This window comes from Pseudomonas sp. TH37 (genome assembly GCF_016650735.1).
Taxonomy (GTDB): domain Bacteria; phylum Pseudomonadota; class Gammaproteobacteria; order Pseudomonadales; family Pseudomonadaceae; genus Aquipseudomonas; species Aquipseudomonas farris.
The window spans coordinates 113,802-170,265 of the sequence record NZ_JAEKFD010000012.1 but is presented as its reverse complement, the minus strand read 5'-3'; the positions used below and the strand labels follow the sequence as shown (position 1 = coordinate 170,265).

The 56,464-nt window shown below is 58.9% G+C and carries 53 protein-coding genes, 1 tRNA gene and 3 pseudogenes (1 of these 57 running past the window's edge); 21 read left to right on the top strand and 36 right to left on the bottom strand.

Annotation, left to right across the window (positions count from 1 at the left end):
• Positions 1–75 precede the first annotated feature (75 nt).
• The 5 genes and pseudogenes from JFU11_RS28235 to JFU11_RS25245 form a co-directional block, all read right to left on the bottom strand.
• A pseudogene (locus tag JFU11_RS28235) lies at positions 76–375 on the bottom strand (metalloregulator ArsR/SmtB family transcription factor); the annotation flags it as partial.
• Between the two features lie 86 nt (positions 376–461).
• Positions 462–1,445, bottom strand: a complete 984-nt coding sequence (locus tag JFU11_RS25260; RefSeq protein ID WP_201087491.1) for an LLM class flavin-dependent oxidoreductase — start codon at positions 1,443–1,445, stop codon at positions 462–464.
• A gap of 44 nt (positions 1,446–1,489) precedes the next feature.
• Complete coding sequence (locus JFU11_RS25255; RefSeq protein ID WP_201062452.1) at positions 1,490–2,296, bottom strand: TIM barrel protein; 807 nt, start codon at positions 2,294–2,296, stop codon at positions 1,490–1,492.
• A 15-nt stretch (positions 2,297–2,311) separates the two neighbouring features.
• A complete protein-coding gene (locus JFU11_RS25250) occupies positions 2,312–3,112 on the bottom strand; it encodes a TIM barrel protein (protein ID WP_201062451.1) in 801 nt (266 codons plus the stop codon).
• Entirely contained in the window at positions 3,109–4,125 is a 1,017-nt protein-coding gene (locus JFU11_RS25245) for an LLM class oxidoreductase (RefSeq protein ID WP_201062450.1), read from the bottom strand. Before JFU11_RS25245 ends, JFU11_RS25250 begins: the two co-directional genes overlap by 4 nt.
• 158 nt (positions 4,126–4,283) lie before the next feature.
• On the opposite strand from JFU11_RS25245, the gene JFU11_RS25240 reads away from it, so the two are divergent.
• Positions 4,284–5,165, top strand: a complete 882-nt coding sequence (locus tag JFU11_RS25240) for a LysR family transcriptional regulator (RefSeq protein WP_134101520.1) — start codon at positions 4,284–4,286, stop codon at positions 5,163–5,165.
• 81 nt (positions 5,166–5,246) lie between these two features.
• Here the strand turns inward: JFU11_RS25240 and JFU11_RS25235 are convergent, their stop codons facing one another.
• The 4 genes from JFU11_RS25235 to JFU11_RS25220 are packed head-to-tail and all read right to left on the bottom strand — an operon-like array spanning position 5,247 to position 7,823.
• Complete coding sequence (locus JFU11_RS25235) at positions 5,247–5,648, bottom strand: DoxX family protein (RefSeq protein ID WP_201062449.1); 402 nt, start codon at positions 5,646–5,648, stop codon at positions 5,247–5,249.
• A gap of 18 nt (positions 5,649–5,666) precedes the next feature.
• Positions 5,667–6,338, bottom strand: coding sequence for a hypothetical protein (locus JFU11_RS25230; RefSeq protein ID WP_201062448.1), 672 nt, complete (start codon positions 6,336–6,338; stop codon positions 5,667–5,669).
• On the bottom strand, positions 6,331–7,173 hold the full coding sequence (locus JFU11_RS25225; RefSeq protein WP_201062447.1) for a class III extradiol ring-cleavage dioxygenase: 843 nt from the start codon (positions 7,171–7,173) through the stop codon (positions 6,331–6,333). Before JFU11_RS25225 ends, JFU11_RS25230 begins: the two co-directional genes overlap by 8 nt.
• 20 nt (positions 7,174–7,193) lie before the next feature.
• Complete coding sequence (locus tag JFU11_RS25220; protein WP_201062446.1) at positions 7,194–7,823, bottom strand: NADPH-dependent F420 reductase; 630 nt, start codon at positions 7,821–7,823, stop codon at positions 7,194–7,196.
• Between the two features lie 109 nt (positions 7,824–7,932).
• On the opposite strand from JFU11_RS25220, the gene JFU11_RS25215 reads away from it, so the two are divergent.
• The gene (locus tag JFU11_RS25215) at positions 7,933–8,832 is read left to right on the top strand and encodes a LysR family transcriptional regulator (protein WP_201062445.1); all 900 of its coding nucleotides are present in this window, start codon (positions 7,933–7,935) and stop codon (positions 8,830–8,832) included.
• Positions 8,833–8,859: 27 nt separating this feature from the next.
• Here the strand turns inward: JFU11_RS25215 and JFU11_RS25210 are convergent, their stop codons facing one another.
• The 5 genes from JFU11_RS25210 to JFU11_RS25190 form a co-directional block, all read right to left on the bottom strand.
• The gene (locus JFU11_RS25210; protein WP_134101537.1) at positions 8,860–9,813 is read right to left on the bottom strand and encodes an alpha/beta hydrolase; all 954 of its coding nucleotides are present in this window, start codon (positions 9,811–9,813) and stop codon (positions 8,860–8,862) included.
• 78 nt (positions 9,814–9,891) lie between these two features.
• Positions 9,892–11,259 (bottom strand): MFS transporter, encoded by a 1,368-nt coding sequence (locus JFU11_RS25205; protein ID WP_177413954.1) that lies wholly within the window; start codon positions 11,257–11,259, stop codon positions 9,892–9,894.
• A 91-nt stretch (positions 11,260–11,350) separates the two neighbouring features.
• Positions 11,351–11,965, bottom strand: coding sequence for a nitroreductase family protein (locus tag JFU11_RS25200; RefSeq protein ID WP_134101540.1), 615 nt, complete (start codon positions 11,963–11,965; stop codon positions 11,351–11,353).
• A gap of 72 nt (positions 11,966–12,037) precedes the next feature.
• Entirely contained in the window at positions 12,038–12,391 is a 354-nt protein-coding gene (locus JFU11_RS25195; protein WP_201062444.1) for an antibiotic biosynthesis monooxygenase, read from the bottom strand.
• Positions 12,392–12,477: 86 nt separating this feature from the next.
• The gene (locus tag JFU11_RS25190; protein ID WP_166675881.1) at positions 12,478–12,675 is read right to left on the bottom strand and encodes a 4-oxalocrotonate tautomerase family protein; all 198 of its coding nucleotides are present in this window, start codon (positions 12,673–12,675) and stop codon (positions 12,478–12,480) included.
• Positions 12,676–12,826: 151 nt separating this feature from the next.
• Between JFU11_RS25190 and JFU11_RS25185 the strand changes: the two genes are divergently transcribed.
• Complete coding sequence (locus JFU11_RS25185; protein WP_201062443.1) at positions 12,827–13,729, top strand: LysR family transcriptional regulator; 903 nt, start codon at positions 12,827–12,829, stop codon at positions 13,727–13,729.
• A 40-nt stretch (positions 13,730–13,769) separates the two neighbouring features.
• Here the strand turns inward: JFU11_RS25185 and JFU11_RS25180 are convergent, their stop codons facing one another.
• Positions 13,770–14,669 (bottom strand): LysR family transcriptional regulator, encoded by a 900-nt coding sequence (locus JFU11_RS25180; RefSeq protein ID WP_201062442.1) that lies wholly within the window; start codon positions 14,667–14,669, stop codon positions 13,770–13,772.
• A gap of 146 nt (positions 14,670–14,815) precedes the next feature.
• On the opposite strand from JFU11_RS25180, the gene salA reads away from it, so the two are divergent.
• From salA to JFU11_RS25150, 6 genes are all read left to right on the top strand, one after another.
• Positions 14,816–16,099 carry a salicylate 1-monooxygenase gene (salA, locus tag JFU11_RS25175; RefSeq protein ID WP_134101551.1) on the top strand — a complete coding sequence of 428 codons (1,284 nt, stop codon included), beginning with the start codon at positions 14,816–14,818 and terminating at the stop codon, positions 16,097–16,099.
• A gap of 72 nt (positions 16,100–16,171) precedes the next feature.
• Positions 16,172–17,110 carry a catechol 1,2-dioxygenase gene (catA, locus tag JFU11_RS25170; protein ID WP_201062441.1) on the top strand — a complete coding sequence of 313 codons (939 nt, stop codon included), beginning with the start codon at positions 16,172–16,174 and terminating at the stop codon, positions 17,108–17,110.
• Positions 17,111–17,155: 45 nt separating this feature from the next.
• Positions 17,156–18,304 carry an NAD(P)-dependent alcohol dehydrogenase gene (locus JFU11_RS25165; RefSeq protein ID WP_201087490.1) on the top strand — a complete coding sequence of 383 codons (1,149 nt, stop codon included), beginning with the start codon at positions 17,156–17,158 and terminating at the stop codon, positions 18,302–18,304.
• A 28-nt stretch (positions 18,305–18,332) separates the two neighbouring features.
• Positions 18,333–19,784 (top strand): aldehyde dehydrogenase, encoded by a 1,452-nt coding sequence (locus JFU11_RS25160; protein ID WP_201062440.1) that lies wholly within the window; start codon positions 18,333–18,335, stop codon positions 19,782–19,784.
• Positions 19,785–19,941: 157 nt separating this feature from the next.
• Positions 19,942–20,808 (top strand): transporter, encoded by an 867-nt coding sequence (locus tag JFU11_RS25155; protein ID WP_134101669.1) that lies wholly within the window; start codon positions 19,942–19,944, stop codon positions 20,806–20,808.
• Positions 20,809–20,973: 165 nt separating this feature from the next.
• Positions 20,974–21,528, top strand: coding sequence for a cytochrome b (locus JFU11_RS25150; RefSeq protein WP_201062439.1), 555 nt, complete (start codon positions 20,974–20,976; stop codon positions 21,526–21,528).
• Positions 21,529–21,554: 26 nt separating this feature from the next.
• Here JFU11_RS25150 and JFU11_RS25145 read toward each other — a convergent pair whose 3' ends face one another.
• The 6 genes from JFU11_RS25145 to JFU11_RS25120 all read right to left on the bottom strand — a co-directional run bounded on the left by JFU11_RS25145 (position 21,555) and on the right by JFU11_RS25120 (position 27,788).
• Positions 21,555–23,075: an MFS transporter gene (locus tag JFU11_RS25145; protein WP_201062438.1), complete on the bottom strand. Its 1,521-nt coding sequence runs from the start codon at positions 23,073–23,075 to the stop codon at positions 21,555–21,557.
• A gap of 11 nt (positions 23,076–23,086) precedes the next feature.
• Entirely contained in the window at positions 23,087–24,277 is a 1,191-nt protein-coding gene (locus JFU11_RS25140; protein WP_201062437.1) for an efflux RND transporter periplasmic adaptor subunit, read from the bottom strand.
• Positions 24,274–25,782 carry an efflux transporter outer membrane subunit gene (locus tag JFU11_RS25135; protein ID WP_201087489.1) on the bottom strand — a complete coding sequence of 503 codons (1,509 nt, stop codon included), beginning with the start codon at positions 25,780–25,782 and terminating at the stop codon, positions 24,274–24,276. Before JFU11_RS25135 ends, JFU11_RS25140 begins: the two co-directional genes overlap by 4 nt.
• A 127-nt stretch (positions 25,783–25,909) precedes the next feature.
• A complete protein-coding gene (locus tag JFU11_RS25130) occupies positions 25,910–26,530 on the bottom strand; it encodes a TetR/AcrR family transcriptional regulator (protein WP_134101573.1) in 621 nt (206 codons plus the stop codon).
• Between the two features lie 159 nt (positions 26,531–26,689).
• The gene (locus JFU11_RS25125; protein WP_201062435.1) at positions 26,690–27,298 is read right to left on the bottom strand and encodes an alpha-ketoglutarate-dependent dioxygenase AlkB; all 609 of its coding nucleotides are present in this window, start codon (positions 27,296–27,298) and stop codon (positions 26,690–26,692) included.
• Positions 27,299–27,452: 154 nt separating this feature from the next.
• Positions 27,453–27,788, bottom strand: a complete 336-nt coding sequence (locus tag JFU11_RS25120; protein ID WP_201121400.1) for a helix-turn-helix domain-containing protein — start codon at positions 27,786–27,788, stop codon at positions 27,453–27,455.
• A gap of 59 nt (positions 27,789–27,847) precedes the next feature.
• Between JFU11_RS25120 and JFU11_RS25115 the strand changes: the two genes are divergently transcribed.
• Positions 27,848–28,939 carry an NADH:flavin oxidoreductase/NADH oxidase gene (locus JFU11_RS25115; protein ID WP_201062434.1) on the top strand — a complete coding sequence of 364 codons (1,092 nt, stop codon included), beginning with the start codon at positions 27,848–27,850 and terminating at the stop codon, positions 28,937–28,939.
• A 330-nt stretch (positions 28,940–29,269) separates the two neighbouring features.
• Here the strand turns inward: JFU11_RS25115 and JFU11_RS25110 are convergent.
• Both JFU11_RS25110 and JFU11_RS25105 read right to left on the bottom strand, forming a co-directional pair.
• A pseudogene (locus JFU11_RS25110) lies at positions 29,270–30,028 on the bottom strand (site-specific integrase); the annotation flags it as partial.
• Positions 30,029–30,235: 207 nt separating this feature from the next.
• A tRNA-Ser gene (locus JFU11_RS25105) sits at positions 30,236–30,323 on the bottom strand.
• 124 nt (positions 30,324–30,447) lie between these two features.
• On the opposite strand from JFU11_RS25105, the gene JFU11_RS25100 reads away from it, so the two are divergent.
• Positions 30,448–31,119 carry a Bax inhibitor-1/YccA family protein gene (locus JFU11_RS25100; RefSeq protein ID WP_007898177.1) on the top strand — a complete coding sequence of 224 codons (672 nt, stop codon included), beginning with the start codon at positions 30,448–30,450 and terminating at the stop codon, positions 31,117–31,119.
• A gap of 72 nt (positions 31,120–31,191) precedes the next feature.
• Here the strand turns inward: JFU11_RS25100 and JFU11_RS25095 are convergent, their stop codons facing one another.
• Genes JFU11_RS25095 through JFU11_RS25085 form a run of 3 tightly spaced genes read right to left on the bottom strand, consistent with a single transcriptional unit; the run spans position 31,192 to position 32,423 of the window.
• The gene (locus tag JFU11_RS25095; protein ID WP_201062432.1) at positions 31,192–31,584 is read right to left on the bottom strand and encodes a VOC family protein; all 393 of its coding nucleotides are present in this window, start codon (positions 31,582–31,584) and stop codon (positions 31,192–31,194) included.
• Between the two features lie 11 nt (positions 31,585–31,595).
• Positions 31,596–31,928, bottom strand: a complete 333-nt coding sequence (locus JFU11_RS25090; protein WP_201062431.1) for a YceK/YidQ family lipoprotein — start codon at positions 31,926–31,928, stop codon at positions 31,596–31,598.
• Positions 31,929–31,985: 57 nt separating this feature from the next.
• Positions 31,986–32,423 (bottom strand): Lrp/AsnC family transcriptional regulator, encoded by a 438-nt coding sequence (locus JFU11_RS25085; RefSeq protein ID WP_008006559.1) that lies wholly within the window; start codon positions 32,421–32,423, stop codon positions 31,986–31,988.
• A 135-nt stretch (positions 32,424–32,558) separates the two neighbouring features.
• Here JFU11_RS25085 and JFU11_RS25080 point away from each other — a divergent pair, with 135 nt between their 5' ends.
• The gene (locus tag JFU11_RS25080) at positions 32,559–33,452 is read left to right on the top strand and encodes a DMT family transporter (RefSeq protein ID WP_123722352.1); all 894 of its coding nucleotides are present in this window, start codon (positions 32,559–32,561) and stop codon (positions 33,450–33,452) included.
• Between the two features lie 8 nt (positions 33,453–33,460).
• Here JFU11_RS25080 and JFU11_RS25075 read toward each other — a convergent pair whose 3' ends face one another.
• Both JFU11_RS25075 and JFU11_RS25070 read right to left on the bottom strand, forming a co-directional pair.
• Complete coding sequence (locus JFU11_RS25075) at positions 33,461–34,480, bottom strand: FUSC family protein (RefSeq protein WP_201121399.1); 1,020 nt, start codon at positions 34,478–34,480, stop codon at positions 33,461–33,463.
• Between the two features lie 68 nt (positions 34,481–34,548).
• Positions 34,549–36,174: an NADP-dependent glyceraldehyde-3-phosphate dehydrogenase gene (locus JFU11_RS25070; protein WP_123722354.1), complete on the bottom strand. Its 1,626-nt coding sequence runs from the start codon at positions 36,172–36,174 to the stop codon at positions 34,549–34,551.
• A 199-nt stretch (positions 36,175–36,373) separates the two neighbouring features.
• Here JFU11_RS25070 and JFU11_RS25065 point away from each other — a divergent pair, with 199 nt between their 5' ends.
• The 7 genes from JFU11_RS25065 (at position 36,374) to JFU11_RS25035 (ending at position 46,413) form a co-directional block, all read left to right on the top strand.
• Positions 36,374–37,261, top strand: a complete 888-nt coding sequence (locus tag JFU11_RS25065) for a Dyp-type peroxidase (RefSeq protein ID WP_038982892.1) — start codon at positions 36,374–36,376, stop codon at positions 37,259–37,261.
• Positions 37,262–37,273: 12 nt separating this feature from the next.
• Positions 37,274–38,242 (top strand): Gfo/Idh/MocA family oxidoreductase, encoded by a 969-nt coding sequence (locus JFU11_RS25060; RefSeq protein ID WP_123722356.1) that lies wholly within the window; start codon positions 37,274–37,276, stop codon positions 38,240–38,242.
• Positions 38,243–38,438: 196 nt separating this feature from the next.
• Positions 38,439–39,056: a transcriptional repressor LexA gene (gene lexA, locus JFU11_RS25055; protein WP_123356666.1), complete on the top strand. Its 618-nt coding sequence runs from the start codon at positions 38,439–38,441 to the stop codon at positions 39,054–39,056.
• On the top strand, positions 39,056–39,673 hold the full coding sequence (gene imuA, locus JFU11_RS25050) for a translesion DNA synthesis-associated protein ImuA (protein ID WP_123722357.1): 618 nt from the start codon (positions 39,056–39,058) through the stop codon (positions 39,671–39,673). Before lexA ends, imuA begins: the two co-directional genes overlap by 1 nt.
• A 7-nt stretch (positions 39,674–39,680) precedes the next feature.
• Entirely contained in the window at positions 39,681–41,096 is a 1,416-nt protein-coding gene (locus JFU11_RS25045) for a DNA polymerase Y family protein (protein ID WP_201062428.1), read from the top strand.
• Positions 41,093–44,170: an error-prone DNA polymerase gene (locus JFU11_RS25040; RefSeq protein ID WP_201121395.1), complete on the top strand. Its 3,078-nt coding sequence runs from the start codon at positions 41,093–41,095 to the stop codon at positions 44,168–44,170. Before JFU11_RS25045 ends, JFU11_RS25040 begins: the two co-directional genes overlap by 4 nt.
• Positions 44,171–44,301: 131 nt before the next feature.
• Positions 44,302–46,413, top strand: coding sequence for an ATP-binding protein (locus JFU11_RS25035; RefSeq protein ID WP_123722360.1), 2,112 nt, complete (start codon positions 44,302–44,304; stop codon positions 46,411–46,413).
• Positions 46,414–46,593: 180 nt separating this feature from the next.
• On the opposite strand, the gene JFU11_RS25030 is transcribed toward JFU11_RS25035, so the two are convergent.
• Positions 46,594–47,115 (bottom strand): DUF4142 domain-containing protein, encoded by a 522-nt coding sequence (locus tag JFU11_RS25030; RefSeq protein ID WP_123722361.1) that lies wholly within the window; start codon positions 47,113–47,115, stop codon positions 46,594–46,596.
• Between the two features lie 218 nt (positions 47,116–47,333).
• On the opposite strand from JFU11_RS25030, the gene JFU11_RS25025 reads away from it, so the two are divergent.
• Both JFU11_RS25025 and JFU11_RS25020 read left to right on the top strand, forming a co-directional pair.
• On the top strand, positions 47,334–47,576 hold the full coding sequence (locus JFU11_RS25025) for a hypothetical protein (protein ID WP_123722362.1): 243 nt from the start codon (positions 47,334–47,336) through the stop codon (positions 47,574–47,576).
• 109 nt (positions 47,577–47,685) lie between these two features.
• A pseudogene (locus tag JFU11_RS25020) lies at positions 47,686–47,935 on the top strand (hypothetical protein).
• Positions 47,936–48,056: 121 nt separating this feature from the next.
• On the opposite strand, the gene JFU11_RS25015 reads toward JFU11_RS25020, so the two are convergent.
• The 7 genes from JFU11_RS25015 to JFU11_RS24985 form a co-directional block, all read right to left on the bottom strand.
• Complete coding sequence (locus tag JFU11_RS25015; RefSeq protein ID WP_201062425.1) at positions 48,057–49,142, bottom strand: SMP-30/gluconolactonase/LRE family protein; 1,086 nt, start codon at positions 49,140–49,142, stop codon at positions 48,057–48,059.
• Positions 49,139–50,281, bottom strand: coding sequence for an SRPBCC family protein (locus tag JFU11_RS25010; RefSeq protein WP_201062424.1), 1,143 nt, complete (start codon positions 50,279–50,281; stop codon positions 49,139–49,141). The genes JFU11_RS25015 and JFU11_RS25010 overlap by 4 nt, the downstream gene beginning before the upstream one ends.
• A 110-nt stretch (positions 50,282–50,391) precedes the next feature.
• Complete coding sequence (locus JFU11_RS25005; protein WP_123356843.1) at positions 50,392–51,255, bottom strand: LysR family transcriptional regulator; 864 nt, start codon at positions 51,253–51,255, stop codon at positions 50,392–50,394.
• Positions 51,256–51,486: 231 nt separating this feature from the next.
• Positions 51,487–53,205: a hydrogenase maturation protein gene (locus JFU11_RS25000; RefSeq protein ID WP_201062423.1), complete on the bottom strand. Its 1,719-nt coding sequence runs from the start codon at positions 53,203–53,205 to the stop codon at positions 51,487–51,489.
• Positions 53,206–53,539: 334 nt separating this feature from the next.
• Positions 53,540–55,387, bottom strand: a complete 1,848-nt coding sequence (locus JFU11_RS24995; RefSeq protein WP_123722456.1) for an amidohydrolase — start codon at positions 55,385–55,387, stop codon at positions 53,540–53,542.
• Between the two features lie 304 nt (positions 55,388–55,691).
• Positions 55,692–56,006 (bottom strand): SCP2 sterol-binding domain-containing protein, encoded by a 315-nt coding sequence (locus tag JFU11_RS24990; protein WP_123722367.1) that lies wholly within the window; start codon positions 56,004–56,006, stop codon positions 55,692–55,694.
• Positions 56,007–56,070: 64 nt separating this feature from the next.
• A protein-coding gene (locus JFU11_RS24985; RefSeq protein WP_123722368.1) for a histidine phosphatase family protein crosses the window boundary here: on the bottom strand, positions 56,071–56,464 show its 3' portion. Its footprint extends 317 nt past the window's final position; the window shows 394 of its 711 coding nt (coding positions 318–711); its start codon lies off the right edge, out of view; the stop codon is at positions 56,071–56,073.

The window sequence follows — 56,464 nt, the reverse complement described above, 5'->3', positions numbered from 1 at the left end:
TGAACTACGCCCCTCAACTTGGATGGCCGGTAAGCGTCTATTTTCCAGCAAATCACTCAGGTAGCCAGTGAGGTGCTGAATAGTCGTCTCGTTTCGCTTCAAGAAATGAAACGGACCGGTTTTGTGTACATCGACCAATGCCACCCCTTTGAGCACGGCCAGGTGTTGGGAGACTGTCGATTGGGACAGACCGCAACGTTGTGTGATCTGGCCAACGCTCACCCCGAACTCAAAACCGCATGGTTGCGGGGGGAAATGCAGAGTCGGCGCCTTGAGCCACTCGAGGATTTTTCGTCTCACTGGGTGTGCAATCGCGCGCATGGTTGCGTCGAAGTGGGGCGAGGTGGACGTCGATTTTTGATCTGTATCGAGCATATCGGATACCTCGGGTTCATAGCCTTCGCTGGCCTCGTGTCGAGGTCAGCGATAGAGGGACCGCAGCAACACCGTTCCCTTTGGTATCAGTCGAGCAGGTCGGAAATGGATTCGGCGGCGAGTTGATAGGAGCGGCGGCGTGCGTCAGGGTCGTAAATCCTCGCATCGATTATCACCTCGTCCACCTCCGTGGTCGCGATGAACTGGCGCAGCCAACGTCCTACATCGTCTTTGTTGCCAATTGCGGTGCACGACATGGCTTCAGCCAAATTCTGCCGATCATAGTTGGACAGCCGTTCCATAAAGCCCTCTTCCGGGCGCGGCAGAGCGCCTGCTTTGCCCGAGTACAAGTTGCTGACCCACTGACGGTGTGAACTCGCCAGGTAGTCGGCTTCGGCTCGAGTCGAGGCAGCGAAAACATTCGCGCCTGCGATGACATAAGGACTCTCCAGCACTGCTGACGGCCGGAACGTGGCGCGGTAATGCGTAATGGCTTCCATCAAAAATCGAGGTGCGAAATGTGAAGCGAATGCGTAGGGCAGCCCCAGTTTCGCGGCGAGATCAGCACTGTTCATGCTCGAACCCAATAGCCATAGTGGAACGTCATGTTTTCCAGGGATCGCGCGAACCGGCTGATTTCCGTCATCCGCTAGATAGTCCGTCAATTGCTGGATGTCTTGCGTGAAGTCTCGCTCGGAGGCATCGCCGCGTATGGCGCGGATAGCCGGTCCAGCGGATCCAGGTGCTCTGCCAATGCCTAAATCGATGCGGTCTGGAAACAAGGTGTCCAATGTCCCGAACTGCTCCGCCACCAACAGAGGAGAGTGGTTGGGTAGCATGATGCCGCCAGAGCCCACTCGCAGGGTGCTCGTTGCCGCAGCCAGATGCTGAATGAGCAGGGTTGTAGCCGAAGACGCGATCCCTGGCAGGTCATGGTGCTCGGCGATCCAGTAGCGCTTGTAGCCGTGGGCTTCCACGTGTCGCGCCAGAGAGACTGCGTCTTCTAGCGTGTGGGCGAAGGTTTTATCTTCGCCGATCATCATGAGGTCAAGTACAGATAGGGCTGTCATCACAGGCTCCATTTTTCAAATTAGGTTCGTGAGGCAGCGATGCGTTACTTCAATGGGAAGTCCGACCAGTGCGGATAACGTTCCAGGCGTCGATCGATATCGCGAAGCGTTGCCAGGCATCGCTGGAGTTTGAGGTAGATATCACCACCATAATCCCAGCCAAGTACGCCAATACTGCCCGTGTAACCGACGCGGTTCAGCGCTGCGATCAAAGCAAAATTGTCGAGCTCTCCGCGGTCGACCGGCTCCATGGTGGCCGCGCCACCCCAGCCGAGTTGCGAAAGTGCGCTGCCAGAAGTCACCACTTGCATGAGCCAGGGTTTCATCGCAGCGAGTCGCTGTTCAAGTTCGCCTTCCTGGCTCGCGTACCAGTGATAGCCATTGAACGAGGCCCCCAGGCGAGGGTGAGCAAAGTGCTCGCAAATCTGCACCACCTGCGCGGTGGTCTGGGTGACATGGTGAAGATGTGGATACAGCGCAATCCGTAATCCGCGTTGTTCGGCAATCGGCAACAGCGATTCGATGAAACGCATGATCGCGTGGTTGCCATTGACGGAGGTCTGCACAGCCAGTTCGATCAGCTCTACGCCTTCGACCGTTTCGACGATGCGCCGGATCAGCGTGTCGTTGCGTCCCTCATGCAGCACTAGGTATAGCCCTTCAATCCGCAGGCCATGTTGTTTCGGTACGCCCGGCAGCAGCGAGAGGTCGGTCAGTGGTGTGCCACCCCAGGCGGCGACAGTCATGCCGTCGTAACCGAGTTCAGCCAACATTTCGCACTGTGTTTGAAAGGCGTATACGCCCATCGACGAGTAGAAAAAGGAATCGAGTGCATGGATGCGATGAGCCATGGTTTATCTCCTGGCTCAGTGAGGCGAGTCGGTCAGGACAGCCCATTCAGGGTGGGCGGCCAACCGTTGCTCCATGGAACGGAACGCAGTGACCGAGCGGCGCAGGTTGCCGTACACGTCACCGCCCATGCTTTCCCAGCCGAGCACGCCAAATCGTCCGTCAAAGCCGCGCCGTTCGAGGGCGCCCAACAGCGTAAAGTTGTCCATTTCACCTTCATCGAGCGGTTCGATTGTTGCCAGTCCGCCCCATCCGAGCGGGGAGCGCCGAGTGCCGGCAATATTTACCTGTTTGAGCCAAGGCCACATCGCGTCAAGACGCTGCTCTAAAGCATGCTCCTCAGTCGCGTACCAGTGATAACCGTTGAACACGATGTTAAGGCGCGGATGGTTGAACTCTCTGCATAGGGCCACCGCCTCGGTGGTCGTCTGCATGCCGTAGCGTGCGTGCGGATACAGGCTGATCTCCAGGCCACGGCGCTCGCAGATCGGCAGCAGGCGCTCGAGCATTCGGCGGTCAAAGTTCGTGACTTCGTCGCCGGAATGCAAGGCCAGTTCGATTGTGGTGCAGCCCTCGATGGTCTCGAAAATGTTGGTCACAAACGATTCCAGGCCCTTGCGATAGATCAGGTAGACCGCGCCCACGTCCAGGCCCCAGGTGGGTTTAACCTGGGCGATCGACTTCAGGTCTTTGCTCCAGGCGGACATCGTCAGCCCTTGGTAGCCGAGTTCGGCGAGCATCTCGCACTGCGCTGCCAAGGGATAGGTCCCCAGGGTCGTCTGAAAAATGAAATCCATATGATGTAGAGGACGATTCATGAGTGGGCCTGCGCTGGCGATGGTTCGACGGGTAAGGAAGCACTTGGAAAGTGCGGCAAGAGGTATTCGCCCAGCTCGTCGATGACATCCGAGGCGTGGCGTCGCTGAGGTTTGAAGTGCAGAGCAACGTGACCGACGCCCTGATCCTGTTGGCGTTTCCAATGTTCAATCAGTGCATTTCGCCCGGCACGCAGCACGCGGCCCGCTTGGACGGGATGGTTTGGATCACGGTCCAGGTCAAACAGGGTGCCGTAGCCATAGGGTTTGTAGACGTTGGCGCCACAGGCGGCACGCCAACGTTCGATGATTTGCGGAATCAGGGCTGGATTGGAGATGTAGGAAAGAATGCCGTCCGTATTTTCTCCAATCCACTCCAGCGACTGGCCGGCCTGGCCAACGATAATGGTCGGCATGCGTGAGCCTACCGGTTTTGGAACGAGGTCGATCTCTCCATTCAACTGGCCATAAAACCGCGACGGGTGCACGGTCCAGTGTGTTTCTGTGGCGGCGCGAATGATTGCCAGCGCGTCACGGAACCGCTCGGCACGGTTGTCGAAGTCGAGCCCGAAGGCGGGGTATTCCACCGGCCGATCACCGGTGGCCAGCCCAAGGATAAAACGTCCCCCAAGCAACTGATCGATGCTCGCTGCCTGCTTGGCAACGATCAACGGATCGCGCAAGGGCAGGACGATGCCGGCGGTGCCGATGGCAATCTGCTTGGTCACGGCAGCGAGGAAGCCGGCATAGACCAGCGGATCAAGGATTTGCCCCACGTCACCGAAGTTCGGGTCGTAAAAGGGCACGTCCCGTAGCCAGATGGCGGAAAAGCCGGCCTCATCGACCTTGTGAGCCATCTGCGCGTGATCCTGCAGGGTTGGGCCTGGGCTATTGGGATAGCTTTCCAGCGGCGCGATAAATCCGAAGGTCAAATGGCCGGGTTGGAAAACGCGTGCGTAGCCGGGGTGCTGTTTGAGCTCAGGCGCAAGTTCGTAGGTGGAAGGCATCGAAGTCATTCGAGGGCTCTCGTGTAGTCAGATGACGGTGACTTCGCAGTACGATATAGCGGGGTGAAGTCACAATGGCGGTGACTATAGGTTGTATGATGTAAAAGAAAAACAGGATGAAGTTCCGAACATTTGCGAATAAAACGCTCAAATAGACAGGGGTGGTCATGGATCATTTTGGAGCGCTCAGCGCGTTCGTGCATGCCGCGCAAACGCGCAGCTTTACCGAAGCTGGGCGCAGAACCGGCGTGTCTTCATCGGCCATTGGTAAGGCGGTTGCGCGGCTGGAGGAAGAGCTTGGTGTAAGGCTGTTTCACCGGTCCACGCGCGCCATAACCCTGACGTCCGAGGGCAGCCTTTTTCTGGAACGCTGCCATCGAATTTTTGCGGAGTACGAGGTTGCCAAACGGGAGCTCACCCAGGCTGCCGGCAAGCCCCAGGGGAAGTTGCGCCTCGGTTTGCCACAACTGGGCATGAGGTTGATGCCTCACTTGATTGCGTTTCAGCAGGCGTATCCCGAAGTGGAGTTGGAGCTGGAGTTCAGCGATCGGTTGGTCAACGTCATCGAGGAGGGTTTTGATGCCGTGATGCGCATCGGTGAAGTTGAAGACTCGCGCCTGATGATGCGCAAGCTCAACGGCTACAGTCATCGCCTGGTTGCGTCTCCACACTATCTTTCACTACGGGGTGTTCCTTCACGGCCAACGGAACTGTCCAGCCATTCATGCCTGCGTTACCGATACCCCACCAGCGGTAAACTCGACCCTTGGCCTTTGGTGTCAAAAAAGGGACAGGACGGTGTTGAGCCGGGACAATCGGCTACCGCCAACGCGATTGAACCGTTGCTAGCAATGGCTGAGGCGGGGCAAGGAATAGCGTGTCTCCCTGACTTTTTTGTCGAGGACGCCATTGCAGACGGACGATTGGTGCCTGTATTGGATCGCTACGTTCGCGACCACCGTACCTTCAGCATTCTCTGGCCATCGAGTCGTCATCCGTTACCCAAGATAAAAGCCTTTGTAAGCTTTATGACATCGCGTCTGACGTGAGGCGGTACGGTTGGCCCGAGCGCAAACTGCCGATGCTCCGGAGAGTTCCGCAGCGTCGGCAGGTTTTGAATCCGCAGTGACTTACGCTTTGTTGGAGGCCTTTGCCGCAAAGACGCCGTCGCCCAGCAAGGCTACGACCAGTGCGGTGACGCTCAGGTAAATCGGGTATTCCCAGCCGCCATTGGCGTTGGTGAAGCTCCAGCCATTGCCGAAGTGGACGGTCGCGGCCACGAACAGCTGAACCACTGCCAGAGCGGCTACCCAGCGCGAATAAACTCCCAGCACCAGCATTAAACCGCCGATCACTTCAAAGGCCATGACCGGGTAGGCCAGGAAGCCCGGGAAGCCGATGGACTCAAAGAAGCCCGCAGTGCCTGCCGGGGTGAAGACAAAGACTTTGGTCAGGCCGTGGGCCATGAACATAATGCCCAGTGCCAGGCGCATAACGAAGGCAGCGTATGGTGCGGTACGTGTGTCGATCATGGTGCAGTTCCTTTTTGTTTACTTGGAGAGTGACAGCGTGTTGGTCAGCCATTGCGAGAAGTCCGCCAGTTCTTCAGCGACGATCTCGTGGGCCATGTCGTAGAAATGCGTTTCGTGGGCGACGCCGATTCGACTCAGCCATTCGTCCGCTTCTTTCGCCCAAGCCACTGGTAGTACGTTGTCCTGGTGACCATGGGCGATGAAAGCGTTGATGGACTTGAGTCGATCGGCCGAAGCAATCCGAGGATCAAGTTCGCGCAGCATCCGGCCGCTCAATATTGCAAATCCGGCAACCAGCTCGGGCTCGGTGACCCCAAGGCTCGCGCTCATGATGCCGCCCTGGCTGAAGCCGGCGATCACGGTAGGTAGCGTGGGCAGCGCTTCGATGAAGTGGTGCAACAGTTGCCGGCTGGACTCTGCCTGTTCTTGATTGAACGAAGGGCCGTTGCTGGTGAAGTTCACCTGGTACCAGGCGAAGCCTTGTGGGCCAACCTGCAGCGGGCCGCGGAGCAGAATGACTTCCAGCTCCTCGGGCAGGGACGCGGCCAATGACGCGAGATTCGCTTCATTTGAACCGACGCCATGCAGCAGAAGCAGCCGGCCCTTGGGCGCCGATGTACTGCAACCCTTGCGGAAAAACAGGCCCGTTTGCGGCTCGCGAGCAGCTTCGGAAAAAGAGGTGTCACGCATGATCTGTAACGCCTTGGCTAGGTTGAATTGAGTCGAATCCAACAGGGTTGTTTGAGGAAAATAGATAGCTGTCCATCGCCAGTACCCCGTAGCTCACGCCGCCCTCCAGAACTCGAGTCTCGTAGTGTTCACCGGCCGCGCCGAGGGCGATGAGCAGCGGTAAAAAATGCTCATCCGTCGGGTGGGCACGTTCGGCCGAAGGTGCGTGCTGCTTATAGTCCAGCAAGAAATCGGTATTGCCCGCCTGCAGGGTTTGGGCTGTCCAGGCTGCAAACGCTTTCACGTAGTCGGCACCGTGGGTGGCCGCCCCCCGAAACTCATACAAGTTGTGGGTCAGGCTTCCGGAAGCCACGATCAGCACATTCATATCCCGCAGTGGCTTGAGGGCTTGGCCCAGTTTCCAGGCGTGGTGGGTATCGAGGCCGCTAGGCATCGATACCTGAACGACGGGTATGTCTGCCTCAGGGGCCAGATACAGCAGTGGCACCCAGGCGCCGTGGTCCAGTCCTCGACGGTCGTCAAGCCGGGACTTCCATCCCGCATTCTGCAGCAGATCCACGATATGGGCGGCCAGGGCCGGAGCGCCCGGTGCGGGGTAGCGCAACTGGTACAAGGCGTCGGGAAATCCACCGAAGTCGTGAATGGTTTCAGGGGCGGTGCTCGCCGTAACGCTGACTTCGCCACGAGTCATCCAGTGCGGTGAAAGGATGACGATGGCATCAGGTCGCGGCAGTTCGCGACCGAGCTCAGCCAGCCGCTGACCAGCCAGACCGGGCTCGATGGCAAACATTGGAGCACCATGAGACACAAACAACAGGGGGAACGAAGTGTTCATGGTGAAGTGCTCCGAAGTGATTACTTGTTAAGCCAGACCGGTGCGATGGCGGTGCCCAGGCCGGCGCCGTAGCCGAGATAGATATTCAGGCCTGCCAATGGCTCCAGGTAACGGGCGTTGATCAGTCCACCAGCGTCCACTGTCTTCCAGCCCAGGCTGTGTGCCAGGGCAATCGCGGTCTGCTTGGCGCGCTCACTGTCACTGGCGACGAACACACTGCCACGCTGGTTTTCCGAGAATGTCGGGCCGTCGGCGAGCACTTGAGCGAACAGGGTGTTGAACGCTTTAACGACATGGGCCTGAGGCACTGCTTTGGCAATTTCTTCACCGGCGCTTGTCACGTGACCGATGGTCAGCGACATGTAGTCGGCGCTTAGTGGGTTGGTGATGTCGATAACCACCTTGCCCGTCAGGTCGCCCAGGCTTTGCAAGGCTTTGGCGGCGTCTTCGTAGGCGGTTGCAATAACAACGACATCGCTATCACCCAGTGCCTCTGCCGCCGAATAGGCGTTGACATTGTCAAACTGAGCGGCCAGGGCTTTAGCCTTGTCGATGTCGCGGCCCGTAACACGAACGATATGGCCGGCGCTGGACAGCTGTTTTGTGAACGCCGAACCCATGTTGCCGGTACCCAAAACTGTAATTTTCATAGCGACCTCATATGCGTTGATGTGCGTTTCGATGGGCTCAGTTTATAGGTTGTGAAAACGAGATAAATAAGGCTGAATGTGATTAACCGTTCCATCTAGTGAGACAATGATGGACAGAGCATTGGAGATGCAGGTCTTCTGCACCGTCGTCGATAAAGGCAGTTTTGTAGGCGCGGCCGAACCGTTGGAGATGTCCAAGGCGGCCATCTCGCGCTATGTGAGCAGCCTGGAAGAACGGCTCGGTGCGCGGCTTTTGCATCGCACGACCCGCCGGCTTTCATTGACGGAGGAGGGGCGCCAGTTTTACCACCAGGCGCGGGAGGTGCTGGCGCTGATGGATCAGGCCGAGGAGGCAGTTTCGTCCACCGCGCCGGAACCCAGTGGCGTGTTGCGGGTGAATGCACCGGTCAGTTTCGGAGTGCTGCACTTGGCGCCGCTATGGGGCGACTTCATGAAGGCCTACCCCAATATCGAGTTGGACATCAGCTTGAACGACCGACTGGTTGACCTGGTAGAGGAGGGATTCGATGCGGCTGTTCGCATTGCCCGCATGGAAAACTCTTCGCTGGTCGGGCGTCGTCTGGCGGGCACGCGGATGTGCTTGTGCGCTTCACCCGAATATCTGGCAAGTCACCCGGAGGTGCGCACTTTGTCTGACCTGACAGAACACGGCGTGATTGCCTATACCAACTTCGCCAGCGGCAATGAATGGCAGTTCCAGGGCCCTGACGGCAGCGAAAGTGTGCGCACCCGTTCCATTGTTCGCTGCAACAATGGCGATACCTGTCGCAGCATTGCCTTGGCAGGGGGTGGTATTGCCTTGCAGCCCAGCTTTATGGTGGCCGAGGATTTGCGGGCGGGGGACCTGGTGGAGATTCTGCCTGAGTACCAGTCGGTCGAACTGGGCATCTACGTGGTCTACCCCACGCGCAAGCATCTGGCGACCAAGGTTCGGGTGCTGATCAATTTTCTGGCCGAGCGATTTGCCCACCCTCGATGGGAGCAATAGCGGGCACTTCGCCGGGCACGGTCTGACTCAGCAGTTATCCAGGAAGCCCCGCAGGTCGCTGGCGAACTTTTCCGGGTTCTTCAATGCCAGGAAGTGGTCGCCCTGTTCAGCCTTGGTGTACACATGCAGCACGGAGCCCGCGACCACCGAATTCATCCAGCGTTGGCTGTCCAGCCAGTCGCTGTATTCGCCGGTGAAAATGGCGGTTGGAACATCAATCTTTGTTTGGATGACATCCCGCCAATCGTTAGTGACGTGATCGAACAGCACGCGCTCCAGGAACGCCATGTCATCCCTCACAACGGCCTGTGTCAGGCTGATGACGTTGTGAAAGTAGGGCGAGTCCAAGGCCACGGCCCGTTCCAGAACACGAGTCGCGCTGATCAGTTGGTTGGTGGGCGCTCCTTTGGCGTAGGACGCAATCATGCGCTCTGGCGAGGTGGTGAACGCGCCGGCTTGCAGTCGCTCCTGTTCCGTCCAGTCTGCGTGACAATAAATCGAGGGTGCCTGGTCAATGACGCTCAGCGTGCGGATGCCTTGTGTACCGAACAGGTCGATGTAGGCCCACAGGATCGACGCCCCCATCGACCACCCGCAGTAATCGGCTTGGGACAGCCCCAGGTGATCTGCAAACTCTTTCACGTCCATGGCATATCGGGAAATCCGGTTGCCAAAGGCTACCTTTTCGGAGAACCCCTGGTTCCTGACATCCAGCACGTACACGTGGTAATGCTGGCTGAGGATGTGCATGAGGTGAAAGTACAACGCGCCGTTGGCTGACCAACCCGGGATGAAAATCAGCGGCCTGCCTGCACCGGCTTCCCAATAGGCGAGGTTGACCCGGTCGCTGGTGACAAAGCTGTTGAGCTTCAGGGCTTCAAAGTCAGAAACCCGAGCGGCTTGGCCAGGGATTTCATGGGGAAAGTGAAAGTCTTCGCCGAGCAGCGAGAGAAGCGATTGATTGTTCAGTGGGTATTTCAAAGTGCAATCCCATTCAGTTGAAGAAATGGCGCAATTGATTCAGGGCGCGAGGCAGCGGCTCTTCATCCATGCCGGCATTTATTGACGCCGAGCGGAGGCTGCGTACAGGTTTACGGCGATGCAGAGTGCCAAGACCAGCGCTGAAAACAGCATCGCGGTGGATAGTCCAGCGGAAAAAGCGGCCTTATCCGAATGGGCGATCATCGTGCCGAAGACCGCGACGCCGATCACGCCGCCCAGTTGCCGCGCGGAGGCCATCAGGCCGGAGGCGATGCCCGCGTCGTGCTGTGTGACCGAGGACAGCATCGAGTTGGTAATGGACGGTACTGACATGGCGCTGCCAATTCCTACCAGCATCAGCGCACCATTGAGCAACCACAGCGAGGTATTGGACGTGGTTTGCGACAGCGCGATGAACCCGACGATCTGAATCGTGAAACCCGTCGTGATAATACGAGTGGCACTGAACCGCTTGGCGAACCTTGACGAGAGCATCGTAGAAAGTGTCAGCACCGCCGTCAGTGGGATAAACGACAAACCCGTTTTGAGCGCGTCGTAATGTAGGAATGTTTGAAAGTAAATGCTGAAAACAAAGACCGTTCCATAAAATGTCAAATTGATCGCAGCACCCGCGAGCGCCATGCTCCCCAACACTTTGTTTTTGGCCAGGTGAGCGGGCAGCATCGGATGTTTTACCCAACGCTCGATCAGAACAAATGCCACCGCACAGATCATGGCAATTGCCATCGCGGCGAGTGTTTCGATTACCCAGCCTTTTGCGCTGGATTCGGTTAAGCCATAGGTCAGCGAGGCCAGGCAAATAGCAATACTGATTTGGCCTGGAATATCGACCTGCTTATCAACCCGAGGGGAGGCGGGGGCATAGCGCAGGATCAGCCCGATAGCCAGCAGGCCGATCGGAATATTCAGCAGAAATACACTTCGCCAGCCGAAGTACTCGATCATCAGCCCACCGATCACCGGACCGGCTGCCAGTGCGATACCCCCACAGGCGCCCCAGAGCGCAACAGCGGCACGGCGTGCATCGGGGTCATGAAATGACACGCGAATCAGGGTAAGTGATGTCGGTATCAGGAAGGCCGCGCCGATGCCCTGAACGACACGCATCGTGATCAGCATGGTCATACTGTCGGCGAGACCACAACCGATAGAGGCGAGGGTAAAGATAGCGAAACCCGCTGCAAAGACGGATTTTGCCCCCCACTTGTCGCCCCATGCGCCTCCCAGGATAAGCAAGGCAGAGAAAGGCAGTGCGTAGCTGTTGATGACCCACTGCAGGCCCGTGAGGTCGGTGCCGAACGCATTTTTGAGTGCGCCAAGGCCGACGTTTACGACGCTGACATCAAGTTGAACGACAAGAAACCCTAAACAGGCAGCGGTCAGAATCGCGCGTAACGAAGAGTGTGATTTGGATTCAGCAATCAATGGTTCACAGCCCCTGGCATGTGGTAGTTGCGAGTTGATCAGCAACAGCCAGCGAAGCCAGGTTGTACCTGGCTATCGCCGGCAGCACTGCTCACACGAACTGCAGAACGTCGTTGACAGCTTTACGGGGCTTTTGCGGCCAGTTAGTCGAGCCAGGGTAGCCAACGGTGATCAACATCACCGGAATCTCCGTAGCGGAAAGACCGAATGCTTGTGCCACTGCCGACTGGTCGAACCCGATCATGGGTGTCGAAACAAGGCCTTGTCCTTTGGCGGCCAGCATCAGGGTCATGGCCGCCAGAGAGCCTGATCGGATCGCTTCGTCGCGTTGTAACTGCGGGTTGTCCTGGTACATGCCTTGAGCGGCGCCAACCCACATGTCGTAGATCGCCTGATCAATGATCCCTGCATCCAGCGTCGGCTTCAGGGCTGATGGCAGGGTTTCATGGGGATTGAGGGTGCCACAGACAATAAAGGTCACGGCTGAATCCATGACCTTTTGTTGACCGAAGGCCAATGGCAGCAATCGCGCCTTTGCTTCGGTGCTGCGTACCGCCAGGAACCTCCAGTTTTGAAGGTTGAAGGCAGAGGGAGCGTGCGTTGCCAGTTCGATCAGCTCGGCGATCTGTTGATCCGTCAACTGACGTTCAGTGTCGTAGCTGTTGGCGGAAATTCGGGACTTAATTACTTCAGCAATAACAGACATGGTGATCTCTGTGCGGGAAAGGGGATGCGTGCAGTCCCGGTTGTTACCGTCGAGCCTGCGCCGTCATAGAACTTAGCGGCTGAAGCCGTCGAAAGGGGTCATATACACCGCCCCGAACGGGTCAAGATGTTTGCGGATTTCTGCATCCGGTGTGCCGTAGACCACCAGACTGGTAACGGTGCACAGTTCGAGGAAACGCTTGCCGAACGGTGCGAAGGTGGTGGCTACGTGACTGATAACGGAATCGGCGTTATAGCGTTCAAGGATGTGAACGGTGTTGTTGTCTTCGTTGGCGCTGTATTCGTAAACCAGCGTGCCAGGCTCGGCGCGGGTGGCTGCCACGATGTTCGCGATCAGCGCCTTGAACTCTGGAAACTCTTCGGGTTTTACAGCGAGGGAGAACAGGCAGGAGACATGTGGGTGCATGGATAGCTCTTCCGTCAGAGGCTTCATAAGAAGCCTGTTGAGAATGCATCGCTGGTCAAGCCGATGTATTCGGTGCTGATGGGGGGTCAGGATTTCTCGGGCGCGTCCCCGAATAGTTTGCCGGCGCCAGCCCAATCCGAAGGCGCAACGTCTTCAAAAATGACGTAGATATAGTTGGCATCTGTACCAGTGTGTTTAACGATGCTTTCGGTGATGTCTGCGGCAACAGCGGCTTTTTGTGCGTGTTCTTTACCTTCGAACCAGCTCACACGTACGACGGGCATGATGGTGTCCTCTTGGGGCATTGATCTGGAGAGAGGTGCGTGATGTGCACCGTTGTCTTTCTAGAACCCATCCTACTGTTGAGTGTGCTGGCGATAAACGGCCTCAAGCTATAATCTGGGTAGACTAAAACTCTACAATCGGCGAGCAGGCATGGTTCCTATCGATTCGTTTCAGGGCGTCATCACGTTCGTCGTGGCCGCGCGCTCGACCAGCTTCACTCAGGCTGCCGAGCGCCTGGGGCTGTCAAAATCCGCCGTAGGCAAAGCCATTGCGCGTCTGGAAGAGCGCTTGGGTACGCAGCTGTTTCATCGCACCACTCGCCGGATTTCCCTGACCGCGGATGGTGAGGCTTATTTCGTGGCGTGCTCTACCGCCCTCGAGGAAATTGGTGCTGCAGAGAGCGGATTGGGGCCCGGCGCTGGTGAGCCTTCCGGACGTCTGCGAGTAGACATACCTGTGGCATTCGGGCGTCGGGTCGTCGCCCCGTTGCTGTTTGAGATCGCCAACAAGTACCCGGCTTTGCAACTGAACTTGACGTTTTCCGACCACCTGGTTGATCCCTTTGAGGAGGGGATCGATTTGTTGGTCCGCTTTGGAGAGCTGCAGGACACTAGCGGTCTGGTGGCGCGGCGGCTGACCCGGCAGCGCTGGGCCATTTGTGCCGCCCCCGACTACCTGAAGCGCTATGGTGTTCCGCAGACCCTTGACGATCTGAGTCATCACCGTTGCATTGTCGGGCATCGACGCGGCCAGCCGTTGTCGTGGCGAGTCATGCAGGCGGGGCAGACCGTACGTTACGCGCCACCCTCGACTCATCAAATTGGCGACGGAGAAGCCATGATTCTCGCAGCAGTCGCTGGCACGGGCTTGTGCCAGATGCCACGCAGCCTGTTCCAGGACGATATCGAAGCGGGCAGGCTGGTGGAGGTTCTGCAAGTGTATGAACCGGAAGCTGTCGATGTGCATGCCGTCTGGCCAAAGGTGTCCCATCTGCGGCCGAAGGTGAGGTACGTGGTCGATGAGCTGGTCAAGCTGTGTGAGCATTTGCTGTGATGCAGGCTGACGCCAGGTGAGCATCGTCAGCCTTCATCGCTCAATCGCTGAACAGATCAAACATCAGTTGCCGGAACCATTTGTTGGCCGGGTCCCGATTGTATTTACCGTGCCAGAACAAGTTGATGGCGATCTCGGGAAGCGGCAGAGGCAACGGCAGGCTCGTCAGTCCGAAGGGGCCGGCGCAGCTGTTGGCGAAACGCTCAGGTACCGTGGCGATCAAGTCTGTGTTCTGCAGGATATGACCGACCGCGACAAAGTGTGGAACCTCCAGTCGAATGTCTCGTTGTAGACCGGCCCGCTGCATATGCGTATCGATCTCTCCATGCCCCGTGCTGGCGGCGATGATCCTGACATGCCCGAACTCGCAAAAGCGCTCCCGTGTCATGGGCTGTTCAGTGAGCGGGTGGTCCTTTCGGCATAAACAGACGTAGCGATGGTGGAACAGGCGCCTCTGGTAGAAGCCCGCTTGCAGATCCGGCAGCAATCCCACGGCCAGATCCACCTCGCCATTGGCCATTTTCTCGGAAAGTTCGGTATTGCTGCGCAATGTGGTGACCGATATTCCGGGGGCCTGTTTGAGCAAGGCGTCGATCAACCGTGGCACAAAATAAATCTCCCCGATGTCGGTCATCGCCACGACAAAGCGCTTCTGGCTGGTCGATGGATCGAACTCGTCATGGCGATTGATCGCGCCGTGCAGCAGGTTGATTGCCTGGGAGACTGGCTCGGCCAGTTGCGTGGCATAGGGCGTCGGCTGCATCCCCTGATGGGTGCGCACAAACAATTCGTCATTGAACGTGTTCCGTAAACGCTTGAGCGCATTGCTGACGGCGGGTTGGGTCAGCCCAAGGCTCTCGGCTGCAGCTGAAACACTTCGATCCACCAGCAATTGGTGAAAGATCACCAGCAGATTCAGATCCAGTTCACGCAGGTTCATCGCAAATTTTCTCGGCCTTGGGCGGCTCTTGAAAGTGAATGAGTATTCAGGTTGGTGATAGTTTGTATGGGGTTGAGGGCATTTATCAATGGTTTGTGAATAGTCATGATCGGGCTATTCCAAAAACAACACATAAGGTTTCCCCCATGAGTAGCCCTCACTCTGTCTTGCAAGTGGGCATCGTCGGCGGCGGTATCGCTGGCGTCGCCTTGGCACTGGATCTTTGCCGTCATCAGCATCTGGATGTGAAATTATTTGAAGCTGCTCCCGCCTTCGGCGAGGTCGGCGCAGGTGTGTCCTTTGGTGCGAACGCCGTCCGGGCCATCGAAGGGCTGGGTATCGGCAAACCCTACGAACTCATCGCTGACCGCACCCCGCAACCGTGGCAAGACATCTGGTTTGAATGGCGTCGAGGCGTCGATGCCGGTTATCTCGGTGCCAGCGTTGCCCAAGGCGTCGGTCAGTCCTCCGTTCACCGCGCAGATTTCCTCGACGCCTTGGCAACGCAATTGCCAGAAGGCATCGCCTGCTTCGACAAACGTGCGGTTGGCGTCCATGAGATGGGAGACAGGGTCAGCGTTCAGTTCACCGATGGCACTGACTATCAGTGCGACCTTCTGATCGCCGCCGACGGTATCAAATCCTCGATTCGCGACTATGTACTCCAGGGAATGGGCCAGCCTTTGGTCGCGCCCCGATTCAGCGGAACCTGCGCCTATCGGGGAATGATCGACAGCGAGCAACTGCGTGCCGCCTATCGCACTGCGGGTGTTGATGAGCACCTGATCAACGTCCCGCAAATGTACCTGGGGCTCGACGCCCACATCCTCACTTTTCCGGTCAAGCAGGGCCGACTGATCAACGTGGTTGCGTTCGTTTCTGATCGCACCGACCCCAACCCGGTATGGCCGCAAGACACACCTTGGGTCAAAAGCACCAGCCAGGCCCAGATGCTGGAAGCGTTCTCCGCGTGGGGGGATGCCGTTCGCGTGCTGCTCGAGTGCATTCCCGAACCTACCCTCTGGGCGCTTCACGAATTGGAAGAGCTTGCAGGTTATACCCATGGCCGCGTAGGGCTGATCGGTGACGCTGCCCACGCCATGCTCCCCCACCAAGGGGCCGGGGCGGGGCAAGGGCTGGAAGATGCCTGGCTGCTCGCGCGACTGCTGGGAGACTCTCGGGTGCTTCAAAGTGATGCCCAAAGCGTGCTTGAGGTGTACGACGCTATCCGCAGACCTCGCGCCTGCCGTGTTCAGCGAACGTCCTGGGAAGCCGGCGAACTCTACGAGTTTCGAGACCGCCAGGTCGAAGACCGAGAACCCCTTCTGTCGACAACCCTGGCCAGTCGTTTCGACTGGCTGTGGAACCACGACATGCAATCGGACCTGGCAGAGGCTCGCACCCGACTCGGGTGGGCAGAGGCCGTCTGATTGCGTTCCTGCAATGCGCCAGTTCCCAGATGCTGGTGCGCTACACCCACAATAAAAACAGGTGAAACCTTGATGGCCGTCAGCATTTCCAATACCGCAAAAATGCTTGAACTGTTCCAAGACGCAGCAGGGCTGAAGAATGCCGCTGGCAACCCGCGCAACAAACAAATCGTATTACGTATCCTGCAAGAGACCGCGGGACTCATTGAAGAGCTGGATATCAGTGATGATGAATTCTGGGCTGGTGTCGAATACATCAACCGTCTCGGCAAAAGCAACGAAGCAGGGCTGCTGGTAGCGGGCCTGGGGGTGGAGCACTTTCTGGATCTGCTCAACGATGCCAGGCAAGCCGAAGCCGGGCGCACCGGAGGAACTCCGCGCACGATTGAAGGGCCTTTGTATGTAGCCGGCGCGCCGCTCAGTCAGGGCTATGCCCGTATGGATGATGGTGCCGAAGATGATGTCGCGACGCCTATGTTTGTCGAGGGCCAGATCCTGGATTTGCAAGGGCAGCCGATCGCTGGTGCCCTTGTAGACCTGTGGCAAGCCGACAGCCAGGGCAACTATTCCCACTTCGATAAATGCCAATCCGAATTCAATCTGCGTCGTCGCATTGTGACCGACGCCGAAGGGCGTTATCGCGTCAGAAGTATCGTGCCGTCGGGCTACGGCTGTAACCCTCAGGGCCCGACCCAGGAGTGCCTTAACCAATTGGGCAGGCATGGCCAGCGTCCGGCGCATATCCACTTTTTCGTATCCGCCCCGGGCTACGAACACTTGACCACGCAGATCAACCTATCCAACGACGCATACCTCTGGGATGACTTCGCTTACGCCACGCGGGATGGATTGATCGGTGAGGTGCAATTCATCGATGACCAAGCCTTGGCTGCGGCCCATCAAGTGCCAGGACGTTTTGCACAAATGAAATTCGATTTTCAGCTGCGCCCGGCAGCCAACCTTGAGGCGGAGCAACGGAGCAATCGCCCGCGTGCTCTTCAAGAGGCGTAAGTCAAAGCTGCATACCCAGAAAAACTTATTAAAGAGGATAAAAGCATGTCCCAAAGCACTCTCTCACCCATCGAAGTAAAAGTCGCCGTGTTGCGTGAAGCCGGTGGCAAGCTCCAGATCGAGCGCGCAGAGCTGGCTGTTCCACGTGCCGACGAGGTCCGCGTGCGTGTCGTGGCTACAGGTGTTTGCCACACCGATATGGTCGTTCGCGATCAGCTCTTTCCAACGCCGTTGCCAATCATTTTGGGCCACGAAGGTGCGGGCGTGGTGGAGGCGGTAGGCGCTGCGGTAACGACCATCGCTCCTGGCGATCATGTGGTCATGACCTACATGTCCTGTGGCTTGTGCCTGCCCTGCGAAACAGGACACCCCGCGCATTGCTCGCATATGCACCCGCTGAACTTCGGCGGCGGGCGCCTCGACGGCAGTACGTCCACCTGCAGCTGTGCGACCGATGCACCGATACATGACCATTTCTTTGGCCAATCCTCCTTTTCGACCTACGTCGTCGCGAACGAGCGCAATGTCGTGAAAGTCTCCAAACAGGCTCCACTCGAACTGCTCGGCCCGCTGGGATGCGGCATTCAGACGGGCGCGGGTTCGGTACTCAAGGCCTTGCAGGTAGAGGCTGGGGCCAGCTTCGCCGCCTTCGGTGCTGGCGCAGTGGGCCTGGCCGCGGTGATGGCAGCCAAGGTTGCCGGTGCGACCACCATTATCGCCATCGACGTCACGCCGAGTCGCTTGAGCCTGGCACTTGAAGTGGGCGCCACCCACGTGATCAACAGCCGGGAAGAGGACCCTGTCCAGCGCATTCGTGAGATCACCGGCGGTGGCGTGAACTACAGCCTGGAATGCTCCGGGCGTGCCGAAGTGTTGCGCCAGGCCATCGACGCGCTCACGACCCTGGGGACCTGCGGGATTGTCGGGGCAACCAAGATGGGCACCGAGGTGGCGTTCAACATCAACGACGTGATGATCCCCGGCAAGCGAATCATGGGCATTGTCCAAGGCGACGTGGTCGCTAACGCCTTCATTCCCATCCTCGTAGACCTGCACCTGCAAGGCCGCTTCCCGTTTGACAAGCTGTGCCGGTTCTACGCGTTTGACCAGGTCAATGAAGCGATGGCCGACAGCGAAAGCGGTATCACGATCAAACCGATTCTACGCATGCCGGCCCAGACCGACTTGTCGTGATTGTTCAGGCTCATTTAAGGACCCCAAGATGAATGTTCAGCTCGTAATCGACAATATCCCGCAAGATGCCTCGGATGGTAAAACCTATCAGCGGATCGACCCTGTCAGCGGCAAGGTCGTCACCACTGGCGCCGCGTGCGGCGTCGAAGATGCCCGGCGTGTTGCGGCTTCTTCGCAGCAGGCGTTCAAAACATGGTCGAAGGTCGGCCCTACCGAGCGCCGTCGTCTGCTGCTGGCGGCAGCCGACGTCCTGGAAAGCAAGATGGAGCTTTTCTGCAGAGTCATGGCAGAAGAGATCGGTGCTTCGCAGCTGTGGTCACAGTTCAATGTGGGGGCTTCGGCCAACCTGCTCCGTGAAGCCGCCGCACTCACAACGCAAATCAAGGGTGAAACCCTTGCCACCGACAAGCCCGGCACTTTATCGGTAACCCTACGCCAGCCCGCCGGTACGGTATTGAGCATCGCGCCGTGGAACGGCCCGGTCATCCTCGGCACCCGATCCATCGCCTACCCATTGGCGTGTGGCAACACCGTTATTTTCAAAGGTTCGGAGAACAGCCCGCGCACCCATGAGCTGCTGGCGCAGGCCTTCTATGAAGCGGGCTTTCCGCCCGGCGTGTTGAACTTCATCATCTCTGCGCCCGAAGATGCCGGTGCCGTGACGGAAGTGCTGATTGCCCACGATACGGTTCGCCGAGTGAATTTCACCGGTTCGACCAAAGTCGGCCGGATGATTGCCCAGACCAGTGCGAAACACCTCAAGCGCTGCCTGTTGGAACTGGGCGGCAAGGCGCCGTTTATCGTGCTCGATGATGCCGACCTGGATGGCGCAGTCAATGCCGCAGTGTTTGGCGCCTTTCTGTACCAGGGGCAAATTTGCATGTCGACCGAACGGTTTGTCGTCGACGAAGCCGTGGCGGACGAGTTCGTTGCGAAGTTTGCGCAGCGTATCCGTGGTCTTGAGCAAGGTAACCCGGTGACCAACCCTACCAGCGTAGTGGGTCCGATGATTTCCCAGGGCTCCGTGCAGCGCATCAACCAGTTACTCGACGATGCCATCGGCAAGGGCGCCACGCTTGTTGTCGGCGGGCTGGCGGATCAGGCGCAAATGGCGCCGACGCTGGTGGACCGTGTGTCCTCGGCGATGGAGATCTACGATGAGGAAACTTTCGGCCCGGTCACCACGGTGGTGCGTGTCAAAGGCGCCGAGCAGGCGCTGGAAGTCGCTAACGACACAGCGTTCGGCCTCTCATCGGCGATTTTCAGCCGCAATGTCAGCCTTGCCCTGGACCTGGCCAGTCGGCTGGATGCCGGTTGCGTGCATATCAACGGTGCCACCGTGCAAAACGAGCCTCAGGCACCCTACGGCGGCATGAAGAACAGTGGCTATGGCCGGTTCGACGGCAGCGCCGTTATCGAAGAGTTCACCGAAGTGAAGTGGGTCACGGTCGAGCCCTCCGACCAACCTTATCCATTCTGACGTCAGGCCACGGTGACCGGCTCTGAGGAGTCGGTGACCGACTCTCTTTGCTTGCGGTAAGCGGTGCCTGCGTATCTTCAACAAATCCATGGTTGCGACAATGAATAATAAAAATACCTATGCAGCTGTAAGTCTCCTTAGAAATGTTCCTTGTGCGATGGCTGGATCCGCGTTGGCAATTTTTTTGCCCGCGGTGCAAGCCACCGAAGGAGGAGGGTCGTCGTACCCTATGGGGGCGGAAAACTACATGACCGGCGCCATGCCGCCGCCTGGGTTTTATGGGCAAATTTTTGCTGAAAGTTATCGCGCTGATCGTCTTCTCGATAATCGAGGGCAGCGGGCGGTTGACGACTTTCATTTGAGTGCAGATGTGATTGCGCCAAGGCTGATTTGGGTCACGGAGCAAAAAATTCTCGACGGGGCACTGGCATTTCACGTCAACGTTCCATTGGTTGATCTAAGGGTGGAGGTCAACGGTCAGCATCAAAACAAAACGGGGCTTGGGGACATCATCTTTGGCCCGGCTCTGGGGTATCACTACAGCGAAAAATTTCACGCGATTTATGCAGTTGACGTCTTCGCCCCAACCGGGCGTTACGATCGCGGTGACCTGGCCAATATTGGCCGCAACTACTGGGCGTTTGAACCCATCGCGGCGTTTTCGTATGTCGATCCTGCGGGGGTGAACGCCGACATCAAGATGATGTATGACTTCAATCTGCGCAATGCCGCCACTGACTATCGCTCTGGCCAGGAGTTGCACGCCGACTATTCCCTGGGTTGGGGCTTCGGCAATGGCTGGGTGGTCGGGGTAGGTGGTTATGTCTATCGTCAAACCACCGACGATCGTCAAGACGGTGAGCGTATCGAGGACAACAAAGGGCGTGCGTTTGCCATTGGGCCGTCGATCAAATACGCCAGTAATTCCGGCTGGTTCGTGACTGCTAAATGGCAGAAGGAAAGCGAGGTGCGTAATCGCCCGGAAGGGGAGGCTTATTGGGTCAAACTGACCGTTCCCCTTTAGCGATGGTTCGCGCATCGGCCCCATTGCCGTTGGCTAAACAGTAGAGATTTTCTCTACACAGCGGCGATTTTCGCGGCGTTTATCCCTGCTGGAAAGCCCTATAGGATCGCGTTGCGCGCGCCTCTGGCGAAACGCATCAGGTACTTTGAAAGCAGGGATAAATCGATGACGGTATCAGAAACCGACGGCTACACCGGCACTGCCAAGTGGTTGCACTGGGGCATGGCCCTGATATGGCTCGGCAGTTGGGGTGTGGGCATTCTGGCCACCCATTGGCGTGACGAACTCAATCCACATCATGAGCTGACCTTTCTGCATAAGGCTACGGCCAGCACTTTGCTTTTTCTGGTTGTGGTGCGAGTCTTCTGGCGTTTGTTAAAGCGCCCGCCAGCCTTTCCGGTGAGCATGAACCCACTGATGAGGCGTGGTGCAGCGCTGGGACATATTCTTCTGTATGCGCTTGCACTGATGGCTTTACCACTGTCGGGCTGGTACTGGAGTTCGGTGGCCGACAAACCCATTCTCGTCGCCGGCCTGTTCATATTGCCGCCATTGGTTGCGCCCAATCCCGATCTCTATGATTTAGCCAAACTCGTCCATACCTGGATCGCGTGGTTTTGCGGCGCGCTTGTCGGCGGGCATGCGCTGGTGGCGCTCAAGCACCATTTTGTCGATAAGGACGACATTCTGAATGGAATGCTGCCCAAGTCGAGGGGCTGAGCGTCAAGGCGTTCGCACCGCAGATCTCACTTGAAGGTCTTCTGCATCATGGAAACGACCAGTGCAATACTGGCGACTATGATGACAGCCCAGAAGTACTCCATGCTTGCGACCAGGGTTGATTGTTGGTGCAGGGATTGGGCAAGTGTCGATACCGAAATCTGACTGGCTGGGCCCGCACCTACGGCAGGTGTGAGTGCCTGAGCCAGCAGTTGAGTCTGTTCCAGATAGAGCGGATCGCCTGAACTGAAATGCCCGTTGAGATTGTTGTATTGCAGAGTGGTGCGCCATTGCAGGAACAAGGTGGCAACGGTTGTGCCAAGTGCCATGGCAATCTGCGCCAGCATACTTTTGATCTGATAGGCGTGGGCGAACAGCGTGTCATGGTGTGTCACATCGCGAAAAGTCTGCATGGCCGCCGTGGCGAGTACAAGCATCACGAAACAGCCGTTAAGCACCAGTGCAGGCAGGATGTTTGACCACATATTGGCGTCGGGGGTCAGGGATGACAACAACACGCCAAAGCAGATCAGGGCACTGAAGCCCACGACGAAGAACTTCTTCGGAGCTGGATACTTTGGAATGACGATAGCCATGACGATCCATGTCAACAGCGCACCAGCCAAGCCGAAGGCCTGGAACGTACCGATGGTGTCCCAGGAGTAACCCAGTGCCGTTTGCAGGAAATACGGCAAGATGTAGTTGTTACTGCCCAGCACAATGTAGGTGAAGCAGAACAACGCAACCCCGAGGATGTAACGAGACTGCATCAAGTCCTTGACCTTAAGGAAGGGCGCCTCTTTACCGTGTTCGGCGTGGAAGAAGATGTACACGCCCAAGGCGGCGAGCAGCGCGAAGGTGAGGAGGATGAACATCTCGTTGTAAAAATCGTAGTAGGAACGCTGAAGCACATACAGCAGGAAGAAAGTGCTGACGGATAACAACAGGATATTCGCCGGGCTGGAGGGCGTCCGGTCATCCTCGTGAATAGGTATGTTGGGTAAAAAACGTGTGCAGAGAACGGCCGCTACCAACGCACCGACAATCAGTAGCCAGAAGATCGCATGCCATGTGTCCTCGACGACTACCAGTGATGAAAGAAAGGGCGCCGCTGCCGTGCCAATGGCCAGCCCAGTGGCGAATATTTTTACCCCGACGAATCGCCCGGGACCCGGCGGGAGTAAGTTGACCATTAGTCGCGCAGAGGTCATGAACGATGCGCCGCCCAGCGCCATGACCACGCGGCCGGCGGTGAAGGTGGTGAGGTCACTGCTGAAGCCGCACACGCAGGCCCCCAACACGTAAATGCTGATGGAGCCCAGCATGAAGTTGCGCCAGCCGAGCCGTTCCACCAACCAGCGTTGTTTTGAGATAACCACCACGGCGATACACGCATAGAGCGCCGCAATCAGCGTGAACTCTTCAGGGCTGGCGTCGATCTCCCCGCGGATGGGGGCCGAGGCAAAGGCGATCATGCCGGCCTGTAGATACTCCAATGCGCATAGCAGCCCTACGGTGATCAACAAGGCGGCGTTTTTCCGGTACATGAAATACCCCGTCAAGGTTTCAGATGCTTGGCATATTGGCCACGGTCATCGTTGGCGCTGATCACTTGCTCCACAACGTCATTGGCGTCCTTAAGCTCGTTTTCAAAAATATTGGTGCTGTAGGCCGGTTGCGCGGGTGTCTTCTTGTTAAGCACCTGCCCACTGGTGTCGTTGGTATCAACGGACACACGCATGGATAGGCCAAGACGCAGCGGGTTGTCGGCGATTTCCTGCGGTTGCAGGGCGATTCGCACGGGCACGCGCTGGGTCACCTTGATCCAGTTACCTGTCGCGTTCTGGGCAGGCATCAACGAAAACGCGCTTCCGGTGCCCGCATCCAGACCTACGATGGAACCGTGAAATATCACCTTGCGGCTGTATGCATCGGCACGCAAAACCACAGGTTGGCCGATGCGCAAATCCTGGATCTGCGATTCCTTGAAGTTGGCGTTCACCCACACCAGGTCGATTGGCACCACCGACATCAGGGCCACGCCTGGATTGATTCGCTGACCAACCTGCACACTGCGTTTGGTGATTACACCGGTAACCGGCGAGTAGATTTGGCTGCGGTGCAGCGCAATACAGGCATCGCGCAAATTAGCGGCAGCCACCAGCACGTCGGGGTGGGTACGTAGTGTCGTGTTATCGACCATGGCCAGGCGAACCGCCAGTGCATGCCGGGTACCGTCCAGGCCCGCCAAGGCGTTTTTAAGCACCTCTTCGGCATGGCTAATCTCTTCGCGCGAAACAGCACCGCTGGCGGCAAGCTGACTGCGTCGGCGTACATCATCCTGGGCCTTGTTTACGTCGTTTTGTCGTTGGCTGACTTCAGCTTCCAGTTGTTGCACCTGGTAATACTGGGTGCGCGCCTGGCGTACGGCGCGGGCAAGGTTGGATTTAGCGCGCTCGAATTGGATTTCGGCGTCCACAGCATTGAGCGTGACCAGCGGCGAATGGGCATCGACATGGTCGGTGTTGTCACCACTGATCACCGTCACGGTGCCGCTGACCTGAGAGGTCACCTGAACGATGTTGCCGTCCACATAGGCATCGTCGGTAGATTCGGTACCCAGTCCCAACAGGTACCAGATGCCCAAGGTCGCCATTAACAGCACAATGCCCAGGATCAGCAGCAACTGAGGGCGATAGGAGGCTTTGGGTTGAGCAGGATCGACGGGGGAGGACGTTTGGGTGGTCATGATTTATCAGCTACGGTTGGGAGTGCAGGGGGGGTGGCGGAGAACTCGGGGCGATAGCCACCACCCAGCGCCCGGCTCAAGTTGGCTTGCAGAGAAAGCGCACGGGATTGCAACGCGACCAATTGACTTTTTTGGGTCAGTGTCGCGTTCTCGGTGGCCAGCACTTGCAGGTACGTGGCCAGCCCCGCGCCATAGCGCAGGTTGACCAGATCGGACGCGGCCTGGGCTGTGTTGACCGCCTCGAGTTGTTGGGCCAGTCGCTCTTTTAACCAACGCAGCGAAGACAGTTGATCGGCGATGTCACGTAGCGCGTCGATGACGGTCTGGTTGTAGTTTTCAACGGCGAGGTCGTAAGCCGCATCCTGAGCATCCAAATTGCCGCGCAAGCGTCCACCCTCGAAGATGGGCAGGCTGATCGCCGGCGAAAAGCCCAAAATTCGACTGCTGTGGTCGTTGAAGGTGTCGAACGCTAGGCTTTGCAGGCCAATAAAGGACGTGAGGTTCACGTTTGGGTAAAACCGGGCCTTGGCCACATCAATCTCGTGCCCCGATGCCTCTACGCGCCAGCGTTGAGCGACCACGTCAGGACGATGCCCGACCAGCTCGGCAGGAATCTGGCTGGGAAGCGCGACGGTGTTGCTTGCCTGCATGTGCGGGCGTGCAATCGAGCGTCCACGATCAGGCCCCTTGCCCAGCAAAGAGGCGAGCTTGTTCTGGTTAAGCTCAATCACTTCTTTGAGGCCCGCAATATTGGCCCGGCTGGCGGGCAGCGAGGCTTGGGATTGCTTTATGTCGATCTGCGTGCCCAATTCGGCGGTAAAGCGCTGCTGCGTCAGCTGTTCGATGTGGACTTGCTGGTCGAGTAAAGCTTGAGCAACATCAAGTTGCTCATAAGTGTCCTGCAAGGCGATATAGGTTTGCACGATGGACGTCGACAGCATCAGCGCAGCCGCGTGGCTGTCGACCTCAAGCGCATGTCGACGCCCCACGGCGGCTTCAACGGCAGAACGATTTTTACCCCAGAAATCCAGTTCGTACCCAACATTCAGCGTCGCCTGGTCGACATTTTGCCAGGTGCCTTTGACAGGCGCAGGCGTAGTGCCGTTAGCACTGAAGCGTTCGCGGGTGGTGCTTGCCACTGCATCAATACGTGGCAACAGCGAGGCGCTTTCGATGGCCTCCAGGGCGCCGGCCTGGCGCACGCGAGCGGCGGCGGAGCGCAGTGTCGGACTATCCGCGAGCGCCTCTTCAACCAAAGTGTTGAGCTGCGGATCGTTGAAACTGGTCCACCAGGTTTCGGTTGGCCAAGCGGCAGGCGATAACGTGATGCCGCTATCGGCCAAGGTTTCACCGGCATCCTCGGGTGAGAGCATTCTGGACTGCGGCTTCAAGTCGCTGAAAGAGCAACCGGCAAGCAGGATCAGCAAGACAGCGGCTGACGCTTGGGCGGCAAAGGAGCGTCTGGATCGCACGTCCGTAAACTCCTCATTTTTTCGACTGTTCATGAACGGTATTCTCTGGCGTAAGGACTGGCGGGCAGAAATGAAAAGATGGCGGGTTGTGAGTGCGATTTAGTCAATAAACACTGTCAGTGTCGTTATGGGCAAAAAAAAGATCTAGGCCTTCTGACGGCTATTGAACTCTCAGGCCCTTGACGATCACCGCGACTGAATTGTCGATGTCATCCAGATTTTCCAGGTTCGCGGTGATCAGATGCAACCAGGACATGCCTGTGAGCATCGACACGGCGACTTCTACGGCAGGACCGTCGACAATTTCTCCTGCGCTCACTGCTCTGGCGAATATCTTGCGCAAAGTACGTTCGCGACGCGGTAGAAATTCCTCTCGGAATTCCGCAATGGCCTTTGAATCCATCTGAATTTCAATGAAGAAACTGCGGAGGGTTTCACCCGCGCTAGACGACCGCCACCAAGTCCAAAGCGAGCGCAAATGCACAATCAAATCCTGTTCTAGATTGCCGGTGTCGGGGGAGGTGACGAAAGTCAACGCGGCGCGCTCGTAAACATCTCTCAACAAAGCGCCTTTGCTGCGCCACCAGCGATAGATGGTCGGCTTGCTTGACCCGGCACGCTCGACCAGCGCGTCCATGGTAAACGCCCGATACCCTTGCTCTTCAAGAATAGCGGCGGCCGCTTCGAGGATGGCCTCGGTGCTTTGCGGGCTGCGAACCGCGCCAATCGAGGAGCGACTGCGGGGTTTGGCAGGCGTGGACTTGGTGGGCTTTTGGGTCATGGGCTTGGCGATGCTCGAAATCGGCTGGTTAATGCTTTGCGGATTCTATAGAAACTGGCAGTGTTTATACAATAGCGTTTTTCCAAGGCAACGCAGCTAGCTGATGGTCTGAGGGGCTGCTTGCCGGTGGGGCGCGACGATGAGTTGAATACGTGCAGACTACGGGAACCGTCTGAACGTCAGGCTGATACGCGGGGAGACCACAGCGTTGGTTTTCGACAGTGCATGAAGCCAATATTGTTGCGTATCCCCTCGCATCACGATCAGTTGTCCATGGTGCAAAGCCATTTCCCTACGCTCACCGGAGCTCTTGTGTTTGAAGGCAAACTTTCGAGTTCCCCCCAGACTCAATGACGCGATCACAGCGTGCTCACCCTTAGCCTCACTGTCGCTGTGCCATCCCATTCCTTGGGTGCCATCCTCATAACGATTGAGCAAGCACGAGTTGAACGTCGTTGCGGTTAAGCGCTCAACCTGGGCTCTGAGCGAGTTGAGGATTTCGACATCCCATGGCAACGATTGTCTCAGGACACCGGAATGGATGTAGCGCGATGGGGTGTCTGCATACCACGCCACTTGGCGCCTGGTTTCGATGACGTTGCCATTGATGAGCGCGGTATCGGCCAGCCAGGCAATCTCTGATATCAGGCGTGATAAAACAACATCGGCTTCTTTCATACTCAGGACAATGCCGAAATCGTTCACGACACCATCCGAAGGAAGCAGATTTAGATCCTCGGGTCGAGCCAGAAATAGGTCTGCTTGCATGGGGGCGTCCATTCGACGATCAAGAAATTTACAGAGTGGCTGAGAGAGCGTACGGCTGATCGGCCATCAATTTAATGGTCAAGGAATAAGCTTCACCGCCGTCCGCTGCAATCGTCGGGTTGCTTCCAGTGGCGGCATTTGCCGGAGGTCTGGTTTACTGCTGAGAAAGAATGCTCTCAAGCAATCCGGGGAACCGACAGCCAAGCACGTCGGCACGCAACGAATTCATATGCGTAGTTCCCACGCTACGGGTGTGTACAAGCCCTGCATCCCGTAATACCCGAAAGTGATGAGACATGCTGGATTTCGGACGTCCCCCGTCCAGTTCGCCGCAACTGGCCTCGAGAACCCCTGCGAGGCAGCGAACGATTTCCAGGCGAACAGGGTCACTCAAAGCGTACAGCACGCGTTCGAGAATCAGGTCTTCGGTATTTGGATGTTTGAAGGCTCGCATGACTCGAATAATAACAGGGCTATCGCTCATTACCATAGTTCGATTAACATCGAACAATCGAATGAAATTGTCTCTTCGTTTCCTGGAGCTCTCCCATGTCTGCATTGTTCGAACCCTTCAAACTGAAAGACGTTACGTTACGCAACCGGATCGCCATCCCGCCGATGTGCCAGTACATGGCTAACGACGGCATCGTCAACGACTGGCATCACGTCCACCTCGCAAGTTTGGCCCGCGGCGGTGCCGGCTTGCTGGTTGTCGAGGCTACCGCTGTCGCGCCTGAAGGCCGCATCACGCCAGGTTGCGCGGGGATCTGGAGTGATGAGCATGCGCAAGCCTTCGTCCCTATGGTGCAAGCTATCAAGGCCGCAGGTTCCGTACCCGGTATCCAGATTGCCCATGCCGGCCGTAAGGCCAGCGCCAATCGTCCGTGGGAAGGCGACGACCATATCCCCGCTTCCGATGCCCGCGCTTGGCAAACCATTGCACCATCGGCCATCGCTTTCGGTGCTCATCTGCCGAACGTCCCGCGCGCAATGACCTTGGAAGACATCGCCCGTGTTCGCCAGAACTTCGTCGATGCCGCCCGCCGTGCCCGTGACGCAGGCTTTGAGTGGATCGAACTGCATTTCGCTCACGGTTACCTGGCCCAGAGCTTTTTCTCCGAGCATTCCAACCGACGTACTGATGCCTACGGCGGGAGCTTCGATAACCGCAGCCGTTTCCTGCTGGAAACTCTCGCCGCAGTTCGCGAAGTCTGGCCAGAAAACCTGCCGCTAACCGCGCGTTTCGGCGTGATCGAATATGACGGACGTGACGAGCAGACCCTGAGCGAATCTATCGAGCTTGCCCGTCGTTTCAAGGCCGGTGGGTTGGACTTGCTGAGCGTCAGCGTTGGCTTCACCACGCCCGACGCCAATATCCCCTGGGGCCCGGCGTTCATGGGACCAATCGCTGAGCGCGTGCGTCGCGAAACCGGTTTGCCAGTGACATCGGCCTGGGGCTTTGGTACGCCGCAACTGGCCGAAGGGGCGTTGCGGGCCGGGCAACTCGATCTGGTGTCAGTAGGACGTGCGCATCTGGCCGATCCACACTGGGCGTACTTTGCGGCTAAAGATTTGGGTGTCGAAAAGGCGTCCTGGACGTTGCCTGCACCCTATGCTCACTGGCTTGAGCGGTATCGTTAAGGTGTAACAGCGCGTGGGGCGGCGGTATCGGCAGTTTGATGCTGCTCTCAAAAGGGTAGTTTTTTGGGTACTTGTTCCGCCCCCCTGAAATCAAGTCTTACCGCTTAGGAAAAAAGAATCCCTCTGGATTTCATCGAGTAAGACCCTCTACGCGAGTCTCGCTTCCCGTCCCATAGGCATACGCAAAAAACGCCACTCATTTGAGGGGCTATTTCGTGTGTGCGTGATTTGTTGGGCATCGCTGAGGGGCGATCAAAGTCGATATTTTTGTATCTGCGCTCCTACAGAGTTTGCACCTTTTTAGGGGGGGGGCGCAGACAATATGGGTTCTCACGTCTCTGTAATTAAGTATGCTGGAAAGGACATCATCGACTCGGCAGGTGAATGCTCGTAGGTTGAGGACAAGACAGCACTGAGTCGATCGCCCAACAGGTTCCAGGCGAGCTTCTTCTCTTCGGCATAATCGTGATGCAGATAGTGGCGTCTCACCCGGGAGCCAGCCAGCACATGGTTTTGACAGCGATCGATAACATCCAAGCTAACGCCCAAGGCCTGCATCATGGTCGCGCCGGTGCGGCGCAGGTCATGCGGCGTCCAGTCACCGTTCTGGCCGTCGGCGAGGACCAGGGTATCGTCGTGACGCCGTCGGGAGAGGGCCTTGCGGTTTTTGAACCGAGCTTGACGGTCACCGACCTGTTTGCTCACCACTTTCACGTCCACATGCTCATCATCCTGCTTGTTCGGAAAGCACCACTGGGAATCTCCCGTCAGGGTCTTGAGTTCCTGAAAGAAATGCAGGGCGAAAGGCGAGAGGTAGACATGGTGGTCCTGTTTCTTGCCGCGAGTGCCTTTGACGTTTTCGCTAGGGAGGAACCAGATCGGCTGGTCCAGATCGACATTTTTCCATTCGGCCTGCAGCAACTCGCCTATCCGACACAGGGTGCCCAGACTGATCCAGAGCGCGAGTTGAGTTTCCTTCTTTAACGGCCGTATGCCGTCGTATTTTTGCCCAGCGGGCAGGGCGTTGTAATCGGCCGTCATTTGCTGGAAGCGGTTATGCAGTTCCAACAGCTCAGCCGGCGAAAGGATGCACCCAAGGCCTGCATCAAGATCTCGCCCGGGTATTCTATTTGGTGCGAAAAATTTTTTTTAAAAACAGTCAGTTATGAATTTATTGTGTTTTGCGTTCCACGTCTAACTACGGAAAGCCAAAGGTCAAGGTATGGGCTGGCAGGTTTTTTTTCAAAATTCAGAAACGACAAAGCCCTGAATAATCAGGGCCTTAGCGTATAAAGATGGCGGAGGCGATGGGATTCGAACTCATGGACCTGTTACAGTCGACGGTTTTCAAGACCGTTGCCTTAAACCACTCGGCCACACCTCCGTTTGCGTTGCGGGCGCCATAATACCTGAATGAAACACACTGTCAAACTCTCTGCATGGCTTGTTACAGAGCGTCTGTTATGATCTTTGCGACTGAACGTTTCAAACCCAACAGGAGTGTCGCCATGCGCGAACAGGATTACGCAGTTAATAACAGCGTGCAGGCTGAGCAGCTAGAGGTTAGCCGCGTCCTGCGCAACACTTACGGCTTACTCGCTCTCACCCTCGCATTCAGCGGCGTGATGGCGTTTGTCGCGCAGCAGATGCGTGTCGGCTACCCGAATATCTTCGTGGTGCTGATCGGCTTCTACGGCCTTTTCTTTCTCACCAACAAACTCCGTGACTCGGCGTGGGGCCTGGTGTCTGCGTTCGCGCTGACCGGTTTCATGGGTTTCCTGCTCGGCCCGATCCTCAACCGTTACCTGGGTATGCAGGGCGGCGCGGAAGTGGTCAGTTCGGCCTTCGCGATGACCGCGCTGGTGTTCGGCGGCCTGTCGGCTTATGTGCTGATCACCCGCAAGGACATGAGCTTCCTCGGTGGTTTCATCACAGCCGGTTTCTTTGTGCTGCTGGGCGCGACTCTGGCGAGCTTGTTCTTCCAGATCAGCGGTCTGCAACTGGCGATCAGCGCAGGTTTCGTGCTGTTCTCGTCGGTGTGCATTCTGTTCCAGACCAGCGCCATCATTCACGGCGGTGAGCGCAACTACATCATGGCGACCATCAGCCTGTATGTATCGATCTACAACCTGTTCGTCAGCTTGTTGCAACTGTTCGGCATCATGAGCCGCGATGATTGATCGCCAGCCCTGAGTAAAAAACCCGCTTCGGCGGGTTTTTTATTGTCTGTGATTTGGCTCAGCTCGTTGGTTTCAATCGGGTTCGTGGCAACACACGCAGAGTTTGTTGCCGTCCGGGTCGCGCATGTAGGCGCCGAAGTAGTCGGGATGGTAGTGCGGACGCAGGCCGGGCGACCCCTCGCAGGATCCACCATGAACCATGGCCAGTGCGTGACAGCGGTTGACGATCTCGCGACTCGGCGCAAGCAGGGCGATCATCTGCCCATTGCCCGGTTTGGCCGGCTGTTCGTCGAACGCTGTGCCAATGACGAACAGCGGACGCGGTGCATCCTTGCTCATCCACGCAGCCCAGGGTTTGCCGGGGTCGCAAAATTTCATCTGCAGCTGCAGTGCATCCATGATCGGTTGGTAGAACGCTAATGCACGATCGAAGTCGGTGATACCGATAAAAACGTGGGACAACATTCACCTGCTCCTTATTCGGCCACAATGATGCTGCCATCAGCCTGCTGCCGATAAATGGTGTAGGGCAGCAGCATGGTATCGAGAACGCCGGAAATCACTACATCCAGCAGGACAACGGGCGTGCCAGCGCCATCATATTGGTACTCATCAATGCCCGGGCCTGGAAGCGCATGCAGGGTGCAAAAATCATAAGTCACGCCGCTGTAAATCCGTGGAACCGCACCGCAGTAGGTTTTCCGTTCCTTAAGACGTTTCACCGCAGCCTCGTCACTGCGCACTACCGTCTCGAACGTACCGCAGCCGGCGAGCATCAGCGCCGCCAGTAACATGACTTGAGTTTTCATACCGCCAATCCTTCGCCGGAAAAAGATCAATCTACGCTTTCGCGAACAAAACAGCACTCACGCCATCGGTGGCAGCCGGCGTTTGACCGGGGTCTTCTTGACGATGGCGGTGTTGGTTTCGGCGTGGCTGTTAAGGCGATCGAGGAGGGTGTCCAGTTGTTCCATCGAGCGCACATGCAGGCGGGCGATGAAACAGTCGTCGCCGGTGACTTTGTCGCACTCGGTGAATTCGGGGATGGCCTGAATCTGTCGCTCTACTTCCTGCAACTGGCCCGGCAGCGGGCGAATGCGGACGATGGCCTGGAGTTGATAACCGAAGCATTTGGGGTCGATCTCGACGGTATAGCCCTTGAGCACGCCACGTTCTTCGAGGCGGCGCAGGCGCTCGGCGACACTGGGTGAGGACAGGCCGCTGATCTGTGCCAGGGCCTTGAGCGAGCGGCGTGAGTCTTCCATCAACGCGCTGATCAGCACTTGGTCGATGTCGTCGGTCATGGCGAATCCCCTGTTAGGCAATCGGCTGAATAAGCCTTGATAAAAAAGGCAGAAGCCGAGTTTAGCCTGCTTTTTGCGCTGGAGAAGCCCCCAGGTGGATTGGCATACTTTGGGCTCAAACACAGGAGGTTGATGATGGACAAAACACTACGTCGCGGCTCATTCGAGATGACCGCCGCCATGCTGATTTCCGGGACCATTGGTTGGTTCGTGCTGGTGTCCGGGCAACCGGTGCTGGACGTGGTGTTCTGGCGCTGCGTGTTCGGTGCCGCCACCTTATTGCTGATCTGCGCAGCGTTCGGCTTTCTGCGCCCTGGCATTTTGACGTCCACCACTTTCCTCCTGGCCGTGCTGAGCGGCGTGGCGATTGTCGGTAACTGGGTGCTGTTATTCGCGTCTTACTCCCGCGCCTCGATTGCCATTGGCACGGCGGTTTATAACGTCCAGCCGTTCATGCTGGTGGGCTTGGCCGCGCTGTTTCTGGGAGAGAAGATCACCCTGCAAAAACTGTTCTGGCTGGGCATTTCGTTTATCGGGATGCTGGCGATTGTCAGCGCACATGGCGGGCAGGGCGAGGGCGGCAACGATTACCTGATGGGGATTGGTCTGGCGCTGGGGGCTGCCTTTCTGTATGCGATTGCCGCGCTGATCATCAAACGCCTGACCGGTACGCCACCGCATCTGATTGCGTTGATCCAGGTCTGCACCGGCGTGCTGTTGCTCGCGCCCTTTGCGCATTTCTCGGCGATACCGCAAACGCCCGATGCCTGGGCCAGCCTGGTGACCCTGGGCATCGTGCATACCGGTCTGATGTATGTGTTGCTCTACGGCGCGATTCAAAAACTGCCGACAGCGCTGACCGGCGCGCTGTCGTTCATCTACCCGATTGCGGCGATTTTCGTTGACTGGTTCGCCTTCGGCCATCGCCTGGAGCCGCTGCAATGGATCGGTGTTGCCGCGATTCTGTTGGCCGCCGCCGGGATGCAACAGGGTTGGGGCTTGAAGCTTCGGCGGGTGGCTACACAATAAACAGCGGCTCAGATGTTCCAGCGCGGTGCGGTCTTCGCCAAACGCTGGCGCATCTCGCCGATGTTCGCGGTCAATTGTCGGGTCAGCAATCGATAGGCATCCAGCGGACTGTAGACCGACGCATCGAGCGTTGAGTCCGATGGCGATTCGGCTGGCCGGCTGAGCCGTTGCGAAGCGCCCGATTTCAACGCCCGAGCCATACCGATCAGTTGCACCCGAATCTGTCGGTGTTCGGCTTTCAATGCCGATTGCAGATGGGCCATTGCCTCGGCGTCATCGGCATTCGGTCGGCTATTGCCGAGGATTTCCAGGATGCTCACGCACATCCGCAGATTGCGCTGAATTGCATCGAGTTCGGTCATGGAAACTCGCACTTCCTTGGATACCGAGGGCATCAATGAGCGCAGTTGTATCATCACCGTGTTCAAGCGATTCATCAATTTCAGGTGTTCGTCAGCGGTGACGGACTCACCCTTGATGATGCGGCCGTAGATTGCCGCGCAGTCGCGCAACGCATCGGCCAGGTTGTAGCGCCAGGAGTACACCGCATAGAGCGGCAGGGCGAAGGAGAAGGCCAGTGCCAAGGCGATGCCGATCAGAATATCCACCCCGCGCCACAGGCCATCGGTGACCGGGTTGTCACCGTGCCCCGCGACGATAAACACGGTGATCGCCGACAGCAGCGCGGTGTAACCGCCCTTGCCGATGGCGTGGTACGAGAAGAATCCGCACACCACCGACATCGCGAAATAGGTCAGCCACGGCATCCCGAGCCAGGCGTGTTGCGCCACCAGCAACAAGCCGACGCCGGCCCCGATCAAGGTGCCGATGGCCCGCTCGGCGGCTTTTTTGCCGATATTACCGTGGTGTTGCAAGCCACCGATCACCACCAGCATGGTCACCGACGCCCATTCGCCGTGGGGCAGGCTGATACCGGTGGTCAGCAGAATCGTTGCCAGCAATCCCAACGAAACCCGTACCGCATGGATCAGTTTGGCGTGGCGGTAGCGCCGGTACGGGTCCAGCAACGGACGCAGTATCCGGCGCAACAGCGGTGGCAGTCGAAGGCCTCTGATGATGCTCAGGCTCGGTGTCCTCAGAAGATATAGTCGGTGGTCAGGAAGCTCGAGTTTCGTCCGCTGATGATCTCGCTGAGAAGCTCTTTGCTGCTCTCCTGAAATTTGGTCGCCACCAGGGTCCGAATCGAAAACACTCGCAGCGCATCATGTACCGACAGCGTGCCTTCGGCGGAGTTCTTGCGACCGTTGAACGGATAGGTGTCCGGACCGCGCTGGCACTGGGCGTTGAGGTTGATCCGGCCGACCTGGTTGGCGAAGGTGTCCACCAGTCTGCCGACCGCCACCGGGTTGGTACCGAAAATGCTCAGTTGCTGGCCAAAGTCGGATTCCAGGACGTAATCGATCACGGTGTCTAGATGACGGTAGGGCACGATCGGTACGACCGGGCCGAACTGTTCTTCCTGGTAGACGCGCATCTGTGGGGTCACCGGGTACAACACGGCCGGGTAGAAGAACGATGCGCGGGATTCACCGCCGTTGGGGTTGACCACGGCTGCACCTTTGCTGACCGCGTCCGCCACCAGCGTGTGCAGGTAATCGACCTTGCCTGATTCCGGCAATGGCGTCAGGGCCACGCCGCTGTCCCACGGCATGCCGGGTTTGAGGCTGGCGAGTTTGGCGTTGAATTTTTCGATGAACGCCTCGACCACGTCTTCATGGACGAAGAGGATCTTCAGCGCGGTGCAGCGCTGACCGTTGAACGACAGGGAACCGGTGACGGCTTCATTGACCGCGTTGTCCAGATCGACCTCCGGCAGAACGATGCCGGGGTTCTTCGCATCCAGGCCTAGCGCCGCGCGCAGGCGGTGAGGCCTTGGGTGGAGTTTTTTCAGGTCGCTGGCGGCCTTGTTGGTGCCGATGAACGCAAAGATATCGATCTTGCCGCTGGCCATCAGCGCACTGACGGTTTCGCGGCCGCTGCCGTAAATGACGTTGATCACTCCGGCCGGGAAGCTGTCGCGGAACGCTTCGAGCAGAGGGCGAATCAACAGCACGCCAAGCTTGGCCGGTTTGAACACCACGGTGTTGCCCATGATCAGGGCCGGAATCAGCGTGGTGAAGGTTTCGTTCAGCGGGTAGTTGTAAGGCCCCATGCACAACGCCACGCCCAACGGAACGCGGCGGATTTGGCCGAGGGTGTCCTGTTCCAGTTCAAAGCGGCTGGAGCGGCGATCGAGTTCCTTGAGGGCATTGATGGTGTCGACGATGTAGTCGCAGGTGCGGTCGAATTCTTTTTCCGAGTCCTTGAGGTTTTTGCCGATCTCCCACATCAGCAACTTGACCACCGCCTCGCGCTGTTCGCGCATGCGAGCCAGGAAGGTTTCGACGTGCTGGATACGCTCGGCCACGCGCATGGTCGGCCACAGGCCCTGGCCGCGATCATAGGCGCGGACGGCGGCGTCGAGCGCGGTCAATGCGGTCTCGGCATCGAGCAGCGGCGTGCTGCCGAGGATCACTTGTTCGTCGCCATTCGCGCCGCTCAGGTACACCGGGCTGCGGACTTGGGCGAGGGGCCCGGACCAGGTTTTCAGTTCACCGTCGACCAGATATTCGCGCTGTTCGGTCTGGCCGTTGAGGCGGTACTTTTCCGGGACGTTGTCGGCGGTGGGAAACAGGTTGCCAAGGATTTGTGCTGTGGTCATGTCGCTACCCCGTCTGGATTGGGTGATGCGGATAAGGTGTTATCGCTACGTTCCGTTATTAGGTCAAGGCCTGATCAGCATAGCTGAATCGTTTTACCAAGATCGCAACACATTGTCATGACCCGCTGATCTTTTGACCTGAGCGCACACAACTGAGCATCCCCCGGTTAAACTTCACGCTCTTTCTGAAGGAGTTCATATGAGTTATTACCAGCCGGGCATTCTCGCCACCCCTGTTCCGCCTCAAGCTCGTCATATGTTCTTCGCCCTCGAATCCGCCGAGGCACTGCCGGCTGCGCTGGATAACCTGATGCGCCTGGTGGACGGAAAGTCGGCGGTCGTCGGTTTCGGTGAATCCCTGGTCAAGGCGCTGCACGCGCAGATCGACGGGCTGCGCGCCTTTCCTGCGCTGGTCGGTGTCGGCGTCGATAACCCGTCGACCCAGCACGCGCTCTGGTGCTGGCTGCATGGTGTTGACCGTGGCGAACTGCTCAATCGCAGTCATGCGATCGAAGCCGCGCTGGCACCGGCCCTGCGTCTGGTGCAGATGAACGAAACCTTCCGCCACATGAGCGGCCATGACCTGACCGGTTACGAAGACGGCACCGAAAACCCTCACGACGAAGCCGCTGTAGCGGCCGCATTGCTGAGCGAAGGCGCGGACGGTCTGGTCGGTGGCAGCTTCGCCGCGATCCAGCAGTGGCAGCATGACTTGAAAGGCTTTCACGCGATGCCGTCCCATGAGAAAGACAACATCATGGGCCGTCGCCTGAGCGACAACGAAGAACTCGATGACGCGCCGATCTCCGCTCACGTCAAACGCACCGCCCAGGAAAGCTTCACGCCCGAAGCCTTCGTGGTCCGTCGTTCGATGCCGTGGATCGAAGGCGATCGTGCTGGCCTGATGTTCCTGGCCTTCGGTTTTTCCCTCGACGCGTTCGAATCCCAGCTGCGGCGCATGAGCGGTCTGGAAGACGGCATCACCGACGGTCTGTATCGCATCAGTCGGCCGATCACCGGCGGCTACTACTGGTGCCCACCGCTCAAGGACGGTCGCCTCGACCTGCGCGCACTGCGCATCGGTTGAACCGCAGTGTCTATGAGCGTGGTGCGCTGGGGCATGATTGGGTGCGGCAGTGTGGCCGAGCGCAAGAGCGGGCCGGCGTTCTACAAGGCGCCCGGCTCGGCGCTGGTGGCGGTGATGGGGCGGCGACTGGAAGCGGTGAGTGATTACGCCGCGCGCCACGGCATTGCCCGGGCCTACACCGACGCCGAAGCGCTGATCAATGACCCTGAGGTGGACGCGGTGTACATCGCCACGCCTCCCGACAGCCATCACGCTTACAGCCTGCAAGTGGCTGCCGCCGGCAAACATTGCTGCGTCGAAAAACCGATGTCGCTGAATGCCGGGCAAAGCCGTGAGATGCAAAAGGTCTTTGCCGAGGCCGGACTGCACCTGTTCGTTTCTTATTATCGACGCTCGTTGCCGCGCTTCCAGCAGGTGCGGCAATGGCTTGCGGAAGGGCGGATCGGCGAAGTCCGGCACCTGACCTGGACGCTGACCAAAGCGCCTTCATCGAGCGACCTTGGCGGCACAGACAACTGGCGAACCGACCCGGCGATTGCCGGCGGTGGTTACTTCGCCGACCTCGCCAGCCATGGCTTCGACCTGTTCCAGTACCTGCTGGGTGACATCGTTGAGGTCGCCGGTTTCACCGCGCATCAGGCTGGGTTGTACGCCGCTGAAGACGCCGTCAGCGCCAGTTGGCGATTTGCGTCGGGGGCGCTGGGCATGGGCTGCTGGAATTTCGTGGCAGACCGTCGTGAGGACCGGGTCGAAGTAATCGGCAGCCAAGGCCGGATCAGCTTTTCGGTGTTCGACGAACACCCGGTACAGCTGGAAGCCGATGAACACCTCAGCCTGCACATCGAACATCACGAACACATCCAGTGGCACCACGTGCTGGGCATGAACGCCCACATCCGTGGTGAGGCTCAGCACCCGGCGCTGGCCGAACAGGCGTTGAAAACCGATTGGGTGATGGACCAGATCCTCAAGCGCGATTGAAGAAATAGAACGCGGCATCTACCCGTGGCCCTACTTGGCAAACCTCGCCCCCGAAAACGACTGATATCCCTGTGGGAGCGGGCAAGCCCGCTCCCACAGGAAGCAATAGCGGTCAGAGGATTGCTGACACTTAGCGCCCCTGCCGCGGGTTGAGCTGACTGGCGGTCCTTGTCAGGAAAAACCCAAAAGAGTACAAATGTACTCCATGACGACTTTAACTCCCCGCCGTACCGCCATCCTGACCTTCATCCGCGATCGAATCGCCGAACACGGTCAGCCCCCGAGCCTCGCTGAAATCAGCGAGGCCTTTGGCTTCGCCTCCCGCAGCGTGGCGCGCAAGCACGTGTTGGCGCTGACCGAGGCCGGTTTTATCGAGGTCAATCCGCATCAGGCGCGAGGTATCCGGCTGTTGAATCAACCGCCGCGACCCGAGTTGCTGGACGTTCCGGTACTCGGTCGAGTGGCGGCCGGTGCGCCGATCGGTGCCGATGCCGAGGTCCACAGCCGTTTGCTGCTTGATCCGTCGATCTTCTCGCGGGTGCCGGATTACATGCTGCGGGTGCAGGGCGATTCGATGATTGAGGACGGCATTCTCGACGGTGATCTGGTGGGCGTGCGGCGCAATCCCGAAGCGGTCAACGGCCAGATCGTTGTGGCGCGACTCGACGGTGAAGTCACCATCAAGCGTTTCGAGCGGGTCGGCGATTCTGTTCGTCTGTTACCACGCAATCCGGCTTACAAGCCGATCATTGTTCGAGCCGATCAGGATCTGGCCATCGAAGGCGTGTTCTGCGGTCTGGTGAGGCAAGGGTGATGGGCGCCGTCGTTGCGTTGGATACGCTGTTCAATGGCGGCCAGGTCTGGAAGGGCCGGCCTGCGCCACCGGCCGTCAGCCCGCAACCTACCGGGCATGCGGCGCTGGATGCGGCATTGCCCACGGGCGGCTGGCCGGAAGCGGCGCTGACTGAAATTCTGCTGGCCGGGCAGGGTGTGGGTGAGTTGCAACTGGTGTGGCCGGCGCTGGCGCGGCTGTCGGCGGCGGGGGAGCGCATCGTGCTGGTGGCGCCGCCTTACGTGCCGTATCCCCAGGCCTGGCAGAATGCCGGGGTCGATCTGCGGCAACTGTCGATCATCCAGGCCAGCGAGCGTGATGCGCTGTGGGCGGCGGAACAATGCCTGCGTTCGGGCAGTTGCGGGGCGGTGTTGTGCTGGCCGCACAAGGCCGACGATCGGGCGTTGCGACGTTTGCAGGTGGCAGCGGAAACGGGTCAGACCCTGGCGTTCGCCTATCGCTCGATCAGTGAAGCCATCAACCCGTCGCCAGCGGCCCTGCGCATCGCCATCGACGCCAAGCCTGCGCAATTGCGGGTGCTCAAGTGCCGGGGCGGGCTGGCCCGTTCGGCGCCGATTGCCTTTGCCGTCGGGCATTGAGGTTGCCATGCGCTGGGTTTGCATTCTCTTCCCGCAATTGGCACTGGACGCGGTACTGCGTCAGCGCCCCGACCCCGATGAGCCGCTGGCGCTGCTGACCGGTCCGGCCCAGCGTCGGGTGCTGCAAGCGGTCAACGGTTCGGCGCGGGCGCTGGGCTTGCGGCCCGGCCAGTCGATGACCGCCGCTCAGGCCTTGAGCAAAGGTTTTGTCACCGCCGAATACGACGCAACGGAGATCGAACACTGGCAGCAGTTCCTGGCTGCCTGGGCCTATCGGTTCAGTTCCCAGGTCAGCGTGCATTACCCGCGAGCCGTGGTGTTTGAAATCGAATCCAGCCTGGGCTTGTTCGGACCCTGGCCGCAGTTCGAGACGCGGTTGCGGGCCGAACTTGGCGAGCTGGGGTTTCGTCACCGGATTGTCGCCGCGCCCAATCCGGTGGCGGCGCGGGTGCTGGCCAACGTTTATGACGGTCTGGTGGTGCCGGACAATGCAGCCTTGCAGTACCACCTTGGGCAGTTGCCCGTCGACCGGATCGCTCTGGAGCCAAGCGTTGCCACGGCATTGTCGCGCATGGGGCTGCGCACCTTGAGTCAGGTGCAGGCGCTGCCACGACATAGCCTGGCCCGGCGTTTCGAGGCTCAGGTGCTCAAGCATCTGGACACCCTGTTCGGCGAGCGACGGCTGGCGCTGGCGTTTTACCTGCCGCCGGACCGTTTCGATGTGCGCATCGAGCTTAATTTCGATGTGCAATCCCATCAGGCATTGCTGTTTCCGTTGCGCAGGCTGACCGGCGATCTGGCGGCCTTCCTCTGCGGGCGGGACAGCGGTGTGCAGCGGTTTGACCTGCACCTGGAGCACGCCGGGTTGCCAGACACGCTGATCAAGGTCGGCCTGCTCAGCGCCGAGCGCGATCCGGCGATGCTGTTCGAACTGGCCCGGGGGAGGCTGGAGCAAGTTCAGGTGGAGGCGCCGGTGCGCGGTTTTCGTCTGCGCGCCGAAGAGCTACCGGCCTTTGTGCCCCAGTACCAGGAACTGTTCGATGATCGTCCGCAGCAATCCTTGCCTTGGGAGCAACTGCGCGAACGCTTGCGCGCGCGATTGGGAGATGACGCGGTGCAAGGCTTGCGGTTCCAGGCCGATCACCGGCCGGAATGCGCGTGGCAGGCCAGTGTCGACAGCCAGGCCTGTGGGGTGCTGCCTGCCGTGCAACGCCCGGGCTGGTTACTGACTGAACCGCAGGCAGTACACGAAGGTTCGACGCGCATCCTCATGGGGCCGGAACGCATCGAGTCGGGCTGGTGGGACGGCGACGACGTGCGCCGCGATTACTACCTGATCGAAACTCGCTCCGGTCAGCAGGGCTGGGCCTATCGGGCGGTGGGTGAGGGCGGTCCGTTGTGGCTGCAAGGCTGGTTCGCATGAGTGTCGATTATGCCGAACTGCACTGCCTGTCGAACTTCAGTTTCCAGCGCGGTGCTTCCAGTGCGCTTGAGCTTTTTCAACGGGCGAAAAAGCAGGGCTATCAAGCGTTGGCGATCACCGACGAATGCACCCTGGCGGGTATCGTCCGCGCCTGGCAGGCGGCCAAGGCCGTGGAATTGCCGCTGATCATCGGCAGTGAAATACGCATCGAAGACGGCCCGAAACTGGTGCTGCTGGTGGAAAACCTCGAGGGTTACCAAACCCTGTGCCGCCTGATTACCCGCGCCAGACGCCGCACGCAGAAAGGCCAGTATCAGGTGCTGCGGGAGGATTTCGGCGAGCCGTTGCCGGGGCTGTTGGCGTTGTGGGTGCCGGATGCCGTCGATGACTTTGAGCAGGGCCACTGGCTGAAGCAGGCTTTCGCCGAGCGCCTGTGGCTGAGCGTTCAGTTACATCGCGGGCAGGATGACACCCGGCGACTGGCGGCGCTGCTGACCCTGGCGCGGGAACTGCGAATCCCGGCGGTGGCCAGCGGCGATGTGCACATGCACGCCCGCGGCCGGCGTGCCTTGCAGGACACCATGACCGCGATCCGCCATCACCTATCGGTGGCCGAGGCCGGGTTGCGTCTGCACCCTAACGGCGAACGGCATTTGCGCAGCCTCGACGCCTTGCGCGATCTCTATCCGCAGGCACTGCTCGACGAAACGCTGAGCATCGCCCGGCGCTGCACGTTCGACCTCGGTCAGTTGCGTTATCAATATCCCCGGGAGCTGGTGCCTGAAGGTCACACGGCCACGTCCTGGCTGCGGGAGTTGGCAGGAAAGGGTGTTCGGTGGCGCTGGGAAAAAGGTCCTAAAGCCGAGGTGTTGGCGCAGATCGACAAGGAACTGCAGCTGATTGCCGAGTTGGGGTACGAAAGTTATTTCCTGACGGTTCACGACATTGTGAATTTCGCCCGCAAGCAACACATTCTCTGTCAGGGGCGCGGTTCTGCCGCCAATTCGGCGGTGTGCTACGTGCTGGGCATCACGGAGATTGACCCGGAGCGGAGCACGCTGCTGTTCGAGCGTTTTCTCTCCAAAGAGCGCAACGAGCCGCCGGACATCGACGTGGACTTCGAACACGAACGGCGTGAAGAAGTCCTGCAGTACGTATTCCAGCGTTATGGTCGCGCCCGTGCGGCACTGACGGCGGTGGTCAGCACTTACCATGGTGCCGGCGCCGTGCGCGATGTGGCCAAGGCACTGGGTTTGCCGCCGGATCAGGTCAACGCCCTGGCCGACTGTTGCGGTCACTGGAGTGATCAGGCGCCGCCCGTAGAGCGCCTGCGTGAAGGAGGCTTCGATCCCGACAGCCCGGTGTTGCGCCGGGTGCTGAGCCTGACGGGGCAGTTGATCGGTTTCCCCCGGCACCTGTCCCAGCACCCTGGCGGTTTCGTGATTTCCGAACAGCCCCTGGACAGCCTGGTACCGGTGGAAAACGCCGCCATGGCCGAGCGCACCATCATCCAGTGGGACAAGGACGATCTGGACGCGGTCGGGTTGCTCAAGGTCGATATCCTCGCGCTGGGCATGCTCAGCGCGATTCGTCGTTGTTTCGATCTGCTGCGTCGGCACCGTGGCCGTGACCTGAGCCTGGCGACGGTGCCGGCCGAAGATCCGCAAACCTACGAAATGATTGGCCATGCGGACACCATCGGGGTGTTCCAGATCGAATCCCGGGCACAGATGTCGATGTTGCCGAGGCTCAAGCCCAAGAATTTCTACGATCTGGTGATCGAGGTGGCGATCGTTCGTCCGGGGCCGATTCAGGGCGGGATGGTGCATCCCTATCTGCGGCGGCGTAAGGGCGAAGAAGAGGTGATCTACCCGTCGAAAGAACTTGAAGCGGTGCTGAAGCGTACATTGGGCGTGCCGCTGTTCCAGGAACAGGTGATGCAGATTGCGATTGTTGCCGCCGACTACAGCCCCGGCGAGGCCGATCAATTGCGCCGTTCCATGGCCGCCTGGAAACGTCACGGCGGACTGGAACCGCACAAGGAACGTCTGGCGGACGGAATGAAGAAAAACGGCTACACGGCGGAGTTCGCCGCGCAGATCTTCGAGCAGATCAAAGGCTTCGGCAATTACGGTTTTCCCGAATCCCACGCCGCCAGTTTCGCCTTGCTGACCTATGCCAGTTGCTGGTTGAAATGCCACGAGCCGGCGGCCTTCGCCTGTGCGCTGATCAACAGCTGGCCCATGGGTTTCTACAGCCCGGACCAGATTCTTCAGGACGCCCGCCGACATGATTTGCAGATTCGTCCGGTGGACGTGCGGGCCAGTGACTGGGATTGCAGCCTGGAACCGATCACCGGCGCGCAGCCGGCCATTCGCATGGGGTTGCGGATGATCAAAGGCTTTCGCGAGGACGATGCCAAGCGTATCGAGGTCGCACGGTCGAAAGGGGCGTTTGCCGACATCGCCGACCTTGGCGAACGGGCGCGACTCGATGCTCGCGCCCAGGAGCAACTGGCTGATGCCGGAGCGTTGCGCGGGCTGGCCGGTGACCGGCATCGGGCGCGCTGGGAAGTGGCGGGGGTGCAGAAGCAGCTCGGCTTGTTTGCCGGTTTGCCGAGCCAGGAAGAGCCGGCGGTGTCTCTGCCCAAACCCACCGTGGGCGAAGACCTGCAAGCCGATTACAACAGTGTCGGCACCACCCTCGGCCCGCATCCGCTGGCATTGCTGCGGGGTGAATTGAAAGCCCGGCGTTGTCGCAGCTTGAAAGAACTTATGGATGTCGAGCACGGCCGACCGGTCAGCGTCGCCGGATTGGTCACCGGCCGGCAACGCCCGGGTACCGCCAGCGGCGTGACCTTCGTGACGCTTGAAGACGAGTTCGGCAACGTCAACGTGGTGGTCTGGCGCGACTTGGCCGAACGGCAACGGCAGGTACTGGTCGGCTCGCAATTGCTCAAGGTCGATGGGCGTTGGGAAAAGGAAGGCGAGGTGCGGCATCTGATTGCCGGACGCTTGAGCGACCTGAGTTCATTGCTCGACGGTATCCATGTGCGTAGCCGGGATTTCCGCTGAACCTGAGACATTCAGCTATACCTCTATGAAACCATTGGCGTCGGCGGTGCTCGAAACAAACGGGCACGCACCGTCTCCTCACGCCGTTGCACTGCCTGAAAACATGTCATTCACAGGACATAGGCCAGTCGATGCAGTTTCTAGACAATAGCCACGGATGTACCGGCTGGAGCGGCGAAATGGCCGGACGCATTCGCGCGTTCGACTGGAGCCTGACCGAGCTCGGGAGCATCGATACCTGGCCCGGGAGCCTGTGCAGCGCGGTGCAATTATTGCTCGCCTCACCCCTGCCGATGGTGATGCTGTGGGGCCGGCCCGGCTACATGATCTATAACGATGCCTACTCGAGATTTGCCGGTGGGCGCCATCCTTACCTGCTGGGTTCCCCGGTGGAGTTGGGCTGGCCAGAGGTCGCCGAATTCAATCGCCACGTAGTGGATATCTGCCTTGCGGGCGGTACCTTGTCCTATCACAACAAAGCCCTGGTGCTGTTGCGTGATGGCGTACCCGAAGACGTCTGGATGGATCTTTATTACAGTCCCGTCGCCGATGATGACGGACACCCCGCCGGGGTCATGGCGATGGTGGTCGATACCACGGATCATGTGATTTCCGAGCGCCGCCGCCAGGAAGCCGAAAGCGCCTATCGCGCCGACAACGAAAGAGTTCGCCTGGCTCTTAATGCCGGGGCTTTGCTCGGCTCGTTCGTCTGGGACATCAAGGCTAATGTGCTGTCTGCCGACGAACGCTTCGCCCGCACGTTTTCCTATCCGCCCGACCAGGACCTGACCAACCTGCCACCGATCATCGCCGAAATGCAGATTCATCCCGACGACCGTAGCTGGGTTCAGGAGCGGCTCAATCAGTCGGTGGAAACCGGCATTCCCTATAACGCTGAATACCGGGTTCTGCGTCCCGATGGCAGTTACCTGTGGGTGCTCGCCAGCGGGTGCTGCGAGTTCAATGAGCAAGGCGAGGCGTTCCGCTTTCCCGGGGTGTTGATTGACATCCACGAACGCAAGAGCGCCGAAGAGTCGTTGCTCAAATTCACCCGCAACCTGGAGCAGCGCGTCGCCGACGAGGTCGAAGCGCGGCTGGCGGCCGAAGAGCAGTTGCGTCAGTCACAAAAACTCGAAGCCATCGGCGGTCTCACCGGCGGCGTGGCGCATGACTTCAACAACCTGTTGCAGGTCATCGCCGGCAACTTGCATTTGCTGGCGCGTCACGAGCCGGACAACGCCAATGTGCAACGCCGGGTCAGTGCGTCGATTGCCGCGGTCGAGCGCGGTGCCAAATTGTCGTCGCAATTGCTCGCATTCGCCCGTCGTCAGCCTTTGTCGCCGGCGGTCTGCGATCCACAGCAGATCTTCGAAGGCCTGGGAGAGTTGTTGCAGCGTGCGCTGGGGGAAACTATCCAGATCAAGGTGACGGCGCCTGACGATCCATGGCATCTCTACGTGGACCGCAATCAACTGGAAAACGCCATTCTCAACCTCGCGATCAACGCCCGAGACGCCATGAACGGTGAGGGGACCATTGCCCTGAGCGCCGAGAACATTGCCCTCGACCGCAAGTTTTGCGCAGGCAAGGGCATCGTCGCCGGCGACTATGTTTGCGTCGCGGTGGCTGATACGGGTGTCGGTATGCCGCCGCAAGTGCTCGCACAGGCCTTCGAACCGTTTTTCACCACCAAGGCCGACGGCCAGGGCACCGGCCTGGGTTTGAGCATGGTGTTCGGTTTCGTCAAACAGAGCGACGGGCATATCGAGATCTCCAGCGTCGTCGGGCAGGGCACTCGGGTGCAGCTGTATTTTCCGCGCAGCTTGCGCCCGTTGCCCGGTGAAACAACGCGCCATGATCCGCAGCACCATGGCGGGAACGAAACCATTCTGGTGGTCGAGGACAACGAAGCGGTGCGTGGCTCGGCGGTGGACTTGTTGCGTGAAGAGGGCTATCAGGTTCTGACCGCGGCCAACGGTGACCTGGCCATGCAGATGTTGCTCGATGGCGCGGCGGTGGACCTGATTTTCACCGATGTGGTTATGCCCGGTCTGATCAAAAGCTCGGACCTGGCCGCCTGGGCCAAGGTGCAGAATCCGCCGGTGGCGGTGCTGTTTACCTCCGGCCACACCCGGGACATCATTTCGCGCAATCACCAACTCAGCCCCGACACTTATCTGCTGAGCAAACCTTATGGACCTGAAGCGCTGTTGAGCATGATCCGCAGCGTGCTGGGTGGTTGATTCTGGATTTTCATTGACTGCGCAATCCATGTGGGAGCGGGCTTGTGTGGCGAGGGCTTGCCCCCGTTGGGCCGCGCAGCGGACCCAGGATCTGTGAGCGCTGCGCACTCGAACGGGGCAAGCCCCCTCGCCACACAAGCCCGCTCCCACAGGTTCCGCACCTGGCCTCAAGGCTTGGGATTATTTGTCGGGATGAGCCGCCTGGAGTTTTTTCGCCATATCCAGATGCTTTTCCAGCGCCGGCAACATTTTTTGCGCGAATGCCTTGAGTTCGGTGGCACCTTTGGTCCTGTCGTCCGTCACTGTGTTGGCTTCTTTTTTGAACCGTTCAATGGTTTCTTCGTGAGCCTTTACCTGATTGTTGGCATAGGCCGTGTCGAAGGATTCATCGCGCAGGTCAAGAATTTTTTCCTTGGCCTGTTTGACCACTGTCGTCGTGTCTGGCATCTCGATGTCATGCTTTTTCGCCAGGGCCGCCAGCTCTTCATTGGCCTTGGTATGATCGGTGACCATCATCTTGGCGAACGCCTTGACGTCGGCCGATGAGCTTTTTTCCAGGGCCAGTTTGCTGGTCTCGACTTCCGCGATGCCACCCTCGGCCGCGTCATCGACGAAGTCGTTGGAGGTGGCGGCAAAAGCCGTGCCCATGCTGCTACTCAAGGCTACAGCCAGGGCGAGGTGACGCAGATTGAATCCGTCCATCGGTCATTCTCCACACAGGTTTTCATGAGCGATCCGGGTGATCGTTAATCAATGGAGGCGGGCGCTAATGCAAAGGTTTTATCGCGTTTGCGACAGGACGACGAACGGACACCGCTGGTCTGATAGGCGGTCGACAGAACACGGTAAGCAAGGCCATTCTGATAGCTGGTGAGCGCAATCAATCGCGTTTGCTACCGATTAACAAACGGAGGTGTTCCATGCCGGTGACTCATGATCTGTATCAGGATCTGAAACTTTCGAAGGAAGAGATCCAGCAAAAACGCACCAAGGATCCGTTACTGGATTCACTGATCAACAAGTATTCTCAGGCGGACGCCGAGGTGGTAAAGGCTGAGACCGCCCAATCGGACGCGCTCAGCGATGACGAACTGAAGAAGCTCAAGGAGAAGCGCGTGCTGGTCAAGAATAAGATCGTTGAACGACTCCAGACGCCGTCCTGACTTCTGTATCAAGCCACTGACGACCGGCGGCTGAAAAATTGGAACGGGGACAAATACCGGCACCTCGAATGATCAGAGCCCGACTTTGCGGCTCCATGCGAGGTGCCCCATGCCCCATTCAGCCTTTCCCCATAAAGAAAAGTACCCCAGCGAAGAACAGGGCGGCTATGACCCGATCCCGACTCATCCCGAACCCCTTAGCCCGGGACGCACCACCGTCAACCCCGAGGATGAACCGGGCATCGATGAATTGCCGGACAATGAGGACATAACGCCTCTGGAGCAGGATGACGTCACTGACATCGACCCGGAGCGAGTGCGCGAAGAGACAGACTGATGGTGAGATGAATCCGCGTTGATTCAAGATCAAAAGATCGCAGCCTTCGGCAGCTCCTACAATTGACCGTGCGCACCGTGATCTTGCGGATGCACCCGAACCCGTAGGAGCTGCCGAAGGCTGCGATCTTTTTGGCTGCACGCCTATTTCAATGCCGTACTCAACGGCAACCGCGCCATGTGCCGTGCTTTCAGCGAACCCAGATACAACCAGTCCCCATACTCGCGCACGGTGGTGATGGGTGAGTAGTTGCCGCTGCTGGCGTCCTGCAGATTGGCAATCACTTTACCGTCGAGGTCCAGGCCGAGGGCAAAGGCGCGGCTCTCCACCGGTTTGGGCAGGACCGTCATCGCGCGCACGATCATTTTGCGTACCAGAGGGTAGGGCGCCGTGGCGTCGAGCAGTGCATTGCGCGGTGCATACAGCGCCACCCAGAAACGGTCGCGACCATTGAATGCCAGGTTGTCCGGCAGCCCTGGCAAATTGTCGATGAACAGATCGTGGGTTCCGGCTTTCGGCCCGGTCAGCCAATAGCGGCTGATGCGATAGGCACCGGTTTCGTTGACCAGCACAAACGCATCGTCAGGCCCCAGGGTCACTCCGTTGGCGAACTCCAGCTTATCCAGCAAGACCGTCGTCGTGCCGGTCTGGAAGTCATAACGCAGCAATCGGCCGTCGCCGCCGTGCTCGATGATTGCCTCGCCATCCTTGCCGTAACCCCAACGGCTGGAAGCATCGCTGAAATAGGCGTAATGCCCGGGCTTGTCGATGACCACGTCATCGGTAAAACCGAAGGGCACGTTGTTGGCCGTGGTGCTCAATGCAATCACACGGCCTTGAGCATCGAGCGACAGCAAACCCTTGACCCCGTCGGCGATCACCAACAAACCATTGGGATGGCGCGCCAGGCCCAATGGCCTGCCACCGGTATCGGCCAGCACCTTGGTGGTCTTGCCGTCGAGGCTGGTGCTAATCAACCGGCCGTCATGCAGACCGGTGATGAGGACGCCTTCCTCCAGCAGCAACGCCTCCGGGCCGTCGATGTCAGCGGCGCCGACACGCTCCACGCCTTTGAGGCGCTGATTGTCTGTGTAGATGCCGTCGATGAGGGAGGGCGCCGGTGACGGTGTCCAGGCGATCGGCTGGACTTTGGTCGGTAATAACAACAGGAGGCCGCCAATCACAATGATCAACAGCAACAATAAATGCCGAAACTTGAGGGCTCTCACGCGGTGACTCCTGTCGAGGCCAGATGTTTTTGCGCCATCTCGCGTAACGCCAGCATCGATTGCGCCGATTCACGCTCGATGCGCCGCTTGAGCAACAGTCGATTGGTGATGCGCATCACCATACCGCTGAAGCAATATTCCAGAGTGCGGACAAACCGCGTGCCGTCGCCCTCAGACTCGCACTCGTAAGTCACCACCAACGATAGCCCATGATCGCCCCAGGCCCGAGCGCTCCAGCGGCGACCGGGCAGGTATTCATCGACCTCCCAGCGCAAATGCCCCTCACGGCCGCCGGCCCGAATGTCTTCCTCGAACCGCGCCCCGGCATACAGCGGGCCGCTCTGGCCATCGACCTTGAGGGAGGAGGGATGCCACTCCGGCCAACGTGTCGCGGTGCTGGCGTAGGCGAGCACGGTGAGCGGATTTCCAGCGATGTCGACCACGTGCTGCAGACGGGTGGGCGTTCTCGTCAGGTGCGGGGATGCTTGCTCCGGTTCCCAGTACAAGGTTCCGAACAGGTAATCCATCAGTGGAAACACGATATTGAAATTGCGCTCCTGCATCAGCTCACGGCGATGGTGCAGTGCGTGCAGACGGCGCATCTGGCGGATCCATGGCAGACGTGTCATCGGGTTGCCGGGTGGTAGATGTTCGCAGGCATGGAACACTTCATAAGTCAGGTAACCGAGGACCATGCAGCCGCCGAACAGCCCCGCGACGTTGCCGTTGATCTGAGCCAACAGCCACCAGGCGGGCGCGGTGATGACGAGGGTATGCAACACGATCAGCCAGGCCGGAAACAGAATCACCCGCCAGTCCCGGGCGCTGTCGTAGGTCATGTGGCCGGGGGTGAAAAAGCTGTGATGATCACCGGCGTGACGGGCGTAGAACATTCGCGCCAGATGCTTCTTGTGGTGCCCCAGATGCCGATGTACGACATAGACACCGAAGTTGAAGAACAACAGGGTCAGCGGCACCGTCAGCCATTCCAGGGGGTGTACCTGATGCACGGTGCTCCAGAACGCGCCGATGGCCAGCAACCCGAACAGCAGCACAAAGGCGCCGTGCAGCCAAGGGTTGTAGAGCGGATGAATATCGGCACGGTAGCGCGCGCGGAATGCTTCGGTGGTCTGCCTCACTGCGTTCACCTGTGGTTATTGTTATAACCAGCAGATTAGTCGATCCCGCCGCAGAGGCTGGCCCAACCTTGAGGACACAAGCGCCATGCTCCGGTGCAAGGCGCCTGGCGTCAGGTCAACGGGTTCCAGCGCTGGGACCAGTCGTCGTCCGTCTTGATCACTTCGCGCAGCAAATCGAAGGCTCGTTGCAAGGTCGCCGAGTCGCGGTCCCGGGAGTAGACCAGGTAGGTCGGATAGCTGAACTCCGGAGCCTTGGGCACTGGCTCCAGCACGCCGCTTTCCAGGTAGCTCTGGACCACGCGGGTGCGGAAATAGCCGCTGCCGCCGTTTTCCAGAATGTATTGCAAGGCCAGCGGGCCGAGGTTGAAGCTCAAGGCTGCCTTGGCCTTCTCCGGCAATGCGGCATCGTGCTGACGACGGAAGTCCGGGCCCCAGTCGATATACACGTAAGGATCGGGTCGTCCGGCCAAGCGTACCAGGATGAGTTTTTCTTCCAGCACTTGCTCGACTTGCAGACGCGGCCAGTACTCGGGCTGATAGACCAGCGCCGCATCCAGCACCCCCAGCTCCAGTTGGCGCAGCAGGTTTTCGCCGTCGCGGATTTCCATGCGCAAGGCGTGGCTGGGGATTTTCTCGCGCAGTTCGCCGGCCCAGCTGAGCATCAACGGGTTGCACAGACTGACCTCGCCACCGATGTGCAGCACGTCGCGGTAGCCCTCGGGCAGCGGCAAGTCCCGGCGCGCCGCTTCCCAGGTTTGCACCAGTTGATTGGCGTAAACCACAAAGGCCTCGCCGTTCGGCGTCAGGCGCGCCCCGGCGCGGTTGCGCACGAACAGCGTGCTGCCGAGCTGACTTTCGAGCTTCTGCACGCGGGCAGTGATCGCGGTTTGGGTGACGTGCAACTTTTCAGCCGCCGCGGCCAGGCTGCCATGGCGGACGATTTCCAGAAAAGTGCGGGCGAGGTCGATGTCCATGGGCTGGCCGATGTGGGAGGTGCGGGCATTGTAAGAGCAGGCGCCGCCAGCGGATACCGTCTGTGGCGAGGGAGCTTGCTCCCGCTGGGGCGCGAAGCGGCCCCAAAACCTGCCACTGCAGTTCTTCAGATGCACCTTATCGGATGGTTTACGACTGCTGCGCAGCCGGACGGGAGCAAGCTCCCTCGCCACAGATTTCACTGCCCGACCTAATTACTTCATGCCAAACAATCAATCTGCCAATTCAATTTCCTTCACCTGCGCCCATTCAGCCACCAACCGCTGAGGCGTGCCACACGCCTTGCGCTTGAACACAAAATTTCGGCACTTCTCGGCAAACTGTTTGCGGTTCTGCACCATGTCCAGTTGCATCTCTTCCAGCTCGGCATTGCGACTGTGCTGCATCAGTTGAGTATCGAGCTGGCTTTTACGCTCGCGCACCGCCTGATACGCCGGATCACTCAATGCACCATTGGCCCGCTGCAACAACCACAGGCCAAACTCGTCGGGGCAGCGCGGGCCGATTTCCTGGACCATGCCCAGTTTCAAGGCCTGGGCAGCGCTGATTGGCAGACAGTCTTCAGTGAGCTTTTCCGCCATTGCCCGGCCGACGGCGCGGGGCAGGCTGTAGGTCCAGTACTCGGAGCCGTACAGGCCCATGGTTTTGTAGTGGGGGTTGAACACGATGTCGGACCGGGCGAAGACGATGTCGGCGGTCAGCGCCAGCATCACGCCGCCGGCCCCGGCGTTGCCGGTCAGGCCGCTGACTACCAGTTGCCGGGCGCTGAGCAGTTCCTGGCAGACGTCATCGATGGCCTGAATATTGGCCCAGGCTTCCAGCCCTGGAACCGCTGCGGCCTGAATCACGTTGAGGTGCACGCCGTTGGAAAAACTGCCGCGCCCGCCCTTGATCAGCAACACTTGGGTATCCCGGCACTTGGCCCAGCGCAGGGCTTCCACCAGTCGCTGGCACTGTTCGGTGCTCATCGCGCCGTTGTAAAACTCGAAGGTCAGTTCGCCGACATGGCCTGATTCGCGATAGCGGATCGGTTGATAGGACTCATTGTTGAAGGGCAGGGAAGCGATCGACCAATCAAGGGTCGGTACTTGCACCAGCTGCTCGGCGAGCACATGCCGGGCCGGGCGTTTGAAAGTTTCTTCACCGGGCTGGGGTTTGCTTCGCAGCGAGCCGATCCACAGGCTGCTATCGCCGGTCGCCACCAGCACCGCATCGTCGTGCACCGCGAGAATCTCCCCCGGCGTGCCGCTGCGCGAATCCAGGTGAGCGTCGTACAGGTAATACTGACCGCCAGCCAGGCTCGCCAATACGCCGGGCTGGCCATCGGCAGCGTCGATGCAGCGTTGGATGAAGCGTGAGCTGTCGTGCCAGCTGAAGGAGCGGACGGCTTGCTTCATGTTCGGCTGCAAGCGGCCAATCACATGGCGTTGGCTGTAATCCAAGGGCACCGGAACAAAACCGGCGATGAATTTTTCCACGACTTCGCGAATGCAGGAGATCGCGGCATCGCTGACGCGCCCGTTGTACAACTCGGATTTGCGCAAGCCTTGGGGCAGGTTGAATTCACAGGTGGCCCAGACCGGTCCGGCATCCATTTCCTCCACCGCTTGCAACGCGGTCACGCCCCAGCGGCCGAGTTCACGGGTGATCGCCCAGTCCAGCGCACTGGCGCCACGGTCGCCGACAATGCCCGGATGAATGATCACCACGGGACGCTGGCGGTTGCTCCATAACTGTTGCGGTACCCGGTCCTTGAGGAACGGGCTGATCACCAGATCGGCGCCCGAGTGTTCGATTTGCTCGCACACCGCGTCACCATCGGTGAACAGCACCACGCTGGGCGAGTGGCCGGCTTGATGTAAATCCAGCCAGGCCCGTTGGGTCAGCCCGTTGAATGCTGACGCCAGCAGAATGATTTTTAATGACCGCATGATTGACTCTTCCTTGAGAATAACGGGTCGCAGGCTCCCAATGAGCCGTCCGTGGCCTTCGATGGAAGCGCGATAGTAGTGATTGCGAGGGAGTGAGCAACTGATCGAGGTCAAGCTTGTGTCAGTGGGTATTTCATTGGCGGCCGAGCGGCTTATTTCTGTGGGTGAGTGGATCCTGATTTTTTTATTGCTTCAAATGTATGTGGGGAATGCTGGGGTTGAAAATCAAAAGACCGCAGCCTGCGGCAGCTCCTACAGGATTTACATTCACCGAAATATTGCGGGTGAAATCGATCCTGTAGGAGCTGCCGCAGGCTGCGATCTTTTCTCTTTTTCAGAACGCAAAACACGAACAGCCAAACGCCCCCCAGAACCCTTGAAAGTCACTGACCGGCGCTGACGACAACCGCGCCCGCTCATGGCTGTGGGCATGCACCGCGCAAGCGCCCACGCACTGGTGCACTTGCGCGGTCAGCGGCGCCAGTGGTTTCCAGTGTCCCGGTACATTCACCACGGGCGACCACTCAGGCACCACCGGGATAGGCGGTGGTCCCAGTTTTTCGAACTCCACGCTGCCGTAGACGATCTTGCCATCGACAATGGTCAGCACCGACTCGATCCATTTGATGGCTTCGTCTTCGATGTGAAAGTAATCCGCCGACAGTGCGATCAGGTCCGCCAGTTGCCCGACCTTGATCTGGCCTTTCTTGCCTTGTTCGGAAGAAAACCAGGCGCTGCCGTGGGTGAACAGTTCCAGCGCCGTATCGCGGCTCAAGCCTTGCGGGTACAGGGCCAACCCGCCGACGGTGCGGCCGCTGACCAGCCAGTACATCGAGGTCCAGGGGTTGTAGCTGGACACGCGCGTGGCATCGGTGCCGGCGCCCACCGGCACACCCTCGGCCAGCATGCGCGCGATCGGGGGTGTCGCTTCAGCCGCCTTCGCGCCATAACGGTCGACAAAGTACTCGCCCTGGAACGCCATGCGATCCTGGATGGCGATACCGCCGCCCAAGGCTTTGACCCGTTCAATGTTCCGTGGGGTGATGGTTTCAGCATGATCGAAGAACCATGGCAAGCCGTCGAACGGAATATCCCGATTGACCTTCTCGAACACGTCGAGCATGCGGCTGATGGATTCGTTGTAGGTGGCGTGCAGGCGGAAGGGCCAGCGCTGTTCCACCAGATGCCGCACCACCGGTTCCAGCTCCTGCTCCATGGTTTGCGGCAGGTCGGGGCGGGGTTCGAGGAAGTCTTCAAAATCCGCTGCCGAGAACACCAGCATTTCCCCGGCACCGTTGTGCCGCAGGAAGTCATCGCCCTGACCGTAATGGGAAGTGCTGGTCCAGTTTTTGAAATCGGTCAGCTCTTCCTTGGGTTTTTGAGTGAACAGGTTGTAGGCAATGCGCACCGTGAGCTGCTGGTCTTTGGCCAGTTGCTGGATGACTTGATAATCGTCTGGATAATTCTGATAACCGCCGCCGGCATCGATGGCGCTGGTGACGCCCAGCCGATTGAGTTCGCGCATGAACTGGCGGGTCGAGTTGACTTGATACTCCAGCGGTAACTTCGGTCCCTTGGCCAGGGTCGAGTAAAGGATCATCGCATTGGGTCGGGCAATCAGCATGCCGGTGGGGTCGCCACTGGCATCGCGCTGGATCTCGCCACCCGGCGGGTTCGGCGTGTCGCGGGTATAACCGACGACTTTCAGCGCGGCACGGTTGAGCAGGGCGCGGTCGTAGAGGTGCAGGACGAACACTGGGGTGTCCGGCGCTGCCTTGTTCAGTTCTTCAATCGTCGGCAGACGCTTCTCGGCAAACTGGAATTCGTTCCAGCCACCGACCACTCGCACCCATTGCGGCGTCGGCGTGCGATCGGCCTGCTCCTTGAGCATGCGCAAGGCATCGGCCAGGGACGGCACGCCTTCCCAGCGCAGTTCGAGGTTGTAATTCAGGCCCCCACGGATCAAGTGCAGATGGGAGTCATTGAGCCCCGGAATCACCGTTCGTCCATGCAGGTCGATGATCTGGCTGCCGGGGCCTTGCAGCGCCATGGCCTGGGCATCGCTGCCGACCACCACGAAGCGTCCGTCCTTGATCGCGACGGCGCTGGCCTGGGGTTTCTTGCGGTCGACGGTGTGCAGGCGTCCGTTGTAAAGAATCAGATCGGCCGGGGCATCGGGCATGGTTTTACTCCCTGCGAATAGTGGGCTGACCCAGGCACCGACGGCGCCTGCCGAAAGGCCTTGCAATACACGGCGACGACTGAAGTCGTTGTGCTCGTCAGGTGGGCTCATGGCAGCGCTCTCCAGAAAGTTCTTCACAAAGAAGCGGGGATCAACAGCCGATGTCTGACGCATGCGGCCAGAAGGAATATAGTCGGCAAATCCGCAGATAGCCGTTTTCCGAGGGCGAAAACGACGAATCCCGCCACGAGGGGCGGGATTCGTTTGCAGCCAGACGTGCTCCCGAAAGACGGGAGCGGCGTGTTTAGGCCGGGAACAGCTCGGACAGTTTCATGGCCAGCATCATGTCGCCTTCAGCGCGCAGTTTGCCGCTCATGAACGCTTGCATGCCGTCGGTCGAACCGTCAACGATGCCTTCCAGGGTTTCGCCGTCCATTACCAGAGTGACCTGGGCGTCCGGGTTCTCGCCTTCTTGCAGGTCGCAGGTGCCGTCTTTGACGATCAGCGAGAAGTTCTTGGTGTCGTCGATGCGGAAACCGAATACCAGGTCCAGACCGGCAGCAGCGGCTGGGTTGAACTTGGCTTTCATTGCTTGTACGGCATCAGCTACGGAGGTCATGGTTCGATCCTTTCTTGGGTAATAAGAGCTGGGTGATTACAGCCAGGGTCACAATAATCCGGACTCAGCGAAACGTGATGAGTTCCGGGGCCTTCAGCAGTTGCAGGTGTGCATGACTGTTGAAGGAAGCCAGGGCCACCTCGCGACCACGAAACTTAAGCAGGTTGAGCGAGGTGTTGACGATTTGCCAGTTCAGTTCAAACGCCTGCTTTGCGGGCATTTGTGTGATGAGGTGGAGCAGGGCAGTGATAGTGCCACCGGAAGTGAACACGGCGATTTTCTGGGTATTGTCGGCTTGTTCGAGCAATCGATGCAGACCGGCCTGCACGCGTTCGACAAAACCCAGCCAGCTCTCCAGGCCCGGCGTGTCGTAGGTGCCGGCGAGCCAGCGCTCGATGATCAAGGCAAAGATACGTTGGAACTCAGCACGGTTTTGTGCGGCGTTGCGCAGGATATCC

Coding starts and splice junctions, on each gene's coding strand:
- JFU11_RS25260 (WP_201087491.1), bottom strand. CDS start 1,445: ATGACAGCCCTATCTGTACTTGACCTCATGATGATCGGCGAAGATAAA.
- JFU11_RS25255 (WP_201062452.1), bottom strand. CDS start 2,296: ATGGCTCATCGCATCCATGCACTCGATTCCTTTTTCTACTCGTCGATG.
- JFU11_RS25250 (WP_201062451.1), bottom strand. CDS start 3,112: ATGAATCGTCCTCTACATCATATGGATTTCATTTTTCAGACGACCCTG.
- JFU11_RS25245 (WP_201062450.1), bottom strand. CDS start 4,125: ATGACTTCGATGCCTTCCACCTACGAACTTGCGCCTGAGCTCAAACAG.
- JFU11_RS25240 (WP_134101520.1), top strand. CDS start 4,284: ATGGATCATTTTGGAGCGCTCAGCGCGTTCGTGCATGCCGCGCAAACG.
- JFU11_RS25235 (WP_201062449.1), bottom strand. CDS start 5,648: ATGATCGACACACGTACCGCACCATACGCTGCCTTCGTTATGCGCCTG.
- JFU11_RS25230 (WP_201062448.1), bottom strand. CDS start 6,338: ATGCGTGACACCTCTTTTTCCGAAGCTGCTCGCGAGCCGCAAACGGGC.
- JFU11_RS25225 (WP_201062447.1), bottom strand. CDS start 7,173: ATGAACACTTCGTTCCCCCTGTTGTTTGTGTCTCATGGTGCTCCAATG.
- JFU11_RS25220 (WP_201062446.1), bottom strand. CDS start 7,823: ATGAAAATTACAGTTTTGGGTACCGGCAACATGGGTTCGGCGTTCACA.
- JFU11_RS25215 (WP_201062445.1), top strand. CDS start 7,933: ATGGACAGAGCATTGGAGATGCAGGTCTTCTGCACCGTCGTCGATAAA.
- JFU11_RS25200 (WP_134101540.1), bottom strand. CDS start 11,965: ATGTCTGTTATTGCTGAAGTAATTAAGTCCCGAATTTCCGCCAACAGC.
- JFU11_RS25195 (WP_201062444.1), bottom strand. CDS start 12,391: ATGCACCCACATGTCTCCTGCCTGTTCTCCCTCGCTGTAAAACCCGAA.
- JFU11_RS25190 (WP_166675881.1), bottom strand. CDS start 12,675: ATGCCCGTCGTACGTGTGAGCTGGTTCGAAGGTAAAGAACACGCACAA.
- JFU11_RS25185 (WP_201062443.1), top strand. CDS start 12,827: ATGGTTCCTATCGATTCGTTTCAGGGCGTCATCACGTTCGTCGTGGCC.
- JFU11_RS25180 (WP_201062442.1), bottom strand. CDS start 14,669: ATGAACCTGCGTGAACTGGATCTGAATCTGCTGGTGATCTTTCACCAA.
- salA (WP_134101551.1), top strand. CDS start 14,816: ATGAGTAGCCCTCACTCTGTCTTGCAAGTGGGCATCGTCGGCGGCGGT.
- catA (WP_201062441.1), top strand. CDS start 16,172: ATGGCCGTCAGCATTTCCAATACCGCAAAAATGCTTGAACTGTTCCAA.
- JFU11_RS25165 (WP_201087490.1), top strand. CDS start 17,156: ATGTCCCAAAGCACTCTCTCACCCATCGAAGTAAAAGTCGCCGTGTTG.
- JFU11_RS25160 (WP_201062440.1), top strand. CDS start 18,333: ATGAATGTTCAGCTCGTAATCGACAATATCCCGCAAGATGCCTCGGAT.
- JFU11_RS25155 (WP_134101669.1), top strand. CDS start 19,942: ATGGCTGGATCCGCGTTGGCAATTTTTTTGCCCGCGGTGCAAGCCACC.
- JFU11_RS25150 (WP_201062439.1), top strand. CDS start 20,974: ATGACGGTATCAGAAACCGACGGCTACACCGGCACTGCCAAGTGGTTG.
- JFU11_RS25145 (WP_201062438.1), bottom strand. CDS start 23,075: ATGTACCGGAAAAACGCCGCCTTGTTGATCACCGTAGGGCTGCTATGC.
- JFU11_RS25140 (WP_201062437.1), bottom strand. CDS start 24,277: ATGACCACCCAAACGTCCTCCCCCGTCGATCCTGCTCAACCCAAAGCC.
- JFU11_RS25135 (WP_201087489.1), bottom strand. CDS start 25,782: ATGAACAGTCGAAAAAATGAGGAGTTTACGGACGTGCGATCCAGACGC.
- JFU11_RS25130 (WP_134101573.1), bottom strand. CDS start 26,530: ATGACCCAAAAGCCCACCAAGTCCACGCCTGCCAAACCCCGCAGTCGC.
- JFU11_RS25125 (WP_201062435.1), bottom strand. CDS start 27,298: ATGCAAGCAGACCTATTTCTGGCTCGACCCGAGGATCTAAATCTGCTT.
- JFU11_RS25120 (WP_201121400.1), bottom strand. CDS start 27,788: ATGGTAATGAGCGATAGCCCTGTTATTATTCGAGTCATGCGAGCCTTC.
- JFU11_RS25115 (WP_201062434.1), top strand. CDS start 27,848: ATGTCTGCATTGTTCGAACCCTTCAAACTGAAAGACGTTACGTTACGC.
- JFU11_RS25100 (WP_007898177.1), top strand. CDS start 30,448: ATGCGCGAACAGGATTACGCAGTTAATAACAGCGTGCAGGCTGAGCAG.
- JFU11_RS25095 (WP_201062432.1), bottom strand. CDS start 31,584: ATGTTGTCCCACGTTTTTATCGGTATCACCGACTTCGATCGTGCATTA.
- JFU11_RS25090 (WP_201062431.1), bottom strand. CDS start 31,928: ATGAAAACTCAAGTCATGTTACTGGCGGCGCTGATGCTCGCCGGCTGC.
- JFU11_RS25085 (WP_008006559.1), bottom strand. CDS start 32,423: ATGACCGACGACATCGACCAAGTGCTGATCAGCGCGTTGATGGAAGAC.
- JFU11_RS25080 (WP_123722352.1), top strand. CDS start 32,559: ATGGACAAAACACTACGTCGCGGCTCATTCGAGATGACCGCCGCCATG.
- JFU11_RS25070 (WP_123722354.1), bottom strand. CDS start 36,174: ATGACCACAGCACAAATCCTTGGCAACCTGTTTCCCACCGCCGACAAC.
- JFU11_RS25065 (WP_038982892.1), top strand. CDS start 36,374: ATGAGTTATTACCAGCCGGGCATTCTCGCCACCCCTGTTCCGCCTCAA.
- JFU11_RS25060 (WP_123722356.1), top strand. CDS start 37,274: ATGAGCGTGGTGCGCTGGGGCATGATTGGGTGCGGCAGTGTGGCCGAG.
- lexA (WP_123356666.1), top strand. CDS start 38,439: ATGTACTCCATGACGACTTTAACTCCCCGCCGTACCGCCATCCTGACC.
- imuA (WP_123722357.1), top strand. CDS start 39,056: ATGGGCGCCGTCGTTGCGTTGGATACGCTGTTCAATGGCGGCCAGGTC.
- JFU11_RS25045 (WP_201062428.1), top strand. CDS start 39,681: ATGCGCTGGGTTTGCATTCTCTTCCCGCAATTGGCACTGGACGCGGTA.
- JFU11_RS25040 (WP_201121395.1), top strand. CDS start 41,093: ATGAGTGTCGATTATGCCGAACTGCACTGCCTGTCGAACTTCAGTTTC.
- JFU11_RS25035 (WP_123722360.1), top strand. CDS start 44,302: ATGCAGTTTCTAGACAATAGCCACGGATGTACCGGCTGGAGCGGCGAA.
- JFU11_RS25030 (WP_123722361.1), bottom strand. CDS start 47,115: ATGGACGGATTCAATCTGCGTCACCTCGCCCTGGCTGTAGCCTTGAGT.
- JFU11_RS25025 (WP_123722362.1), top strand. CDS start 47,334: ATGCCGGTGACTCATGATCTGTATCAGGATCTGAAACTTTCGAAGGAA.
- JFU11_RS25005 (WP_123356843.1), bottom strand. CDS start 51,255: ATGGACATCGACCTCGCCCGCACTTTTCTGGAAATCGTCCGCCATGGC.
- JFU11_RS25000 (WP_201062423.1), bottom strand. CDS start 53,205: ATGCGGTCATTAAAAATCATTCTGCTGGCGTCAGCATTCAACGGGCTG.
- JFU11_RS24995 (WP_123722456.1), bottom strand. CDS start 55,387: ATGCCCGATGCCCCGGCCGATCTGATTCTTTACAACGGACGCCTGCAC.
- JFU11_RS24990 (WP_123722367.1), bottom strand. CDS start 56,006: ATGACCTCCGTAGCTGATGCCGTACAAGCAATGAAAGCCAAGTTCAAC.